The 56746-nt window shown below is 73.1% G+C and carries 51 protein-coding genes (2 of these 51 only partly in view); 32 read left to right on the top strand and 19 right to left on the bottom strand.

Annotated elements, in window-relative coordinates; genetic code table 11:
• The 8 genes from ACIQVT_RS22825 to ACIQVT_RS22790 form a co-directional block, all read left to right on the top strand.
• A protein-coding gene (locus tag ACIQVT_RS22825; RefSeq protein ID WP_403756795.1) for a DNA translocase FtsK crosses the window boundary here: on the top strand, window positions 1-298 show its 3' end. It extends 2465 nt beyond the left edge of the window; only the last 298 of its 2763 coding nucleotides appear in the window; its start codon lies beyond the left edge, outside the window; it ends in the stop codon at window positions 296-298.
• Window positions 299-584: 286 nt separating this feature from the next.
• On the top strand, window positions 585-1421 hold the full coding sequence (locus ACIQVT_RS22820; protein ID WP_403756792.1) for a helix-turn-helix domain-containing protein: 837 nt from the start codon (window positions 585-587) through the stop codon (window positions 1419-1421).
• Window positions 1422-1512: 91 nt separating this feature from the next.
• Complete coding sequence (rimO, locus tag ACIQVT_RS22815; protein WP_403756789.1) at window positions 1513-2985, top strand: 30S ribosomal protein S12 methylthiotransferase RimO; 1473 nt, start codon at window positions 1513-1515, stop codon at window positions 2983-2985.
• Entirely contained in the window at window positions 2982-3746 is a 765-nt protein-coding gene (gene pgsA, locus ACIQVT_RS22810; RefSeq protein WP_403756786.1) for a CDP-diacylglycerol--glycerol-3-phosphate 3-phosphatidyltransferase, read from the top strand. The genes rimO and pgsA overlap by 4 nt, the downstream gene beginning before the upstream one ends.
• Complete coding sequence (locus tag ACIQVT_RS22805; RefSeq protein ID WP_403756783.1) at window positions 3743-4288, top strand: CinA family protein; 546 nt, start codon at window positions 3743-3745, stop codon at window positions 4286-4288. The genes pgsA and ACIQVT_RS22805 overlap by 4 nt, the downstream gene beginning before the upstream one ends.
• A gap of 109 nt (window positions 4289-4397) precedes the next feature.
• Window positions 4398-4769, top strand: a complete 372-nt coding sequence (locus tag ACIQVT_RS22800) for a helix-turn-helix domain-containing protein (RefSeq protein WP_403756780.1) — start codon at window positions 4398-4400, stop codon at window positions 4767-4769.
• 197 nt (window positions 4770-4966) lie between these two features.
• Window positions 4967-5437, top strand: a complete 471-nt coding sequence (locus ACIQVT_RS22795) for a Dps family protein (protein WP_403756774.1) — start codon at window positions 4967-4969, stop codon at window positions 5435-5437.
• Between the two features lie 138 nt (window positions 5438-5575).
• Window positions 5576-5851, top strand: a complete 276-nt coding sequence (locus ACIQVT_RS22790) for a hypothetical protein (RefSeq protein WP_403756769.1) — start codon at window positions 5576-5578, stop codon at window positions 5849-5851.
• 122 nt (window positions 5852-5973) lie between these two features.
• Here the strand turns inward: ACIQVT_RS22790 and ACIQVT_RS22785 are convergent, their stop codons facing one another.
• From ACIQVT_RS22785 to ACIQVT_RS22775, 3 genes are all read right to left on the bottom strand, one after another.
• The gene (locus tag ACIQVT_RS22785; RefSeq protein ID WP_403756764.1) at window positions 5974-6819 is read right to left on the bottom strand and encodes an Fpg/Nei family DNA glycosylase; all 846 of its coding nucleotides are present in this window, start codon (window positions 6817-6819) and stop codon (window positions 5974-5976) included.
• A 73-nt stretch (window positions 6820-6892) separates the two neighbouring features.
• Window positions 6893-11965, bottom strand: coding sequence for an ATP-dependent helicase (locus tag ACIQVT_RS22780; protein WP_403756761.1), 5073 nt, complete (start codon window positions 11963-11965; stop codon window positions 6893-6895).
• A gap of 1047 nt (window positions 11966-13012) precedes the next feature.
• Window positions 13013-13957: a hypothetical protein gene (locus ACIQVT_RS22775; RefSeq protein WP_403756758.1), complete on the bottom strand. Its 945-nt coding sequence runs from the start codon at window positions 13955-13957 to the stop codon at window positions 13013-13015.
• 80 nt (window positions 13958-14037) lie between these two features.
• Between ACIQVT_RS22775 and ACIQVT_RS22770 the strand changes: the two genes are divergently transcribed.
• From ACIQVT_RS22770 to recX, 4 genes are all read left to right on the top strand, one after another.
• The gene (locus ACIQVT_RS22770) at window positions 14038-14232 is read left to right on the top strand and encodes a DUF3046 domain-containing protein (RefSeq protein WP_403756755.1); all 195 of its coding nucleotides are present in this window, start codon (window positions 14038-14040) and stop codon (window positions 14230-14232) included.
• 305 nt (window positions 14233-14537) lie between these two features.
• The gene (locus tag ACIQVT_RS22765) at window positions 14538-15689 is read left to right on the top strand and encodes an AI-2E family transporter (RefSeq protein ID WP_403756829.1); all 1152 of its coding nucleotides are present in this window, start codon (window positions 14538-14540) and stop codon (window positions 15687-15689) included.
• A 253-nt stretch (window positions 15690-15942) separates the two neighbouring features.
• Entirely contained in the window at window positions 15943-17070 is a 1128-nt protein-coding gene (gene recA, locus ACIQVT_RS22760) for a recombinase RecA (protein ID WP_403756752.1), read from the top strand.
• A gap of 7 nt (window positions 17071-17077) precedes the next feature.
• Window positions 17078-18055 carry a recombination regulator RecX gene (gene recX, locus ACIQVT_RS22755; RefSeq protein WP_403756749.1) on the top strand — a complete coding sequence of 326 codons (978 nt, stop codon included), beginning with the start codon at window positions 17078-17080 and terminating at the stop codon, window positions 18053-18055.
• 460 nt (window positions 18056-18515) lie between these two features.
• Here recX and ACIQVT_RS22750 read toward each other — a convergent pair whose 3' ends face one another.
• The 8 genes from ACIQVT_RS22750 to ACIQVT_RS22715 form a co-directional block, all read right to left on the bottom strand.
• Complete coding sequence (locus ACIQVT_RS22750; RefSeq protein ID WP_403756745.1) at window positions 18516-18956, bottom strand: rhodanese-like domain-containing protein; 441 nt, start codon at window positions 18954-18956, stop codon at window positions 18516-18518.
• A complete protein-coding gene (locus tag ACIQVT_RS22745; RefSeq protein WP_403756742.1) occupies window positions 18953-19504 on the bottom strand; it encodes a cysteine dioxygenase in 552 nt (183 codons plus the stop codon). Before ACIQVT_RS22745 ends, ACIQVT_RS22750 begins: the two co-directional genes overlap by 4 nt.
• 66 nt (window positions 19505-19570) lie before the next feature.
• A complete protein-coding gene (locus ACIQVT_RS22740; RefSeq protein ID WP_309544753.1) occupies window positions 19571-19642 on the bottom strand; it encodes a putative leader peptide in 72 nt (23 codons plus the stop codon).
• 91 nt (window positions 19643-19733) lie between these two features.
• A complete protein-coding gene (locus ACIQVT_RS22735; protein WP_403756738.1) occupies window positions 19734-21338 on the bottom strand; it encodes an FAD-dependent monooxygenase in 1605 nt (534 codons plus the stop codon).
• Between the two features lie 177 nt (window positions 21339-21515).
• A complete protein-coding gene (locus ACIQVT_RS22730) occupies window positions 21516-22406 on the bottom strand; it encodes an amino acid ABC transporter permease (protein ID WP_403756735.1) in 891 nt (296 codons plus the stop codon).
• Window positions 22403-23068, bottom strand: a complete 666-nt coding sequence (locus tag ACIQVT_RS22725; protein WP_403756729.1) for an amino acid ABC transporter permease — start codon at window positions 23066-23068, stop codon at window positions 22403-22405. The genes ACIQVT_RS22730 and ACIQVT_RS22725 overlap by 4 nt, the downstream gene beginning before the upstream one ends.
• A 75-nt stretch (window positions 23069-23143) precedes the next feature.
• Window positions 23144-23980, bottom strand: a complete 837-nt coding sequence (locus ACIQVT_RS22720) for a glutamate ABC transporter substrate-binding protein (RefSeq protein WP_403756726.1) — start codon at window positions 23978-23980, stop codon at window positions 23144-23146.
• Between the two features lie 79 nt (window positions 23981-24059).
• Window positions 24060-24836 (bottom strand): amino acid ABC transporter ATP-binding protein, encoded by a 777-nt coding sequence (locus ACIQVT_RS22715; protein WP_403756723.1) that lies wholly within the window; start codon window positions 24834-24836, stop codon window positions 24060-24062.
• A 292-nt stretch (window positions 24837-25128) separates the two neighbouring features.
• Here ACIQVT_RS22715 and ACIQVT_RS22710 point away from each other — a divergent pair, with 292 nt between their 5' ends.
• Window positions 25129-25815: a response regulator transcription factor gene (locus tag ACIQVT_RS22710; protein ID WP_403756720.1), complete on the top strand. Its 687-nt coding sequence runs from the start codon at window positions 25129-25131 to the stop codon at window positions 25813-25815.
• A gap of 9 nt (window positions 25816-25824) precedes the next feature.
• Window positions 25825-27231: a sensor histidine kinase gene (locus ACIQVT_RS22705; protein ID WP_403756717.1), complete on the top strand. Its 1407-nt coding sequence runs from the start codon at window positions 25825-25827 to the stop codon at window positions 27229-27231.
• A 19-nt stretch (window positions 27232-27250) separates the two neighbouring features.
• On the opposite strand, the gene ACIQVT_RS22700 is transcribed toward ACIQVT_RS22705, so the two are convergent.
• Complete coding sequence (locus ACIQVT_RS22700) at window positions 27251-28249, bottom strand: TAXI family TRAP transporter solute-binding subunit (RefSeq protein ID WP_403756714.1); 999 nt, start codon at window positions 28247-28249, stop codon at window positions 27251-27253.
• A 108-nt stretch (window positions 28250-28357) separates the two neighbouring features.
• On the opposite strand from ACIQVT_RS22700, the gene ACIQVT_RS22695 reads away from it, so the two are divergent.
• The 3 genes from ACIQVT_RS22695 to ACIQVT_RS22685 all read left to right on the top strand — a co-directional run bounded on the left by ACIQVT_RS22695 (window position 28358) and on the right by ACIQVT_RS22685 (window position 30082).
• Entirely contained in the window at window positions 28358-28765 is a 408-nt protein-coding gene (locus ACIQVT_RS22695; RefSeq protein ID WP_403756711.1) for a MazG nucleotide pyrophosphohydrolase domain-containing protein, read from the top strand.
• Window positions 28766-28963: 198 nt separating this feature from the next.
• Complete coding sequence (locus ACIQVT_RS22690) at window positions 28964-29479, top strand: hypothetical protein (RefSeq protein WP_403756708.1); 516 nt, start codon at window positions 28964-28966, stop codon at window positions 29477-29479.
• Window positions 29480-29536: 57 nt separating this feature from the next.
• Entirely contained in the window at window positions 29537-30082 is a 546-nt protein-coding gene (locus tag ACIQVT_RS22685) for a DUF1697 domain-containing protein (protein WP_403756705.1), read from the top strand.
• A gap of 124 nt (window positions 30083-30206) precedes the next feature.
• Here the strand turns inward: ACIQVT_RS22685 and ACIQVT_RS22680 are convergent, their stop codons facing one another.
• From ACIQVT_RS22680 to ACIQVT_RS22670, 3 genes are all read right to left on the bottom strand, one after another.
• Window positions 30207-31304 carry a lytic polysaccharide monooxygenase gene (locus ACIQVT_RS22680; protein WP_403756699.1) on the bottom strand — a complete coding sequence of 366 codons (1098 nt, stop codon included), beginning with the start codon at window positions 31302-31304 and terminating at the stop codon, window positions 30207-30209.
• Between the two features lie 300 nt (window positions 31305-31604).
• Window positions 31605-32729: a cellulose binding domain-containing protein gene (locus tag ACIQVT_RS22675; RefSeq protein ID WP_403756696.1), complete on the bottom strand. Its 1125-nt coding sequence runs from the start codon at window positions 32727-32729 to the stop codon at window positions 31605-31607.
• 278 nt (window positions 32730-33007) lie between these two features.
• Entirely contained in the window at window positions 33008-34039 is a 1032-nt protein-coding gene (locus ACIQVT_RS22670; protein ID WP_403756693.1) for a LacI family DNA-binding transcriptional regulator, read from the bottom strand.
• A gap of 131 nt (window positions 34040-34170) precedes the next feature.
• On the opposite strand from ACIQVT_RS22670, the gene miaB reads away from it, so the two are divergent.
• Together miaB and ACIQVT_RS22660 are read left to right on the top strand one after the other, a co-directional pair.
• The gene (gene miaB / locus ACIQVT_RS22665; protein WP_403756690.1) at window positions 34171-35697 is read left to right on the top strand and encodes a tRNA (N6-isopentenyl adenosine(37)-C2)-methylthiotransferase MiaB; all 1527 of its coding nucleotides are present in this window, start codon (window positions 34171-34173) and stop codon (window positions 35695-35697) included.
• Window positions 35698-36174: 477 nt separating this feature from the next.
• Complete coding sequence (locus ACIQVT_RS22660; protein ID WP_403756687.1) at window positions 36175-36894, top strand: class III extradiol dioxygenase subunit B-like domain-containing protein; 720 nt, start codon at window positions 36175-36177, stop codon at window positions 36892-36894.
• Window positions 36895-37021: 127 nt separating this feature from the next.
• On the opposite strand, the gene ACIQVT_RS22655 is transcribed toward ACIQVT_RS22660, so the two are convergent.
• Window positions 37022-37306, bottom strand: a complete 285-nt coding sequence (locus ACIQVT_RS22655; protein ID WP_403756684.1) for an antitoxin — start codon at window positions 37304-37306, stop codon at window positions 37022-37024.
• A 24-nt stretch (window positions 37307-37330) separates the two neighbouring features.
• Window positions 37331-37783 (bottom strand): hypothetical protein, encoded by a 453-nt coding sequence (locus ACIQVT_RS22650; RefSeq protein WP_403756681.1) that lies wholly within the window; start codon window positions 37781-37783, stop codon window positions 37331-37333.
• Between the two features lie 189 nt (window positions 37784-37972).
• Here ACIQVT_RS22650 and miaA point away from each other — a divergent pair, with 189 nt between their 5' ends.
• The 6 genes from miaA to hflX all read left to right on the top strand — a co-directional run bounded on the left by miaA (window position 37973) and on the right by hflX (window position 46379).
• A complete protein-coding gene (gene miaA / locus ACIQVT_RS22645; protein WP_403756678.1) occupies window positions 37973-38911 on the top strand; it encodes a tRNA (adenosine(37)-N6)-dimethylallyltransferase MiaA in 939 nt (312 codons plus the stop codon).
• 278 nt (window positions 38912-39189) lie between these two features.
• Complete coding sequence (locus ACIQVT_RS22640; protein WP_403756826.1) at window positions 39190-39684, top strand: hypothetical protein; 495 nt, start codon at window positions 39190-39192, stop codon at window positions 39682-39684.
• Between the two features lie 71 nt (window positions 39685-39755).
• Window positions 39756-40625: a diaminopimelate epimerase gene (dapF, locus tag ACIQVT_RS22635; protein ID WP_403756675.1), complete on the top strand. Its 870-nt coding sequence runs from the start codon at window positions 39756-39758 to the stop codon at window positions 40623-40625.
• A gap of 283 nt (window positions 40626-40908) precedes the next feature.
• Window positions 40909-43131: a RelA/SpoT family protein gene (locus tag ACIQVT_RS22630; RefSeq protein ID WP_403756672.1), complete on the top strand. Its 2223-nt coding sequence runs from the start codon at window positions 40909-40911 to the stop codon at window positions 43129-43131.
• An 84-nt stretch (window positions 43132-43215) separates the two neighbouring features.
• Window positions 43216-44718: a M1 family metallopeptidase gene (locus ACIQVT_RS22625; RefSeq protein WP_403756669.1), complete on the top strand. Its 1503-nt coding sequence runs from the start codon at window positions 43216-43218 to the stop codon at window positions 44716-44718.
• A 170-nt stretch (window positions 44719-44888) separates the two neighbouring features.
• The gene (gene hflX / locus ACIQVT_RS22620) at window positions 44889-46379 is read left to right on the top strand and encodes a GTPase HflX (RefSeq protein WP_403756666.1); all 1491 of its coding nucleotides are present in this window, start codon (window positions 44889-44891) and stop codon (window positions 46377-46379) included.
• Between the two features lie 84 nt (window positions 46380-46463).
• Here the strand turns inward: hflX and ACIQVT_RS22615 are convergent, their stop codons facing one another.
• Window positions 46464-47687 carry a trypsin-like serine peptidase gene (locus ACIQVT_RS22615; RefSeq protein WP_403756663.1) on the bottom strand — a complete coding sequence of 408 codons (1224 nt, stop codon included), beginning with the start codon at window positions 47685-47687 and terminating at the stop codon, window positions 46464-46466.
• A 190-nt stretch (window positions 47688-47877) separates the two neighbouring features.
• Window positions 47878-48816 (bottom strand): ScbA/BarX family gamma-butyrolactone biosynthesis protein, encoded by a 939-nt coding sequence (locus ACIQVT_RS22610; protein ID WP_403756661.1) that lies wholly within the window; start codon window positions 48814-48816, stop codon window positions 47878-47880.
• Window positions 48817-49022: 206 nt separating this feature from the next.
• Here ACIQVT_RS22610 and ACIQVT_RS22605 point away from each other — a divergent pair, with 206 nt between their 5' ends.
• The 7 genes from ACIQVT_RS22605 to ACIQVT_RS22575 form a co-directional block, all read left to right on the top strand.
• On the top strand, window positions 49023-49691 hold the full coding sequence (locus ACIQVT_RS22605; protein ID WP_403756658.1) for a ScbR family autoregulator-binding transcription factor: 669 nt from the start codon (window positions 49023-49025) through the stop codon (window positions 49689-49691).
• Window positions 49692-49850: 159 nt separating this feature from the next.
• The gene (locus tag ACIQVT_RS22600) at window positions 49851-50549 is read left to right on the top strand and encodes an HAD family phosphatase (protein ID WP_403756655.1); all 699 of its coding nucleotides are present in this window, start codon (window positions 49851-49853) and stop codon (window positions 50547-50549) included.
• Window position 50550: 1 nt separating this feature from the next.
• Window positions 50551-51303, top strand: a complete 753-nt coding sequence (locus ACIQVT_RS22595) for an SDR family NAD(P)-dependent oxidoreductase (RefSeq protein ID WP_403756652.1) — start codon at window positions 50551-50553, stop codon at window positions 51301-51303.
• A gap of 162 nt (window positions 51304-51465) precedes the next feature.
• Window positions 51466-52041: a TetR family transcriptional regulator gene (locus ACIQVT_RS22590; protein WP_403756649.1), complete on the top strand. Its 576-nt coding sequence runs from the start codon at window positions 51466-51468 to the stop codon at window positions 52039-52041.
• 276 nt (window positions 52042-52317) lie between these two features.
• Complete coding sequence (locus ACIQVT_RS22585) at window positions 52318-53871, top strand: diaminobutyrate--2-oxoglutarate transaminase family protein (protein WP_403756646.1); 1554 nt, start codon at window positions 52318-52320, stop codon at window positions 53869-53871.
• A 278-nt stretch (window positions 53872-54149) separates the two neighbouring features.
• Window positions 54150-56294 (top strand): IucA/IucC family protein, encoded by a 2145-nt coding sequence (locus ACIQVT_RS22580; RefSeq protein WP_403756643.1) that lies wholly within the window; start codon window positions 54150-54152, stop codon window positions 56292-56294.
• 88 nt (window positions 56295-56382) lie between these two features.
• Window positions 56383-56746, top strand: partial view of a GNAT family N-acetyltransferase gene (locus ACIQVT_RS22575; protein ID WP_403756639.1) — the 5' end (the start) only. Its footprint extends 407 nt past the window's final position; only the first 364 of its 771 coding nucleotides appear in the window; its start codon is at window positions 56383-56385; its stop codon lies off the right edge, out of view.

Here is a 56746-nt window from a genome sequence, read left to right as displayed (position 1 = left end):
CGTCTTCCGGGACGACGTCACCGTCGGGACCAAGCAGAAGAAGGAGATCGACGAGGACATCGGCGACGACCTCGACCTGCTGTGCCAGGCGGCCGAACTGGTGGTCTCCACCCAGTTCGGGTCCACGTCCATGCTCCAGCGCAAGCTGCGCGTCGGCTTCGCCAAGGCCGGCCGGCTCATGGACCTCATGGAGTCCCGCAACATCGTGGGGCCGAGCGAGGGCTCCAAGGCGCGTGACGTTCTCGTGAAACCCGACGAACTGGACGGCGTGCTCGCGGTGATACGTGGGGAGAGTTGAGTCGAGGGGTGGGGCGGAGATCCGTCCGGCGGACGTGGGTCGGCCGGCGGGAGCCCCGTGACCCACCCGTTAGACATCGGTGAGCAACCGTTTCCCTTTGTCGTACGTCCAGTTGAGCGAGTGGACAGATAGGCCCTCCATCCTGGGGTACCTGCCTGTCCAGCCCTCGGAGTTCCGGGCCGGTCCGACGGCGTAGAAAGTGCCTCCGCCCGGTTGCCCCACCCTTTCGTACCCCCCCTAGACTGAGCTTCCAGCACAGGTGGCTACACGCTCGAAAGGCGCCCCCGTGTCCCTCGGCAACTCCCCTGAAGACGAGCGTCCGATCCGAGACGAGTCCCAGGAGGCCCGGCCCTCCGTGGGCCGTGCCCTGCACCGGGCGCGGATCGCGGCCGGGCTGACGGTGGACGACGTCAGCGGCGCCACCCGTGTCCGCATCGCCATCGTGCACGCCATCGAGGCGGACGACTACACCCCCTGCGGCGGTGACGTGTACGCCCGCGGGCACATCCGCACGCTGGCCAGGGCCGTCCACCTCGACCCCGGCCCGCTGATCGCCCAGTTCGACGCCGAACACGGCGGCCGACCGGCGCCCACCCCCGCCGCACCCATGTTCGAGGCGGAGCGCATCCGGCCCGAGCGGCGCGGACCGAACTGGACCGCGGCCATGGTCGCCGCGATCGTCGTGGTGATCGGTTTCGTCGGGTTCACCGCCGTCAAGGGCGGCGACGGCGGCTCCGGCACGCAGGCCGCGGACGCCGCCACGCCCGCCGCCGGCAGGACCGCCTCGGCGACACCGAAGAAGGCCGAACCCACCGCGCCGACCGGCGAGCCCTCCGACAGCGCCATCGCCGCCGCGCCCCAGGACAAGGTGACGGTCCAGGTCAGCGCGCCCGACGGACGCAGCTGGATCTCGGCCAAGGACCACAACGGCCGGATGCTCTTCGACGGCCTGCTGAACAAGGGCGAGTCCAAGACGTTCCAGGACAGCTCGAAGATCAACCTGATCCTGGGCGACGCCGGCGCCATCGAGCTGTACGTCAACGGCAAGAAGATCGAGGACACCTTCAAGCCCGGCGCGGTCGAGCGCCTGACCTACACCAAGGGCGACCCGGTCGCCGGCTGACCGGCGCGGCGACACGGATGTGACGGAGTCGGCCGGGCTCGGCCAACCCCGTCGACGTGGGCCGTCATCAGGACGAAGTAGTCTTGAGCCCATGCCTGAACGCCGTACCGTCGCACTCGTCACTCTCGGCTGCGCTCGTAACGAGGTGGATTCCGAGGAGCTCGCAGGCCGTTTGGAGGCGGACGGCTGGCAGCTCGTCGACGACGCCGCGGACGCCGACGTCGCCGTGGTCAACACCTGTGGCTTCGTGGAGGCCGCCAAGAAGGACTCCGTCGACGCCCTCCTCGAGGCCAACGACCTCAAGGACCACGGCAGAACCCAGGCCGTCGTGGCGGTGGGCTGCATGGCCGAGCGGTACGGCAAGGAGCTGGCCGAGGCACTGCCCGAGGCCGACGGGGTCCTCGGCTTCGACGACTACGCCGACATCTCCGACCGCCTCCAGACCATCCTCTCCGGCGGCATCCACGCCGCCCACACCCCGCGCGACCGGCGCAAGCTGCTGCCGATCAGCCCCGCCGAGCGGCAGGAGTCGGCCGCGGAGGTGGCGCTGCCCGGGCACGGCCCGGCCGACCTCCCCGAGGGCGTCGCGCCCGCCTCCGGCCCCCGCGCGCCGCTGCGCCGCCGGCTGGACGGCGCCCCCGTTGCCTCCGTCAAGCTCGCCTCGGGCTGCGACCGGCGCTGCTCCTTCTGCGCCATCCCGTCCTTCCGCGGCTCCTTCATCTCCCGCCGCCCCAGCGACGTCCTCAACGAGACCCGCTGGCTGGCCGAGCAGGGCGTGAAGGAGGTCATGCTGGTCTCCGAGAACAACACCTCCTACGGCAAGGACCTGGGCGACATCCGCCTGCTGGAGTCCCTCCTGCCGGAGCTGGCCGAGGTCGACGGCATCGAGCGGGTGCGGGTGAGCTACCTCCAGCCGGCCGAGATGCGCCCGGGCCTGATCGACGTGCTGACCTCCACCCCGAAGGTCGTGCCCTACTTCGACCTGTCCTTCCAGCACTCCGCGCCCGGCGTGCTGCGCGCCATGCGCCGTTTCGGCGACACCGACCGGTTCCTGGAGCTGCTCGACACCATCCGCGGCAAGGCGCCCCAGGCCGGCGTCCGCTCCAACTTCATCGTCGGCTTCCCCGGCGAGAGCGAGTCCGACCTGGCCGAGCTGGAGCGCTTCCTCACCGGTGCCCGTCTGGACGCCATCGGTGTCTTCGGCTACTCCGACGAGGACGGCACGGAAGCGGCGACGTACGAGAACAAGCTGGACGAGGACGTCGTCGCCGAGCGGCTGGCGCGGGTCTCGCGGCTCGCGGAGGAGCTGGTCTCGCAGCGCGCCGAGGAGCGCGTCGGCGAGACGGTGCGGGTCCTGGTGGAGTCCGTGGACGAGGAGGACGGCGTCCGCGGGCGTGCCGAGCACCAGGCCCCGGAGACCGACGGCCAGGTCCTGCTCACGAGCGGCGCGGGCCTCCGGGTCGGACGTATGGTCGAGGCGAAGGTGGTCGGTACGGAAGGTGTCGACCTGGTCGCCGAGCCGCTGACCGGTTCGCTCGCGTGTAGTGAGGAGGCGGGCAGATGACCGGAGTCCCGGCATCCGCCGCGGGCGGCTCCTCCGGCGCGCAGGGCGCCGCGGGCACCGCTGCCGACGGCGTTGCGTCCGAGGTCTCCGGTTCTGCTCCGGGCCCCGCCACGGCCCCCGAGGGCGGCGGCAGGCCGGCCCGCGGCGGGAAGATCGCGGCCGCGGCCGTCAACCAGGCCAGTGTCTGGAACGTCGCCAATCTGCTGACGATGCTCCGGCTGGTCCTGGTCCCCGGCTTCGTGGCCCTGATGCTGGCGCACGGGGGCTACGACCCGGCCTGGCGCTCGCTGGCCTGGGCCTCCTTCGCCGTCGCCATGATCACCGACCTGTTCGACGGGCATCTGGCGCGCACGTACGACCTGGTCACGGACTTCGGGAAGATCGCCGACCCCATCGCCGACAAGGCGATCATGGGGGCGGCGCTCGTCTGTCTGTCGGCCCTGGACGATCTGCCGTGGTGGGTCACGATCGTCATCCTCGGCCGGGAACTCGGCATCACCCTGCTGCGTTTCCTGGTCATCCGCTACGGAGTGATCCCCGCCAGCCGGGGCGGCAAGCTCAAGACGCTCACCCAGGGCGTGGCCGTCGGGATGTACGTCCTGCCGCTCACCGGATGGCTGGCCACGCTCCGGTTCTGGGTGATGGCCGCGGCGGTCGTCCTCACGGTCGTCACCGGCCTCGACTACGTAAGACAGGCCATTGTGCTGCGGCGGCAGGGAATGGCCGAACGCGCGGCGGCGTTGGAGGAGACGGAAGCGTGAGTTCCCCGGCCACCGAACTGGTGCGACTACTGACAGTGAGGGGCGAGACCCTCGCCGTCGCCGAGTCGCTGACCGGTGGCTTGGTGGCCGCGGAGATCACCGCGGTGCCCGGGGCGTCCAAGGTGTTCCGGGGGTCGGTCACCGCCTACGCCACCGAGCTGAAGCACCGGCTGCTGGGCGTGGACGCCACCCTGCTGGCTCAGCAGGGTGCGGTGGATCCGCAGGTCGCGGCCCAGATGGCGGCGGGCGTCCGCGAGGCGCTGGGAGCCGACTGGGGCATCGCGACCACCGGGGTCGCCGGCCCCGACCCGCAGGACGGCCGGCCGGTCGGCACCGTGTTCGTCGCCGTCGACGGGCCCGGCAACGCCCCGAAGGGTTCTGCCGGTGGCGGAAAAGTCGAGGGTCTGCGGTTGAACGGCAGCCGTGCGGAAATTCGTATGGAGAGTGTACGGAGCGTACTCGCAGTGCTTCTGGAGCGGCTTGCGGGCGAACAGACCGGGAATGAGCGGGCACAGGATACGGAACGGAACGGGGGGTTTTGATGTTTGCAGCCCTGAGTGAACACGACATCGCTCCCCGCACGGCCGCGGCGCGAGGCGGTACGGTGGGGCGAGAAGGATGCGGCTACGCGGTCCGAGGAGGGAGCCACCGATGATTCTGCTCCGTCGCCTGCTGGGTGACGTGCTGCGTCGGCAGCGCCAACGCCAGGGCCGTACTCTGCGCGAAGTCTCCTCGTCCGCCCGAGTCTCACTCGGCTATCTCTCCGAGGTGGAGCGGGGGCAGAAGGAGGCTTCCTCCGAGCTGCTCGCCGCCATCTGCGACGCGCTGGACGTACGGATGTCGGAACTCATGCGAGAGGTGAGCGACGAACTGGCGCTCGCCGAACTCGCCCAGTCCGCCGCGGCCGAGCACGTGCCCGCACCGGTCCGACCGATGCTGGGTTCCGTCTCGGTGACCGGCGTGCCACCGGAACGGGTGACCATCAAGGCGCCCGCCGAGGCCGTGGACGTGGTCGCCGCCTGAGGCGGGACCACCCGGCCCCACACCCCAGAACCAACCAGGCCCCGACCGGTTCTCCCCAGTGACCCTGGGAAGCCGGCCGGGGCTTTCGCGTCGCCCGCGCGTTCCGCGCGGGCCCTCGGCCCTTCGTCCGTTTGCCGCGGCCGGGCGGTGCGGTCATCGTGGAGGGACGTGACGGGGCCGAAAGCACCGGAGGACGGATGTACGTCGTGAAGAGCCCGTTGACCGACACGGACCTGAAGACCGTGTCCGAGGCGCTCCAGGGCGCCCTCGTCGACCTGCTGGACCTCTCCCTGGTCGCCAAGCAGATCCACTGGAACGTCGTCGGGCCCCGCTTCCGCTCCGTCCACCTCCAGCTCGACGAGGTGGTCGACTCAGCCCGCACCCACTCCGACACCGTGGCCGAGCGGGCCTCGGCGCTGGGCGTCCCGCCCGACGGACGCGCCGCCTCGGTGGCCGCCGGGAGCGGCATCGGCACCGCCCCGGCGGGCTGGATCAAGGACACGGACGCGGTCGGCACGATGGTCGACGCGCTCGGCGCGGTGATCGTCCGCATGCGCGAGCGGGTGAACGCGACCGGGGATGCGGACCCCGTCTCCCAGGACATCCTCATCGGCATCACCGCCGACCTGGAGAAGCACCACTGGATGTTCCAGGCCGAGCACGCGTAACGGCTCACCGGAGGACGGCGGCCGCGTGCCGGGCCGTCCGTGGAGCGAGTGGTCCGGCGTGGCTTCGGTGAGTCCGTGGTGCGCCTCCCGAGCGGGACGGGCGACGGATCCGGCGCCCGGCAGGAGGTGGTGACGGGCATGGTGGGTCGGATAGTGCGCTACGGGGTGGCGCTCGGATGCGGCGCGGTCTGGTGGTGGGCAGCGGTGCGGCTCGCCGTGGGGGAAGGAGCGGGCGTGCTGGAGGGCGCCGTGGTGGTGGGCGGCTGGGGGGTGAGCGTGCTGCCGGTGCACTGTGCGCCCAAGCGACGCGCGGCCGGGGCGGTTCCCGCCGGGCGCTGGGAGGCCGCCTGGCGGGCGGGTGACCCGGTCACAGCGCCGCCCGCCCGTCCGGACGACGTGTCCGGTCCCCTGTGAACGCCGGCCTCCGGTGGGCGCGGCGGCGACGGTGTCGGGCGTGTCCGGTCCGCGGTCTGCGGGGAGAGGCGGATGCCTTGCCGGGACGCGCCGGGCGGGTCAGCGGGTGCGGCACGGGCGGCTCAGCCGGTTCGGCGCGGGTACTTCTCGCGCCAGCGCTGAGGTGAACCCGGCGGGGGAGTGGGGCCCGCCTGGCAGGTGGGACACCAGTAGGTGGGCCGCTCCTGGGAGCCGTCGCCCTGGTCGGCCACCCGCACGGGGGTGTGGCAGCGCAGGCACGGACGCCGTGCGCGGCCATAGACGAACAGGTCCTGCCGGGGCAGCCCGGTGGTCTGCCGGACCGGGCGGTCGCGGTTCGCCTCCAACAGTCTCCGGGCCAGGACGGGCAGCTTCTCGGCCCGGTCGGCGGGGAGCGCGCCGGCCGGCAGCCAGGGGGTCACGCCGAGCAGGAAGCACAGCTCGCTCTTGTACACGTTGCCGATGCCGGCCAGATTGCGTTGGTCGAGCAGGGCCTCGCCGAGTTCGCGGCCCGGGTCCGCGAGGATGTTGGCCAGGGCGCGCTCGGCGTCCCAGTCCGGGCCGAGCAGGTCGGGGCCGAGGTGGCCGACGGCCCGGTCCTCGTCGGCCGTGTGCAGCAGCTCCAGGACCGGGAGGCGGTAGCCGACGGCGGCGCGGTCGGCGGTGGTGAGGACGGCGCGGATCTGGTGCGCGGGCCCGCCGCGCCAGCGCTCGTCCGTGCCGAACACCTTCCACGCGCCCTCCATCCGCAGATGGGAGTGCAGGGTCAGACCGCCCTCGAACCGGGTGAGCAGGTGCTTGCCGCGCGGGATGGTGTTCAGCACCGTGCGGCCCGCCAGGTCGACCGTCGCGTACTTCGGCACCCGGAAGTCGCTCCGGGTCAGCGCCTTGCCCGCGAGGGCCTCGTGCAGCCGTCGCGCGGCCTGCCAGACCGTGTCACCTTCGGGCATGCGTCAAGGGTGCCACGGGCTCGGCGCCGGCACGGGTCCCCCGGCACGGGCGGGTACCGGGGCGCCGCGGCGGTCACGCTCTCAGGCGCAGGCCGCGTGGTGTCGCCACGAACCCCGCCGTCTCCAGGAGCGTGCCCACGGGGGAGGTCAGGGCCTGGGCGCCGTTGACGCGCTCGACGGTGACCGTGCCGAGCGAGCCCGCGCGGGCCGCCGCGGCCAGCGCTTCGGCGGCCGTACCGAGGCGCGGGTCGTCCGACGCGTCGGTGTCCTGGCCGGCGGGCCAGGCCAGCAGCGTCTTGCCGCCGCGCTCCATGTACAGGGTCAGTTCGCCCTCCACCAGGACGACCAGCGCGCCCGCCTTCCGGCCCGGCTTGTGCCCGGCACCGGCCGGCGGCTCCGGCCAGGGAAGGGCGGCGCCGTAGGCGTTCGCCGGGTCGGCCGCGGCCAGGACCACGGCACGGGGGTCGGGTGCCGGCGCGCCGGTACGGCCGTTGCCCCGGCCGCGGTGGGCGGCGGGGCCGAAGGGGGCCGAGCCGTACGAGGAGCCGTACCCGGAACCGCCTCCTCCGCGGGGGCCTCCGTAGCCGGGGGAGGCGAACGGGTCGGAGGGCGCGCGGGACGAGGAGCGGTCGCCCGTCGCGGTGGGGCGGTCCTCCGGCGGCCAGGTGAAGTCACCGTCCAGGCCGGGGTGGGCGAGCCCGCCGTCCGCGCCGTCGAGGGCGCCCGGGGCGGTGTGGCCGTGCCGCGTGCCGTCGCCCGTGCCGAACGGCGCGTCGAGCGGGGTGGCGAAGGGAGCGTCGAACGGCGCGTCGAACGGGTTCGGGAAGCCCGGGACGGCCGAGCCGTCGGTGCCGGCCGGACCCGCGAAACCGCTGTGACCGGCCGGCACGGGCAGGCCCTGCGAGCGTTCGCGGGCGTTCGCCACCGCCCGCAGGCGGTCCACCGCGCCGTCCATCGCGAACTGGGCCGCCCCCAACCCCTCGACCACGTAACCGCGCCGGGCCTGCCCGCTCTCCTCGAACACGGACAGCACCCGGTACACCGCGGAGAAGCCGCCTTCGACCCCTTCCGCGCCGACCGCGCCGCGCGTCACCACGCCGTGCCGGTCCAGGAGCGTGCGGGCCAGCGCGTGCGCGCGCACGGTGGCGTCCGGCTCGGCCGCGGGCAGCAGCGACCAGCGGCCGGCGACGGTCGGCGGGCCGGTGCGGGAGGCGGTGCGCGCCGCGGCCGTCAGGGAGCCGTACCGGCCGCGCGGGACGCTGCGCTTGGCGCGGTGCGCGGTCGAGCCGGCGGTACGCCCCGAGCCCAGCAGGGAGCGCATCGGTGTCAGCGTGTCGTTGGTGAGCCGGCCCGACCAGGCCAGGTCCCACAGCACGTCGGCGAGTTGCGGGTCGGTGGCCTCGGGGTGGGCGGTGGCCCGGACCTGGTCGGCGATCTGCCGGAAGAACAGGCCGTAGCCGCCGGAGAGCGCGTCCAGGACGGACCGGTGCAGCGGCGTCAGCTCCAGCGGGTGCGGTGACGGCAGTAGCAGGGGCGCCGCGTCGGCCAGGTAGAGGGAGACCCAGCCGTCCTTGCCGGGCAGGGAGCCCGCGCCGGCCCACACCACCTCGCCCGCGGTGGTCAGTTCGTCGAGCATCGAGGGCGTGTAGCCGGCCACGCGGGACGGCAGGACCAGCTTCTCCAACGCGGAGGCGGGCACCGAGGCGCCTTGCAACTGCTCCACGGCGCGCACCAGTCCGTCGACGCCGCGCAGCGTGTGGCCCCTGCCGATGTGCTGCCACTGCGGCAGGAACTGCGCCAGCGCGGGCGGCGGCACCGGTTCCAGCTCGTGCCGCAGGGCCGCCAGGGAGCGGCGGCGCAGGCGGCGCAGCACGGTCGCGTCGCACCACTCCTGGCCGATGCCCGCCGGGTGGAACTCACCTTGGACGACCCGGCCGTTGGCGGCGAGCCGTTGCAGGGCGCCCTCCGTGACCGCGACGCCCAGGCCGAAGCGGGCCGCCGCCGTGGCCGACGTGAACGGGCCGTGCGTGCGCGCGTACCGCGCGAGGAGGTCACCGAGCGGGTCCTTGAGCGGCTCGGTGAAGGCCTCGGGCACGCCCACGGGCAGCGCCGTGCCGAGGGCGTCGCGCAGCCGGCCCGCGTCCTCCACGGTCGCCCAGTGCTCGGCGCCCGCGATCCGCACCCGGATGGTGCGGCGGGCCCCGGCCAGCTCCCGCGCCCACTGCGGGTCCGCGCCCCGGGCCACCAGCTCGGCGTCGGTCAGCGGGCCGAGCAGACGCAGTATGTCGGCGACCCCCTCCACGTCCTTGACCCGGCGGTCCTCCGTGAGCCACTGGAGTTCGCGCTCCAGCTCGGTCAGCACCTCCGCGTCGAGCAGCTCGCGCAGCTCCGCCTGGCCCAGCAGCTCGGCCAGCAGCCGCGAGTCCAGGGACAGCGCGGCGGCACGGCGCTCGGCCAACGGGGAGTCGCCCTCGTACAGGAACTGGGCGACGTACCCGAACAGCAGGGAGCGGGCGAACGGGGACGGCTCGGGGGTGGTGACCTCGACCAGGCGCACCCTGCGGGACTCGAGGTCACCCATCAGCTCGACCAGTCCGGGCACGTCGAAGACGTCCTGGAGGCATTCGCGGACCGCCTCCAGGACGATCGGGAACGAGCCGAACTCGCTCGCCACCTGGAGCAACTGGGCCGCCCGCTGGCGCTGCTGCCACAACGGGGTCCGCTTGCCCGGGGTGCGGCGCGGCAGCAGCAGCGCGCGGGCGGCGCACTCGCGGAACCGGGAGGCGAACAGCGCCGAGCCGCCGACCTGGTCGGTGACGATCTGGTCGACCTCGCCCTTGTCGAAGGCGACGTCCGCCGCGCCGACCGGGGCCTGGTCGCCGTCGTACTCGGTGCCGGCCCGCGCCGGCTCCTGGTCGAGCAGGTCCAGGCCCATCAGGTCGGCGTCGGGCAGGCGCAGCACGATGCCGTCGTCGGCGTGCATCACCTGCGCGTCCATGCCGTACCGCTCGGACAGGCGGGCGGCGAGCGCGAGTGCCCAGGGGGCGTGGACCTGCGCGCCGAACGGCGAGTGCACGACGACCCGCCAGTCGCCCAGCTCGTCCCGGAACCGTTCCACGACGATCGTCCGGTCGTCCGGGACGTGGCCGCATGCCTCGCGCTGCTCGTCCAGGTACGACAGCACGTTGTCCGCCGCCCAGGCGTCCAGCCCCGCCGTGAGCAGGCGCAGCCGGGCGTCGTCCTTCGACAGTGAGCCGATCTCGCGCAGGAACGCGCCCACCGCGCGGCCCAGTTCGAGCGGGCGGCCGAGCTGGTCGCCCTTCCAGAACGGCAGCCGGCCCGGCACTCCCGGCGCGGGGGAGACCAGGACCCGGTCGCGTGTGATGTCCTCGATGCGCCAGGAGCTCGTGCCCAGCGTGAAGACATCGCCGACCCGGGACTCGTAGACCATCTCCTCGTCCAGCTCGCCGACCCGGCCGCCGCCCTTCTTGGGATCGGAACCGGCGAGGAACACCCCGAACAGGCCGCGGTCGGGGATCGTGCCGCCGGAGGTCACGGCGAGGCGCTGCGCACCGGGCCGGCCGGTGACCGTGCCGGCCACCCGGTCCCACACCACGCGCGGGCGCAGCTCGGCGAACGCGTCCGACGGGTAGCGGCCCGCCAGCATGTCCAGCGTCGCCGTGAACGCCGACTCCGGCAGCGAGGCGAACGGGGCGGCACGGCGGACCACCGCGAGCAGGTCGTCGAACTGCCAGGTGTCCAGCGCCGTCATGGCGACCAGCTGCTGTGCCAGCACGTCCAGCGGGTTCGCGGGCACCTTCAGGGACTCGATGGCGCCCGAGCGCATCCGCTCGGTGACCACCGCCGCCTGGACCAGGTCGCCCCGGTACTTCGGGAAGACCACACCGGTGGAGACGGCGCCGACCTGGTGTCCCGCGCGGCCCACACGCTGGAGTCCCGAGGCGACCGAGGGAGGGGACTCGACCTGCACGACGAGGTCCACCGCGCCCATGTCGATGCCCAGCTCCAGACTGGACGTGGCGACCACCGCGGGCAGCCGACCCGCCTTCAGGTCCTCCTCCACCAACGCACGCTGCTCCTTGGACACCGAGCCGTGGTGCGCGCGGGCGATCACCGGGGGCGCGCCCTGAGCCGCGCCGGAGCCGCCCATCAGCTGGGCGGGGGAGTGGTGTTCGTCCAGGGGTTCGCCGGTGGCGCGCTCGTACGCGATCTCGTTGAGCCGGTTGCACAGCCGCTCCGCGAGCCGGCGGGAGTTGGCGAAGACGATCGTGGACCGGTGGGACTGGACCAGGTCGGCGATCCGCTCCTCCACCTGCGGCCAGATCGACGGCCGCTCCGCGCCCCCGGTCGCGTCGTCCGTCGGGGATCCCCCCAGCTCGCCCATGTCCTCCACCGGGACGACCACGGACAGGTCGAACTCCTTGCCGGACTCCGGCTGGACGATCTCCACCTTGCGGCGCGGCGACAGGTATCGGCCCACCTCGTCCACCGGGCGCACGGTCGCCGACAGGCCGATCCGGCGGGCCGGCCTCGGCAGCAGCTCGTCCAGCCGCTCCAGGGAGAGCGCGAGGTGAGCGCCGCGCTTGGTGCCCGCCACGGCGTGCACCTCGTCCAGGATCACCGTCTCCACACCGGTCAGCGCGTCGCGCGCGGCCGACGTCAGCATCAGGAACAGCGACTCGGGAGTGGTGATGAGGATGTCCGGCGGCCGTGTGGACAGCGAGCGGCGCTCGGCGGCGGGGGTGTCACCGGACCGGATGCCGACGCGGATCTCGGGTTCGGGCCGACCGAGCCGCACGGACTCCTGGCGGATGCCGGTCAGCGGGCTGCGCAGGTTGCGCTCGACGTCGACCGCGAGCGCCTTCAGCGGGGACACGTACAGCACCCGGCAGCGCTTCTTCGGGTCGGCCGGGGGCGGGGCCGAGGCCAGCTGGTCCAGCGCGGCGAGGAACGCGGCCAATGTCTTGCCCGAGCCGGTCGGCGCGACCACCAGCACGTCCGAGCCCTCCCGGATGGCCTGCCACGCGCCCGCCTGGGCCGCGGTGGGCGCGGAGAAGGCCCCCGCGAACCAGGCGCGGGTCGCGGGGGAGAAGCCGTCCAGGGCTCGATGTGCGGAGCTGACCATGCGTCCATCCTGCACCCACCCACTGACAATCGCCCTGACCTGCACGAACCGGGACGAACGAGGCCCTGTGGGGCGGGGACACGCCATCGCGGCGGGCAGCGCGGGCGGGGCGGTTCGGGGTGCGGCCTGGTGGGCAGGGCGCTGCGAGAGGTGCGGCCTGGGTGGCGTGGGTGCGGTGACGGGGTGGTCTGGGCGGGCAGGGTGGGGCAGCGCGCTGCGGCCTGGGCTGGCGGGCGGGGCGGGGGCGCGGTGGGTACCACAGCGGCGGCGCCGATCCCCGCGTCACGATCACGTTTCCGGCGTCCCGGTTCCCGCGTCGCACGGCCTCCGGTCCCGGTCCCCGCTACAGGTCCGCTCCGCGATCTCCGCGTCCCGGCCCCGATCCGCGTCCCGGCCCCGATCCGGTGCCCGGCCCTCGTGCCGGTCCTGATCTCGGTCCCTGTCCCGGTCCCGGTCCCTGTCCCGGTCCCGGTCCCGGTCCGGATCCTGATTCCGGTCTCGGTCCCGTCCGGGTCCTGACCTCGATCCCGGTCCCGATCCGGGGCCCGAACCCCGTCCGATCCCGATCCCTCGCGGCGTCCGGCACCCGCCAGGCCGACGCCTGGCGCCCACCAGGTCGGCATCCGCCGCGCTCCACATGCGCCAGGCCAGCGCCTGCGGCTTCCGGCACCCGCCAGGGTCGACGTCCGGCATCTGCCATGTCGGCACCCGCGAGCCCGGCACCCGCGAGCCCGGCACCCGCCAAGACCGCGGGACCACGGCGTCCAGCACCCGCCGGCCCAGCGCCCCCCATGGCCAGCGCCCGCGGCATCCGGCACACACCAGGTCGGCATCCGCAAGCCTGGCATCCGCCAGGGCCGGGACACACACCGTCCGGCACCCGCCAGGTCGGCACCTGGCACCCGCCAGGTCGGCACCTGGCACCCGCCAGGTCGGCACCTGGCACCCGCCAGGTCGGCACCTGGCACCCGCCAGGTCGGCACCCGGCGCTCGCCAGGGCCCGCGCCCCACGACGGCCGGCAGGCCATCCGCCGGCGCGTGGGTCGGTCAGCCCACGAAGCGGCCGTGCGCCCGTAGGGTGCGCAGCGCCTCGATCGTCACCATGGCACGCGCCTCCAGCGCGGGGGCCGGGGCCCACCGGCGCCAGCGGACGGGCCAGCCGCCGTCGTCCTGCTGTTCGGCGGCGAGGTGGTCCAGGGAGCGCGCCATCTCGTCGTCGGTGAACCACGCGCGCGCGAGCGAGTCCGGACTGCGGGCGAAGTCGTGCGGGAAGTGGTGCTCACCCGGGGCGTAGCCGGGCGCGACCGGGAACGCGTCGATACGGCCGGGGTCCAGCGCCGCGAGCCGCTGCTCGCGCATCAGGCGGCCCAGCCGGTCGGCGGCGGCCTGCGCGCGCGGGCGGTCGGCGGCGGAGTCCAGGAAGGTCACGGCGGCCTCCACCTCGTAGGGATGGGACCTCTCCAGCGACTCCACGGCCTGCCAGCAGAAGTCGGTGGCCCGGAACAGCCACGCGTGCCACACCGAGTTGCGGTGCAGCACACCGACCACCGGTCCGGTGACCAGCAGCTCGCTGGGCGGGTCGTCGACGACAGGGACGAACGGCGCCGTCGGATACCCGCGCTGCCCGGGGTGGACGGCGGGCAGCGCGCCGTCCGCGGTGGAGACGGAGGTCAGATAGCGGCACACCCGCTCCACCCGCTGCCCGCCGCACCGCCCGATGGCGTCCAGCACGCGTAGGGCGTACGCGGTGTGCAAGGGCTGACTGACCGGTCCGCGCAGGTCGGGTTCCAGCGCGTGCCCGTACCCGCCGTCGTCGTTGCGGTAGGCGTCCAAGGCCACCTCCACCGCGTCCGGGCTGCCGTGCAGGAAGTGGTGGGCGAAGAGACGCTGCTCCAGCACGCGCGCGGTGAGCCACACGAACTGCTCGGCGCGGAGGAGCGGGGAGCGCGCCGGTGGCGTGGAGGGGAGCGGGGGGACTCCTGTTTCGGGCATGGGTCAGACCGTAGGGCGGAAAGCGGTCTCGCAGCGCACTCCGGGCCGGGGCCCACACTCAGGGGCGGGATACTGGAGTCATGCGGTTGACGGTCTTCTGGGAGCGGATGGCGGAACACTTCGGTGCGGAGTACGCCGACACCTTCGCGCGCGATCACGTCATGTCGGATCTGGGCGGACGCACGGTGAACGAGGCACTGGACGCCGGCTGGGAGGCCAAGGACGTGTGGCGTGTGGTCTGCGCGGTCATGAGCGTGCCCGCCGAGAGGCGCTGACGGACGCCGACCGCCCGGTTGGAACGCGCTGGTTGCGCGGGTCGGCGCAGGCGGACCGAAGCGGCGGTACGGCACCGATCTGTCACGAAGGCCGCCCATGGGCACCGGCTGCCGCCGGCGTGGGCGAGACTTGGCGCGTGGCACCCACTCACGAGGACCCCCTGGCACCGCCCGCCGACGGCGACGAAGCGACCGAGCCCACCCAGCCGACCGAGCCCACCCGGCCGTCCGACCGGCACACGGCACCGGTCACGGCACCCCCTGGCCAGGCTCCGGTCCCCGGGGCCGTCGCCGCGGTCGGCCGGATGCCGCGCTGGCTGCCACGCGCCATGGTGCTCGCGCTCGCGCTGATCGCCGCGTTCCAGCTGGGCAGCTGGGCCTTCCACCAGCTGACCGGGCTGTTGATCAACATCCTGATCGCGTTCTTCCTGGCCCTCGCGATAGAACCGGCGGTGAGCCGGATGTCGGCCCGCGGGATGCGCAGGGGGCTCGCCACCTTCCTGGTCTTCCTCGGGCTGACCGTCGTCGTCGCCGGGTTCGTCACCCTGCTCGGGTCGATGCTGGCCGGCCAGATCATCAAGATGGTCGAGGGTTTCCCGGACTACCTCGACTCGCTGATCAACTGGATCAACAAGTCGTTCCACACGGAACTCAGACGGGTGGACGTCCAGGAGGGCCTTCTCCACTCCGACTGGCTGCGCAAGTACGCGCAGAACAGCGCGGCCGGTGTCCTCGACGTGTCCGCCCAGGTCCTCGGCGGCCTCTTCCAGCTGCTGACCATCGCCCTGTTCTCGTTCTACTTCGCCGCGGACGGCCCCCGGCTGCGCCGCGCCCTGTGCTCCGTGCTGCCGCCCGCCCGTCAGGCCGAGGTGCTGCGCGCGTGGGAGATCGCCGTCGACAAGACGGGCGGCTACCTCTACTCGCGCGGCCTCATGGCGCTCATCTCCGGGGTCGCGCACTACATCCTGCTCGAGGCCCTGGGCGTGCCGTACGCGCCGGTGCTCGGTGTCTGGGTCGGCCTGGTCTCACAGTTCATCCCCACCATCGGCACGTACCTGGCGGGCGCGCTGCCGATGCTGATCGCGTTCACCGTCAACCCCTGGTACGCGGTGTGGGTGCTGGTCTTCGTCGTGGTCTACCAGCAGTTCGAGAACTACATGCTCCAGCCCAAGCTGACCGCCAAGACGGTGGACATCCACCCGGCGGTCGCGTTCGGCTCGGTGATCGCGGGCACCGCGCTGCTCGGTGCGGTCGGCGCGCTGATCGCCATCCCGGCGGTGGCCACGCTCCAGGCGTTCCTCGGGGCGTACGTGAAGCGGTACGCCGTCACGGACGACCCCCGGGTCCACGGGCACCGGCGGCGGCCGGGTGGCCCGGGAACACTGACGCGTGTCCGGCAGCTGTGGTCCGTCCGGCCCGACCGTTCCCTCCGGTCCGGCGGGCAGGAGCAGCCGTAGAGCGGAGCGGTCCCCGGCCGCTCACCGTTCTTCCGCGGCCCTGCCCGGCCCGCGTGGTGCGCTTGACACAAAAATCGAACATCCATTCATATGGAGGCTCAGGCGAGGCTTTCGTCGGGCGTGTATGTCCCGATTCGAGGGCAGATGCCCCTCGGTTATCCACAGGCTGGACCTGCGTCGGGGCGCATTGTCAGTGGCAGGCGTTAGCGTCTTTGACGTGAAGCGATCGACTCAAGCAAACCGGGTGGAACCCATGGCAGGAACCGACCGCGAGAAGGCGCTGGACGCCGCGCTCGCACAGATTGAACGGCAATTCGGCAAGGGCGCGGTCATGCGCATGGGCGATCGGTCGAAGGAGCCCATCGAGGTCATCCCGACCGGGTCGACCGCGCTGGACGTGGCCCTCGGCGTGGGCGGCCTGCCGCGTGGCCGTGTCATCGAGGTGTACGGACCGGAGTCCTCCGGCAAGACGACCCTGACCCTGCACGCGGTGGCGAACGCCCAGAAGGCGGGCGGCCAGGTCGCGTTCGTGGACGCGGAGCACGCCCTCGACCCCGAGTACGCGCAGAAGCTCGGCGTCGACATCGACAACCTGATCCTGTCCCAGCCGGACAACGGCGAGCAGGCCCTGGAGATCGTGGACATGCTGGTCCGCTCCGGTGCCCTGGACCTGATCGTCATCGACTCCGTCGCGGCGCTGGTCCCGCGCGCGGAGATCGAGGGCGAGATGGGTGACAGCCACGTCGGCCTCCAGGCCCGCCTGATGAGCCAGGCCCTCCGCAAGATCACCAGCGCGCTCAACCAGTCCAAGACCACCGCGATCTTCATCAACCAGCTCCGCGAGAAGATCGGCGTGATGTTCGGCTCCCCCGAGACCACGACCGGTGGCCGGGCGCTGAAGTTCTACGCCTCGGTGCGACTCGACATCCGGCGGATCGAGACGCTGAAGGACGGCACGGACGCGGTCGGCAACCGCACCCGCGTCAAGGTCGTCAAGAACAAGGTCGCGCCGCCCTTCAAGCAGGCCGAGTTCGACATCCTCTACGGCCACGGCATCAGCCGCGAGGGCGGCCTGATCGACATGGGCGTGGAGCACGGCTTCGTGCGCAAGGCCGGCGCCTGGTACACGTACGAGGGCGACCAGCTCGGCCAGGGCAAGGAGAACGCGCGCAACTTCCTGAAGGACAACCCCGACCTGGCCAACGAGATCGAGAGGAAGATCAAGGAGAAGCTGGGCGTGGGCGTCCGGCCGGAGAAGCCCGCCGGGGAGCCGGGCGCGGACGCGGCGGCCACCACCGCGGCGGCCGACGACACCAAGACGGTGCCCGCCCCGGCAGCCGCCAAGGCCGCCAAGCCCAAGGCCGCCGCAGCCAAGAGCTGACCGACCCGTGACACGACGAACCGACTGGGCCGAGTACGAGTACGCCTCCCCCGGCACCCCACGGGGGAGGGGCATCGGGGACCGGCGAGCACCCGCCTCGGACGGTGACGACGGATATCGGAGCGGCGGATACCAGGACGACGGATACCGGGAGGACGGGTATCCGGGTGACGGCCGCGGCGAGTCCGGGTGGCACGGTGCGTACGGCGAGTACGACGGACGCGACGGCCATGGTGGGCCTGCCGGGTACGGCGCCACCGGCGGCCACGGAGACGGCGGCCACCCGGAGGCCGAGGACGGCGAGCCTCGCGGGGCCGGCTCGCGCCGCCGCGGTTCCGGAGCCGCCGACGGCCCGCGGGGTGACGGCCCGCGGGGTGGCGGGCGCAGACGTGGCCGACGGCGCGGCTTCGGGGACGCGCCCCGTGAGGACGAAGACGCCCTTCCCTCGTCGAGGGCCGAGCGGGGGGAGTCTTCCGCGGACCCGGCTGAGCAGGCCCGGGCGATCTGCCTGCGCCTGCTCACCGGGACCCCGCGCACCCGCAAGCAGCTCGCGGACGCCCTGCGCAAGCGGGAGATCCCGGACGAGGTGGCCGACGAGGTGCTCTCCCGGTTCGAGGAGGTGGGGCTCATCGACGACGGAGCCTTCGCGGACGCCTGGGTGGAGTCGCGGCACCACGGTCGGGGACTCGCCCGCCGCGCCCTCGCCCGGGAGCTGCGCACCAAGGGGGTCGACCCGACGCTGATCGACGAGGCCGTCTCTCAGCTCGACTCCGACCAGGAGGAGGCGACCGCCCGCGAACTCGTCGCCCGCAAACTGCGCGCCACCCGCGGCCTCGACCGGGACAAACGGCTCCGGCGGCTCGCCGGCATGCTCGCCCGCAAGGGCTACTCCGAGGGGCTCGCCCTCCGCATCGTCCGCCGGGCCCTGGAGGAAGAGGGCGAGGACACGGAGTTCCTCGAAGGCGGGGACGGGGACCTCCACTGACCAGCCCGTCGCGGTCGTCGACCCGCTCGCCATGTCGGTCGCCCGGCGGGTCCGGAAGACGGAGCTCGGCAGCGACAGCGCACTCGCCGTGCCCGCAGTACTCGCCGTACTCGCAGTTCACCGCGTCCAGCGTCGGCATGACGGGCCGGGCGGCGCGCACGCGGTGACCCCGCAGACCCCGCAGCCCCCACTGTTGTCGTCGCGGTCGCCGTTGTCCTCGCCCTGGCGGCCGGCGCCGTGCCCGGGCGCGCGCTGCTCCGGGGGCGAGGGCGGTGACCGTGGCCACGGCGACGGAAATGACCCCGCGACGGTCCGGCACCGCACCGGCCGGCCCGATACACGGGCCGGGCCGGGCCGAGCCGCAGTGAACCCCCGATCGTCGCGCGCAGGTTCACCGGTCGGTGCATGATCCACGGCCGACGTACGGCCGACGTACGGCCGAGCACGGCCGACGCGTGGCTCAGATGCGCGCAGGCTCCACCGGCAGTCCCTCCGCGCGCCAGGCCTGGAAGCCGCCCACCAGGTCCGTCGCCCGGTGCAGGCCCAACTGGTGCAGGGAAGCGGCCGCGAGGCTGGAGGCGTACCCCTCGTTGCAGATGACGACGACCCGCACGTCGTGCCCGGTGGCCTCCGGGACGCGGTGGCTGCCCCGCGGGTCGAGGCGCCACTCCAGTTCGTTGCGCTCGATGACGAGGGCACCCGGGATCACCCCGTCGCGCTCACGCAGGGCCGCGTACCGGATGTCGACCAGCAGCGCCTCACCAGCGTCCGCCGCCTGGTACGCCTCACGTGCCTCGATGCGCCGGTAGCCCGCCCGCACACGCTCCAGCAGGTCGTCGATGCCCAGCGGCGCCCCGCCCGGCACGTCCGTCGCCTGCGACTGCTCGATGGTGCCGCTCACTGCCAGTCCTCCGGGCGTTCGACCTGTTCCAGGCGCAGCACCTGGCCGGTGCGACTGTAACGGCGGATGCGGGGCAGCGGCGGGTAGTAGGCGTGGACGGAGATCGCGTGTCGGTCGCCGGACTCGTTGAGCACCTCGTGCACATGGTGACGGCCGAAAGCGCGTCCCTTCCCGGCGGACAGCCGCCGGGTGCGGTCGACGCCCTCGGTGAGTTCCAGCGTCCGCCAGCCGTCGGTGGGCAGCCGGGCGGCGAGGGAGTGTTCGGTGAGTTCACCGGAGGCGGTGAGGAACGCGCCGACCGAGTCGGCGTGGTCGTGCCAGCCGGTGCCGGTGCCCGGCGGCCAGCCGATCAGCCAGGCCTCGCTGCCGCCGGGCCCCTCCAGCCGCACCCAGGTGCGGCCCTCGGGATCGAGCGGCAGGGAGGCGATCAGTTCCGTGTCGGCGGCCGCACGCCGGACGAAGTCGAGGAGTTCGGCCTGGGTGGGCGCCACGCCGGCGGTGCCGGACACGATGGCGGGCAGGGAGGGGGAGGGGACAGACACGTGCACCGTCCTGGAGCAGGTTCGCGGACACGGGCGCGCGACGGCGCCCGGAAAAGGGGAAGCAACGCGAATTCAGCAGGACGGGCGACACACGCAGCCCGCGTAGCGGACGAGGTCCATATGGACCCTCCGCCACAGGCGCACACAGGTGTCGGTCACGATCCGGAGTACAGCACGGCGCCGTACTCCGGTCAACCGACTCCCACCCTGTGGACGGGAGGCGCGGGGCGCGTGGTCAGCGCGCGCCGGAAGCGGCCTCCGCGCCCTCCGGCACCGCGCCGCCCAGCGCGGCCTCGGCCGCCGCGTACAGGTCGGCCGGGCGGACCCCGCCCAGGGCCGTGACCAGGTGACCGTCGGGGCGTACGAGCAGCACGCTGTGCGCCGGCGCACCCGGGTAGCTCTCGGCGACCAGCAGCTCGGCGGGGTGCGGCAGCGCGGTGACGGCCGCCGCCAGCCGGGGCATCACCCCGGCGGACATCCAGTGCCTGCGGTCCCAGACACCCGTGCCCGGCGCGATGAGGACGACGAGCAGCGCACCACGGCCCAGCCGGTCGCGCAGTCGTACGAAGGACCCGTCCTCCGCGGTGACCCGGACGTCCGTCACCGGCGTGCCGGGCGGGGTGTCGACCGTGATCTCCCCATCGAGGCGTCCGGGGGCCAGCGGCGAGCCGGCGTACGACCCGGCGCCGCCCAGCACCCCGCGCCCCAGGTGGCCGTCCGCGAGCAGCGCGTCATGGGTGCGGGCCGCGCCGGGGACGATGTGACGCAGCCCGCCTCCGCCGCGCAGCACCGGCAGTGCCTGGTCGGCGGCGCGCAGCCGGGCGGCGACCACCGCGCGCCGCTCGGTCTGGTAGCTGTCCAGCAGGGCCTCGTGCAGGCCGTGGTGCCAGGCCGCCGCCAGCTTCCAGGCGAGGTTGTCGGCGTCCCGGAGGCCCTCGTCGAGTCCCTGTGTGCCGAGCGCGCCGAGCAGGTGTGCCGCGTCACCGGCGAGGAAGACCCGGCCGGCGCGCCACCGGCGGGCGAGGCGGTGGTGCACGGTGTGGACGCCGGTGTCCAGCAGGTCGTACACCGGCGTGGAGCCGTCCGACCAGCCGGCGAGGGTCTCGCGGACCCGGGCCAGCAGGACCTCCGGGGTGACCAGGTCCTTGCCCGGCGGCAGCAGCCAGTCCAGGCGCCAGACCCCGTCGGGGAGAGGGCGGGCGGTGACCTCCCCGGCCGGGGGCCCGGACTGCCGCCACGGCGGCATCCGGTGCAGCAAGGCGCGGTCCTCCCAGGGGAGTTCGACGCGGAGTGCGGCGACCGCGTGCCGTTCCACCGCCGTACGGCCCGGGAAGCGGATGTCCTGGAGCTTGCGCACGGTCGAGCGGGGGCCGTCGCAGCCGGCCAGGTAACTGCCCCGCCACCAGGTGCCGCCGGCGCCGCGGGTGTGCGCGGTGACGCCGGAAGGCTCCTGCTCGATCGCGTCCAGGCGGCTGTCGACGGCCACCCGTACCAGTGGTTCGTCGGCGAGGGCCGCGCGCAGGGCGTCGGTGAGGACGTGCTGGGCGATGTGCAGCGGGGCGGCGGCGTCCGCCTCGTCGAGGTCGACCTCGCTCATCACCTGCTTGCGCCGCAGCGACCGCCATCCGGCCCAGCGCACGCCCTGCTCCGCGAGCGCCGCCCCGGTCAGCCGCTCCAGCAGGGCGGCCGTGTCCTCGCGCAGGACGACGGTGCGCGCCGGGCGGGGTTCGTCCTTGCCGGGACCCTCGTCCAGGACGACGGCGGGCACGTCCTGACGGGCCAGCAGCAGGGCGAGCGTGAGTCCGACGGGACCCGCTCCGACGACGATCACCGGGTCCATGACGCGGCGCCCCCTGCCCGTGACGATGCCCTGACGGAGACGAGTGAACAGGAAGGTGGAGCGGGGTGCACGATCACACGAGGTATGCAACCCATTGGCAGAGTTTGCGTCAAGCGACCGGAGGCAGTGGCGATCACGCCACTGCCTCCGGGTGGTGCATTCAGGTCTGATCGGGCGTCAAGCCGCGATTCCCGTCCCCGTGGTGCCCGCGACGTCCGCCACGTCCTGGGCGCCGAGCACCGCGCCGGTCGACTTCTTGCGGCGTCGCAGCCGGCCCTCCAGCCAGCTCGCGAACGAGGTCAGCGAGAAGTTGATGATCACGAAGATCAGGGAGACCACCGTGAAGGAGGCGATGGTGTTGGCACCGTAGTAGCCGCTCATCGTGTTCGCCGCGGAAAGCAGTTCGGGGAAGGTGAGGACGGCGCCGCCGAGCGCGGTGTCCTTCACGATGACCACCAGCTGGCTGACGATCGCCGGCAGCATCGCGGTGACCGCCTGCGGCAGCAGGACAAGCCGCATCACCTGGTTCTTGCGCAGGCCGATCGCCATGGCCGCCTCGGACTGGCCCTTCGGCAGGGTGAGGATGCCCGCGCGGACGATCTCGGCGAGAACGGACGCGTTGTACAGCACCAGGCCGGTGACGACCGCGTACATCGGACGGTCGTCGGAACTCACGTCGGTGTACTGGCTGTACAGCTCGTTGCCGAAGATCATCAGGATCAGCACGGGGATCGCGCGGAAGAACTCGACCACGATCGTGGCCGGGACCCGCACCCACACATGGTCCGAGAGCCGGGCGATGCCGAAGACGGCTCCCAGCGGCAGCGCGATGACCATCGCAAGGGCGGCCGCCGTCAGGGTGTTCCGCAGGCCGGGCCAGATGTACGTCGTGTAGGCCTCGGAGCTGAAGAACGGCTTCCACAGCGCCCAGTCCAACTGGTGCTTGTCGTCGAGGGCGAGGTACGCCCACCAGACGACGGCCGCGAGCACGACCATGAAGAGCGCCGTGTACAGGATGTTGCGCCGCTTGGCGCGCGGCCCCTGGGCGTCGTACAGGACCGAGGTCATCGCTTCACCGCCACCTTCTTGCCCACCCAGCCGAGGATCAGACCGGTCGGCAGCGTCAGGCAGCAGAATCCGAAGGCGATGACCGCGGAGATCTGAAGCAGCAGCGCCTCCTTGTCGAGCATTTCCTTCATCAGGGTCGCCGCCTCGGCCACACCGATCGCCGCCGCCACCGTCGTGTTCTTCGTCAAGGCGATCAGTACGTTGGTCAACGGGCCGACGGCCGCCCTGAAGGCCTGCGGCAGCACGACCAGGAACAGCACCTGGCTGAAGTTCAGGCCGATGGCCCGCGCGGCCTCCGCCTGGCCGACCGGCACGGTGTTGATGCCTGACCGGATCGCCTCGCACACGAAGGCCGACGTGTAGAGGGTCAGACCCAGCACGGCCAGCCGGAAGTTCAGCGTGTCGGTGTCGTGGGTACCGAGGCTGACGCCCAACGTCGAGTAGAGGCCGAGCGAGGAGAACAGAATGATCACCGTGAGCGGGATGTTCCGCACGATGTTCACGTAGGCGGCGCCGAAACCGCGCATCAGCGGCACCGGGCCCACCCGCATGGCGGCCAGCAGGGTGCCCCAGACCAGGGAGCCCACGGCGGACAGCAATGCCAGCTGTACCGTCGTCCAGAAGGCTCCCAGTACGTCGTAACCCTCAAGAAAGTCGAACACGATCTCCCGCGCTTCCGCGTGTAGGGATGCCCGGACGCGCCGCCCTCACGGACGGCGCGTTCCCCGGGCGTTGCCTCAGCTCTTGACGTCGCCGATCTTCGGCGCGGGCTCGTTCTTGTAGCCGGCCGGACCGAAGTTCTTCTTCACGGCCGATTCCCAGGAGCCGTCGGAGACCATCTGCTCCAGCGCCTTGTTGATCTTCGCCTTGAGGTCGCTGCCCTTCTTGACGCCGATGCCGTAGTTCTCATTGGTCATCTTCAGGCCGCCCAGCTTGAACTTGCCCTTGAACTGAGGCTGGGAGGCGTAACCGGCGAGGATCGAGTCATCGGTGGTCAGGGCGTCGATCACCTTGTTCTGCAGACCGGTCAGGCACGCGGAGTACGTCGGGTACTGCTGGAGCTGCGCCTTGGGGGCGAGCTTCTCCTTGACGTTCGTCGCCGAGGTGGAACCGGTGACCGAACACAGCTTCTTCTTGTTGAGGTCGGCCGGCGTCTTGATGCTCTTGTCGTCCGCGCGGACCAGCACGTCCTGGTGGGCCAGCAGGTACGGGCCGGCGAAGTCGACCAGCTTCTGGCGCTCGGGCGTGATGGAGTAGGAGGCGGCGATGAAGTCGACGTCACCGCGCTTGAGCATGGTCTCGCGGTCCGCGCTCTTCGACTCCTTCCACTCGATCTGGTTCGCGCCGTAACCGAGCTTCTTGGCGACGTAGGTGGCCACGTCGACGTCGAAGCCCGCGTAACCCTGCGGGGTCTTCTGGCCGATGCCCGGCTGGTCGAACTTGATACCGATGGCGATCTTCCTGCCACCGCCGGAGGAGCCGTTGTCGTCCTTCTTGTCGCCGCCGCACGCGGTGGCGGACACGGAGAGGGCGAGGAGGACGGCCGAGGCGGCGGTGACCTTGCGGAGCTTCATGGTGAACATCCTTTGGTGGTGAGGAACGAGGTCCCTGGGGCGCGGGTGACGCGACCGGTGCGGTGCCGGGGCGACGGCGTCAGTGGTGCAGGATCTTGGACAGGAAGTCCTTGGCCCGGTCGCTGCGCGGAGCGCTGAAGAACTGGTCCGGGGTGGCCTGTTCGACGATCCGGCCGTCGGCCATGAAGACCACGCGGTTCGCGGCCGACCGGGCGAAGCCCATCTCGTGCGTGACGACGATCATCGTCATGCCCTCCCGGGCGAGCTGCTGCATCACCTCGAGGACCTCGTTGATCATCTCGGGGTCGAGGGCGGAGGTCGGCTCGTCGAAGAGCATGACCTTCGGGTCCATCGCCAGCGCCCGCGCGATCGCGACACGCTGCTGCTGGCCGCCGGACAGCTGCGCGGGGTACTTGTCGGCCTGGGCGCCCACGCCGACCCGGTCCAGCAGGGCCCGCGCCTTCTCCTCGGCCTGCTTCTTGTCCGCCTTGCGGACCTTGAGCTGGCCCAGCGTCACGTTCTCCAGCACGCTCTTGTGCGCGAACAGGTTGAAGGACTGGAAGACCATGCCGACGTCCGCGCGCAGCCGGGCCAGTTCCCGGCCCTCGTGCGGCAGCGGCTTGCCGTCGATCGTGATCGTGCCCGAGTCGATCGTCTCCAGACGGTTGATGGTGCGGCACAGCGTCGACTTCCCGGACCCGGAGGGCCCGATGACCACGACGACCTCGCCGCGGGCGATCGTCAGATCGATGTCCTGGAGCACGTGCAACGCGCCGAAGTGCTTGTTGACGCCGCTCAGGACGACCAGGTCGTCGGACGTGGCCACGTCTTCCTTGGCCACCGAAACTTTGGTCATCGCTCTCAGGCTCCGTCCTCCTCGGGTTTCCGAGGACAGTAGTGAGCGGCTGTGACCTGCGTCATCACATCTGAGGGGAACTTGAGCATCACGATCCGATAGCAATCGGACACGTGTCGTAGCACGCCCCAACGGGCACGTATCGGCCGGATAACGGAAGCGGCACGCAACCCCGGGCCCCTTGACGCCGTCCTCTCCATCGGCGTCACTGCCATGGTGCACGCGCGCGCGTGCGGCACAAGACCCGCGACCGCCGGGACCGTACGACCACGAGAAAATGGAGGGGGCCGGAATGAGACTGCTCCTCGTCGAGGACGACAACCACGTCGCCGCGGCCCTGTCCGCCGTCCTCGCGCGACACGGCTTCGACGTCACCCACGCGCGCAGCGGCGAGGAGGCGTTGCGGGCACTGGTCCCCGAGAGCGACGGCTTCGGCGTCGTCCTGCTCGACCTCGGCCTGCCCGACCAGGACGGCTACGAGGTCTGCGGCAAGATCCGCAAGCGCACCGCCACCCCCGTCATCATGGTCACCGCGCGGTCCGACGTCCGCTCCCGCATCCACGGCCTCAACCTGGGCGCCGACGACTACGTGGTGAAGCCGTACGACACCGGGGAACTGCTCGCCCGTATCCACGCCGTCGCCCGGCGCACCGTCCACGAGGACCCGGCCGCCGGCGGCGAGGACGCGCTCCTCCTCGGCCCCATGCGGATCGAACTGCCCACCCGCCAGGTCAGCGTGGACGGCACGGTGGTGCAGCTGACCCGCAAGGAGTTCGACCTGCTCGCGCTCCTCGCCCAGCGGCCCGGGGTGGTCTTCCGGCGCGAACAGATCATCAGCGAGGTCTGGCGCACCAGTTGGGAGGGGACCGGCCGCACCCTGGAGGTGCACGTCGCCTCCCTGCGCGGCAAACTCCGCATGCCCGCGCTGATCGAGACCGTACGCGGCGTCGGCTACCGGCTCGTCGCCCCGGCCGCCTAGCGGGCACGGGTGCGCACACGCCTCCTGCCGCTGCTCATCGTCCTGCTCGCGGCGGTCCTGCTCGCGCTCGGACTCCCGCTCGCCGCCGGCGTGGCCGCCGCCCAGCAGCAGCGGGTCGTCGTCGACCGGATCGACGACACGGCACGCTTCGCGGCGCTCGCCCAGTTCGTCACCGACGGGCCCAGCGGATCACGCCGCACCACCACGGACGAGCGCCGCGAGAGCCTGCGCAGCGAACTGGAGAACTACTACGGCGTCTACGGCATCCGCGCGGGCGTTTTCTACCGCAACGGCTCCGCGATGGCGAACGCGCCCGGCGACTGGTTCGTGCCGCCGGCCGGAGAGGTCCGCACGGCGTTCGACGAGGCGCTGCTCAGCCGGCGCAGCCACGACCCGCGCCAGGTGTGGCCCTGGCAGCGCAGCCGGCTCGTCGTCGCCTCACCGGTGATCCGGGACGGGGACGTCGTCGCGGTCGTGGTCACCGAGTCGCCCACCGGGCAGATGCGCTCCCGGATCCTGCGTGGCTGGCTGCTCATCGGGGCCGGTGAGATCGCGGCCATGCTGCTCGCCGTCGGCGCGGCCCTGCGGCTGACCGGCTGGGTGCTCAAACCGGTACGGGTCCTGGACGCCACCACCCACGACATCGCCACCGGCCGCCTGAAGTCCCGGGTCGCGGTCGCCGGGGGGCCGCCGGAACTCAGACGGCTGGCCCGCTCGTTCAACGAGATGGCGGACAACGTCGAGGCCGTGCTGGAGCAGCAGCGCGCCTTCGTCGCAGACGCCTCCCACCAGCTGCGCAACCCGCTCTCGGCGCTGCTGCTGCGCATCGAACTGCTCGCCCTCGAACTCCCCGAGGACAACGAGGAGATCGCCTCCGTGCGCACCGAGGGCAAACGCCTCGCGCAGGTCCTGGACGACCTGCTGGGCCTGGCGCTGGCCGAGCACGCCGAGGCGGATCTCCGGCTGACCGACATCGGCGCCCTGGCGGAGGAACGGGTGGCCGCCTGGTCGCCGGCAGCCCGCGCCCGGGGCGTACGGCTGACCGGGGACTGCCCGCCCACCACCGCCTGGGCCGACCCGATCGCCCTGTCGAGCGCCCTCGACGCGGTGATCGACAACGCCGTGAAGTTCACCCCCGGGGACGGCACGGTGGAGGTGGCCGTCCGGGCCGACGGCGACACCTCCACGGTCGTCGTCACCGACACCGGCCCCGGCCTCACCGACGAGGAACTCGCGCGCGTGGGCGACCGCTTCTGGCGCAGCGGCCGGCACCAGAACGTACGGGGATCGGGCCTGGGCCTGTCCATCACCCGTGCCCTGCTCGCCGCGGGTGGCGGCTCGATCGACTACGCCCACCACGAGCCGCGCGGACTGCGGGTGACGGTCACGGTGCCCCGGCACGGGGAGACCCGCTAGCCGGGCCTCCCCGGAGGCTTCAGGGCTTCACCGACCGGTAGTAGCGCCGGGAGCCCTCCTGGAGCGGGAGCGGGTCGGTGTAGATGGCGGTGCGCAGGTCCACCAACTGGGCCGAGTGGACGTGGGCGCCGATGTCGTCCCGGCTCTTGATCACCGTCCGGGTCAGCCACTCGGTGAGGCGCGGGTCCAGGTCCGTGCGGGTCATCAGCACGTTGGACACCGCGATCGTCGGCACCTGCGTGCCCTGCTGGGCGCCCGGGTAGGCCGACTCGGGGATGTTGGTGGCCCGGTAGTAGCGCGCCGCCTCGCCCTCGCCGTGGAGCCGGGCGATGAGGCCGTCGTCGATCGGCACGAACCGGAAGCCACCCTTTTCGGCGAGGTTGACCAGCCCCTTCGTGGGCAGCCCGCCCGACCAGAAGAACGCGTCGATCTTTCCCCGCCGCAGCTGGTCGGGGCCGGTGTCGATACCGTCCGCCACCGGGGTGATGTCCTTCGCCGGGTCGATCCCGGCGGCGCGCAGCACCCGGTCGGCTATCAGCCGCACCCCGGAGTCGGGCAGCCCGGTCGCCACCCGCTTGTGCCGCAGGTCCGCGACGCTGCGGACGCCGGAGCCGCGGGGCACGACGAGGTGCACGTAGTCGTCGTAGAGCCGGGCCACCCCGCGCAGCCGTTCCGCGCCCCTCCCGTGCCGCAGCTCGTACGTCGCCACGGCGTCGGCCGCCGCGATGGTGAAGTCGGCCCGCCCGGTCGCCACCCGCTGGACGTTCTCCTGCGAACCGGCGCTGTTGAGGAGCCTCACCTTCAGACCGGGCATGTCCTTGGCCAGTTCGGCCCGCAGCCGCTCGCCGTACTCCTGGTAGACCCCGCGCGGCGTGCCGGTGCTGAACACGATCGTCCCGGTCGGCGGCTTCTCGCCCAGCGGGAGCAGCCACCACAGCAGCAGCCCGAGGGCCACGACACCGGCGGCCGCGCCCTGGAGCGCCCGACGCCTGCTGATACGGGGGAACGTCTTGGACATGCGGCGATCCTGCCAGCCGATGCGCGGCGGTGACCAGGGCCCGTCGCCACGCGCGGGGCCGGCCGCGGCCGGAGGGCACTGTCGGTGGCGGCCGTTAGGGTCGTCCGCATGAGCACTTCGCCCGCCGGCTCCGTCCGTGAGTTCCACCGCGCCTTCGGTCTCGACGTCCGCACCACGCCGACGGAGGTGGACCCCGCGCTGGCGGCCCACCGCGGGGAACTGCTCGCCGAGGAGGCGGCGGAGGTCGCCGAGGTCGCGGTCGGCGGACCGCTCGACCGGCTCGCGCACGAGCTGGCCGACGTGGTGTACGTCGCGTACGGCACCGCGCTGGTGCACGGCATCGACCTGGACGAGGTGATCGCCGAGATCCACCGCGCCAACATGAGCAAGCTCGGCCCGGACGGCCAGGTGGCGCGCCGCGCCGACGGCAAGGTCCTCAAGGGCGAGCACTACCGGGCACCGGACGTGGCGGCCGTACTGCGCGGCCAGGGCTGGATACCGGGCGGCGCGGCCTGACACCGGCGCCGGCCGCCGGTGACGCGCGGCCGGCGGTCGGCCGGACCCCGCCCGTCGGACCTCGCCGGCCGCCCGGGGCGGGTCGACGGCGGGGCGAACACCGGGTGACGTCCGGGCCGCCCTTCACCCGGCCCCGGGACCGGTGCTTCCCTGGAACGGTGGGGAACCGCTGGGGGGCCGGGGGTGGACGTCGGGGCGGTGACCGCGGTCGTCGGAGTCGTCGGGACGCTGCTGTCCGCGCTGCTGACCCAGCGCGCGGCCGACCGCGGCCGCCGGCGGGAACAGGCGCGCGTCGAGGAGGCCCGGGAACGGTGGCGGCACGCCCAGGAACTGCGGGCCTGCTACGTCGACCTGAACACCGCCGCCCGGCACTACCTCGCCGCGCTCACCGATCAGTTGCACGCACTGGGCCGCCCCGCGGAGCTGCGGAGCGTACGGCAGCGGCTGACGGAGGTGCGCGACCGGTACCGGGACGTGTACGCGGAGGCCCAGCCGCGGGTGCCGGAGCAGGTGCTCGACCTCGCGGGCGGCCTCAGCCACGACCTGGGCGCGGTCTACGGCATGGTCCGGCGCCCGGACGACGGCGTCCCCGGCCCCGGGGACTCACCGGCCGCCGCGCGGGAGAGCATCGACGAACTGTGGGACCGGCTGCGGCGGGTGCGGCGTGAGATGCGCGTCGAAGTGGGCGCGTTCCGGGCGGACCGGGGGTGTTGACGCGGCCTCCCGCCGGACCGCGCGCGGCACCGGCGCCGCCCGTGAGAGCTTGGGGGCATGACGAAGCACGTCGCGCTGTTGCGCGGGATCAACGTCGGCGGCCGTACCCAGCTCGCCATGGCGGACCTGCGCGGCCTGTTCACCGCCCTGGGGTACGAGGACGTCCGGACGTACCTGCGCAGTGGGAACGTCGTGTTCGGCGCCCCGGCCGGGCAGATCCCCGCCGAACTGGCCGCGCGCATCGAGGAGCGGATCACCGACGACCTCGGCACGCCGGTCACGGTCCTGGTGCGCACCGCCGGCGCCCTCGCCCGCACCCTGGCCCGCAACCCCTACCTGGGCCGGGAGGACGATCCCGCCAAGCTGCACGTCACCTTCCTCGCGCGGGAGCCGACCGCCGAGCAGGCCGCCCGGCTGGAGGTGCCGGCCGGGGAGACCGCCGTGTTCACGCTGACCGGCGACGAGATCCACCTGCACGTGCCCGACGGGTACGGCAGGACCAGGCTGAACAACGCCTTCATCGAGCGGCGCCTCGGCATCCCGGCCACCACCCGCAACTGGCGGACGGTCACCGCCCTCGGCGAACTGGCGGCGCGGGACTGAGTCGCGCCCCGGAGCGGGCCACCGCCCAACAGACATGGCACCGTCCGGGCCGGTACGACCGGCCCGGACGGTGGGGGAGTGACCTCCCGGCCGTCGCGCGGCGGGGGTCAGTGGGTGACGGCCGTCAGGTGACGCAGCCGATCGAACCGGCGGGGAAGTCGTTGCCGGTCGAGGTGGCGGTGAAGCCGAAGGTGACGCTGCCGCCGGCGGGGACGACCCGGTTGTGGTCGGCGTTGCGGACGGTGACCGTGCCGTCGGCGCCGGTGGACTGGGTGCCGTTCCACAGGCTGTTGATCCGGGTGCCCGAGCCGGGCTTCCAGGCCACGGCCCAGCCGTCCAGCGGTGCCGTGCCGTGGTTCATGACCTCGACGGAGGCCTGGAAGCCGCCGCTCCAGGAGTTCACGACGGAGTACGTGGCCATGCAGGAACCGGTGTGCGGGTCCGTCGGGGTCGGGGTGGGGGTTGGTGTCGGAGTGGGAGTGGGAGTGGGGGTCGGGGTGCCGCCGGGGGTGCGCATGCCCGTGACCTCGCCGTGGCCGCCGTCGAAGACGATGTCCGAGCAGGAGAAGAAGTTCTCCTGGCTGTCCGAGCGGACCCACTGGATGAAGACCAGCGCGTCCCCGCTGCGGCCGGCGGGCAGTTTCAGGTCCCAGGAGTAGTGGCCGCCCTCGGTGCCGGGCGACCCCTGCTGCGGCGGGTTGGTGACCGTCTGGATCAGGTCCAGGTCGGCCCAGCGCAGGGCGGAGGTGGGCGACCAGCCCTGTTTGGTGAGGTAGACGCGGAAGTCACCGGGGTGCGCCGCCCAGTTGCTGTACTGGGCCTGGATCGTCGCCCCGCTGGTGAGATGGGTGCGCGGCCAGTCCGAGCGGGCCGCGTTGTAGGCCGAGAAGTCGTACGGGGACCGGTCGCCCGCGCTGCACAGGGTGCCGTCCGGGACGTAACCGGAGCCCCGGCCACCGGCGTTGGAGTCGAGCACGGCGAACCAGTTGTACAGCGCCGTCGCCCCGCTCTTGGCCAGCGCGTCCCGGCAGGCCGGGTTGGTGGGGTCCAGCCCACCGGTGGTGGTGTGCGAGTCCAGGTAGCACAGGTAGGTACGGGAACCGGGCAGCATCGCCACCCCGTGGGCCTGTGCGCTGCCCTGTCCCAGCAGGGTCAGGGCGAGTGCCGCCAGCAGCGTCGACAGGGCCGCTGCCAACGACAGGAGTCTGCCGCGTCGGACCATGTGGTGCTCCTTCCGTGCGGATCGGACGGGTCTGTGCCCCGGACGGGTGCCGGGGTGGGCGGGTGGCACCGGAGTGCCGGCGCCGGGAGCGGTTGTAGGCGGCGTTGCGTACGGTCGCCCGGCCCCGCGCTTCGGCCCCTCCGGGTGGGGCCGGCGCGGGAACCGCGCGAAGTGGAACCGGGACCCGGCCGATCGGCGTGTGGGAGACGGGCGGGTCCCGGGGCAAGGGGGCGTGGCACGCGGCTCGCGCGGGCGGCCGGGTCACGTGGTGGTGCGGTGGTGCGGTGCGGACTGGTGGGGTCACGCGGTGGCGCAGGCGGCCCCGTTCAGGCTGAAGGCGGCCGGCCTGGCGAAGGAACCGGTGTAGGTGCCCTGGAAGCCGAAGGACGCCTTGCCGCCGGCCGGGATCTGGGCGTTGTAGGCGAGGTTGCCCGCCGTGACCGCGCCCGAGGACGGTGTGACGCCGGCACCCCAGGCGCTGGTGATCCGCTGCCCGGCGGGCAGGGCGAAGGCCAGCCTCCAGCCGTCGACCGGGGTGGAGCCGGTGTTGGTGACGGTGACGTCGGAGGTGAAGCCGCCCTGCCAGACGTTCGTCGTGTACGCCACCGAGCAGGCAGTGGACCCGCCCGGGCCACCAGGGTCGCCGCCGGTGTTGACCGTGGAGGAGAAGGAGTTCACGGCGAGGCCGGTGCCGTTCTGCCAGGGCTCGAAGCCCGCCTGCACACTGGTCAGGTACCAGCTGTTCTGGGCCAGACCGCGGGCGACGGCCTCGCGGGCGAAGTCCATGACGTCGAAGTTCCAGCTGGTGATCGTGGAGGGCGCGACGAAGGACAGCACGTCGTTGCCGCCGTTGTTGCCGGACCACACCTGCCAGGAGCGGCCGGCGACGGTGGCGGTGCCCACCTGCGAGCCGACGGGCTGCACGGGCCCGACCTTGTTGAACCAGATCATGATCTCGGTCTGGTTGACGCCGTCGGTGCGGGGCGTGGAGTCGAGCCAGATGTCGTACGCGGCGTCGTACACCGCGTTGCTCACGTAGCTGTACGAGATGCCGGTGGGCGCGCTGGAGATGCCGCTGAGCCGCGCCGGGAGACTCGTACCGGGCGAGCAGTTGGTGTAGTGGCAGCCGTTGAAGACGGACGGGTACGACTTCGGGGCGCCGTTCGTCGGGACCGAGCCGTCGGCCTGGGTGATCCGGAATCCCGAGTCGGTGGCGGTGACGCACTGGGCCTCGCTGGTGCCCCAGCGGTTGTTCTGGACGACGTAGCGGCCCTGGATCGTGGTCGACCCGAACGCCTCGCAGATCGAGGTGTCGGCGTGTGCCGCCGGGCTGGTGGTGAGCAGGGCCGCGAGGGCGGCGAGGGCGGTGAGCAGCGCGCCCAACAGGCCGCGCGTGCCACGGGCAGGGTGCGTGGACGGTCGCATGCGGGTCCTCTCCGGGACGGTCGGTGCGATGCGGGAGCGCTCTCGTGCGTGCGGGAGTGGGAGCGCTCCCATTCCTCCGTTCGGCAGGGACTGTAGGGAGAGTTCATGCCCCTGACAAGACTGTGCGCGGGGGGAGTGTCGAACGGCTTTCGAAACCCCAGGTGGGAGAGCACCCGTATCGGGATGCGGAATGTTGGGAGCGCTCCCGGACGCCGCTCGTCCTGCGCGCCGGTGCCGAGGATCCGCCAGGTGGTGCCGGGGCGTGCCAGTGGCCGGAGTCAGGCCGACTCGCGCAGCACCAGTTCCGTGCGGAGGACGACATGCCGCCAGGCCACGGACGACTCGTCGACCTCCTCCATCTCCTCCAGCAGGAGCCGCACCATGGCCCGCCCGATCTCCGCCACCGGCTGCCGCACCGTGGTCAGCCGCGGCTCGGTCCGCTCGGCCAGCGGGAAGTCGTCGAAGCCGATTATGGCCACGTCCTCCGGGACCCGTCGTCCCGCCGCCCGCAGCGCCCGCAGGGCGCCGGCGGCCGTGGTGTCCGACGCGGCGAGGACACCGTCGATCCCCGGGTGCCGCTCGATCAGCCGGGCCATGGCGCGGCGCCCGCTCTCCTCGGTGAAGTCGCCCTCGGCGATCAGGGTCCGCCCGGCGTCCAGGCCGGCCTGCGCCAGGGCCTCGCGGTAGCCGCGCAGCCGGCACTGGGCGACGTACATGTCGAGCGGCCCGGTGATCGTGGCGATGGTCCGCCGGCCCCGGTCCAGCAGGTGGGCGACCGCGCCGCGGGCCCCGCCGACGTTGTCCGCGTCGACGTAGCTGACGTGCTCCTCGCCCGAGCGGCGGCCCAGCAGGACCGTCGGCAGCCGGGCCTCGGCGAGCATGTCGGGCAGGGGATCGCCGGCGTGCACGGACATCAGCAGCACCCCGTCGACCCGGCCGCCACGGGCGTACTCCAGGAAGCGCCGCCGTTCGGCGTCCGAGCGCACCAGCGTCAGCAGCAACTGCATCCCGGTGTCGGCCAGGGCGTCACCGAGCGAGCGGACGATCTCGGAGAAGAACGGCTCCGCGAACAGCCGCCAGTCCGGTTCCGTCATCACCAGCGCGACCGCGTCGGCCCCTCGCCCGGCCAGGGACCGTGCCGCGAGATTGGGCACGTACCCCAGCTCCGCGATGGCCCGCTGCACGGCCCGGCGTGTGGAGTCCTTCACCCCCGCCGCGTTGTTGACGACGCGGGAGACCGTGCCCCGGCCCACTCCGGCGCGGGCGGCCACCTCCTCCAGCGTCGGCGTGCCCGGGCGCCGCCTGCCCATGACCACCCTCCCCCCACCGAGATCACCGATAGTACGGGCCCCGCGACAGCCCGCCCACAGCATGTCCGGCCGCTCCACCGGCTCCGGACCACCGCGGCCGGGGGGCCGCGGCGACCACCTACCCTTGAACCATGACCAGCAGCAGCGACCGGAGCCCCGCAGTGGACGTGCACGCACCCAAGAGCTACGAGATCCGCACCTACGGGTGCCAGATGAACGTCCACGACTCGGAGCGGTTGTCCGGACTGCTCGAGGAGGCCGGGTACGTACGGGCCCCCGAGGACGCGGACGGGGACGCGGACGTCGTCGTCTTCAACACCTGCGCGGTCCGCGAGAACGCCGACAACCGGCTCTACGGCAACCTCGGCCGGCTCGCGCCGAGGAAGGCCTCCCGCCCCGGCATGCAGATCGCGGTCGGCGGCTGCCTCGCGCAGAAGGACCGCGACACCATCGTGAAGAGGGCGCCCTGGGTGGACGTCGTCTTCGGCACGCACAACATCGGCAAGCTGCCCGTCCTGCTGGAGCGCGCCCGCGTCCAGGAGGAGGCTCAGGTCGAGATCGCCGAGTCGCTGGAGGCGTTCCCGTCCACCCTGCCGACCCGCCGCGAGAGCGCGTACGCGGCCTGGGTGTCGATCTCCGTCGGCTGCAACAACACCTGCACCTTCTGCATCGTCCCGGCGCTGCGCGGCAAGGAGAAGGACCGGCGGCCCGGCGACATCCTCGCCGAGGTCGAGGCGCTGGTCGCCGAGGGAGTCTCCGAGATCACGCTGCTCGGCCAGAACGTCAACGCCTACGGCTCCGACATCGGCGACCGCGAGGCCTTCAGCAAGCTGCTGCGAGCCTGCGGGAACGTCGAGGGACTGGAGCGCGTCCGCTTCACCTCCCCGCACCCCCGCGACTTCACCGACGACGTGATCGCCGCGATGGCGCAGACCCCGAACGTGATGCCGCAGCTGCACATGCCGTTGCAGTCCGGTTCGGACACGGTCCTGAAGGCGATGCGCCGCTCCTACCGCCAGGAGCGCTACCTCGGCATCATCGAGAAGGTGCGGGCCGCGATCCCGCACGCCGCGATCACCACCGACATCATCGTCGGCTTCCCCGGTGAGACCGAGGAGGACTTCGAGGACACCCTGCACGTCGTCCGCGAGGCCCGGTTCGCGCAGGCCTTCACCTTCCAGTACTCCAAGCGGCCCGGCACCCCCGCCGCGACCATGGAGGGCCAGATCCCCAAGGAGGTCGTCCAGGAGCGTTACGAGCGGCTGGTCGCCCTCCAGGAGGAGATCTCCTGGGAGGAGAACAAGAAGCAGGTCGGCCGCACGCTGGAGCTGATGGTCGCCGAGGGGGAGGGCCGCAAGGACGGCGCCACCCACCGCCTGTCCGGCCGTGCCCCCGACAACCGCCTCGTCCACTTCACCAAGCCGGACGAGGAGGTGCGCCCCGGCGACGTCGTCACCGTCGAGATCACGTACGCCGCGCCGCACCACCTCCTCGCCGAGGGACCCACCCTCGCCGTCCGTCGCACCCGCGCGGGCGACGCCTGGGAGAAGCGCAACGCGGCGGAGGCCGCCGAGCCGGCGGGCGTCATGCTCGGCCTGCCGAAGGTCGGCATCCCGGCGCCCCTGCCGACCGCGACGGCGGGCTGCGGCTGCGACTGACCGCGGCGATGACGCCCGGGGATGCCCCCGCAGCGGGCTTCCGGCGCGGCGGTCCCGTCACTCGTGCCACGGCACGGGGTGCGCCTGGGGGAGGCGTGATGCGGCGGAGGCCGCCGAGCCGGCGGGTGTCCTGCTCGGCGTGCCCGAGGTCGGCATCCCGGCGCCCCTGACGACCGCGGCTGTCCGGAGCGGGTGACGCGCGGGGCCCCGGCGACGGTGCCGAGCTTCCGTCGCCCGTGCCACGGCAGGGTGACCTTTGGGAGAGCCGCGATGCGACGGGGGTCGTCAGGCAGCCGGCGGCCTGCTCGGCGTGCCCAAGGGGGCACCCGCCCCCCCGCCTTCTTGCCGCGACTGACCGGAGCGGTGACGCCCGGCGCCCCCGACGACGACGGCGGGCTCGTCCCTCGGCGGCGGGGTCGCGCTCCGCGTACCCGCCGGAGTGCCGGTCAGGGGCGTGACGGCGTTACTCTGCCGATCATGCTTGTCGCCGCCGCCGTCTGCCCCTGCCCGCCGCTGCTCGTGCCCGAGGTCGCCGTGGGCGCCGCACCCGAACTGGACACCGCGCGCGCGGCCTGCGTGGACGCGCTCGGCGTGCTCGCAGCCGCCCGTCCGGACCTGCTGGTGGTCGTAGGCCCCACCGGGCGGGAGGACGTGGGCCCCTACCCGCAGGGCGCCCGGGGGTCGTTCCGCGGTTTCGGGGTCGACCTGGAGGTACGTCTGGGGCCCACCGCGGCGGACGCCGACGCCCCCGCGCGTGAGCTGCCCCCCTCGCTGGCCGTCGCCGCCTGGCTGCTCGAGCGGACCGGCTGGGCCGACGCCCCGATCGAGGGGCTCGGGGTCGACGGATCGCTGGCGCCCGAGGGATGTGCCGACATCGGCGCGGAGCTGGGGGCCAGGGCCGCGCGGGTGGCGTTGCTGGTGATGGGGGACGCCAGCGCCTGCCGGTCGCTCAAGGCGCCGGGATACCTGGACGAGCGGGCGGCGCCCTTCGACGCCGAGGCGGGACGGGCGCTGGGAGCGGCGGACCTCGCGGCACTCCGGGCGATCGACCCCGCGCTGGCCCGCGAGCTGAAGGCGTCCGGTCGCGCGCCCTGGCAGATCCTGGCCGCCGCCGCCGAGGACGCCGGCCTCACCGGTGCCCTGCTGTACGAGGACGCCCCGTACGGCGTCGGGTACCTGGTCGCGACCTGGACCTGACCCGACGACGGCGGACGGCCGGGGAGATCCTCTCCGCGGCCGTCCGCCGGTCCGGCCGGGGGCGGGACCCCTCACCCGGATCGGGGACGCGCCGTCGTGACCGGGGCGTCCACCGGGTCCGGGCCGGTCAGGAGACCGGCGGCGGGCCCTCCGGCCGGGCGGGCGGCTTCGGTTCGGCGGGGGACGCCGGCGTCTCGGGGCCGTCCTTGTGGGCGAGGCGGTCCACCGCTTCCTTCGCCTTGCCCGTGCCGGCCTCGATCTTGTCGCTGTACTTGCCCTTGGTCCGCTCGTCGACGGCCTTCGCGGCCTTGTCGATGCCGTCCTGAACCTTGCCCCCGTGCTGTCGCGCGAGGTCCGACACCTTGTCCTTCGCCGGACCCAGCCTGGCCTTCACGTTGTCGAACAGCCCCATGATCCACCTTCCCTCGTCCCGCGGTCACCGGCGGGCGCCGTCGCCCGCCTCGCTGTCGGCGGCCTCGTCGGCGGACTGCTGCCGCGGGATGCCGGCGCCCTCGGAGGCGCCGTCCGCGCCGCCGTCAGCGCCACTGTCGGCGCCACTGTCGGCGGCGGCGTCGGCACCGTCGTTCCGGTCCGCGTCCGCGTCCGCCCGCACGGCCCCGTCCTCGTTCCCGTCCACGGCCGGGTCATGCGACTGCGACTGCGACTGCGACTGCGACTGCGACTGCGTCGGCCCGGCCCCCTCCGCCTCGGCCGGGCCCGGCGCCGCCGTCTCCACCTCGGCCCCGGCCACGGTCACGGCCCCGGTCGGGGCGGACGCCGTCTCCGGCTCCTCCTCCGCCTCGGTCCCGGCCGGCTCCACGTCGGCCGGCGTCTCGGCGGCCGACGCCTCCCGAGTCGCCTTCGACCTGCCGAGGAGTCGTGCGAACATGCCCATTTCCACTCCATACGGTACTCGTGCGGGCGGATTCCCGCGTCACCCGGTGCAAGGGTTCGTGCCGCCCGGGTCACCGCCTCCGGCAGTCCCGCAGGAGGCACCTCGCAACGGGCAACGACCCGCAGTGCCCGCCGTCACGTAACTCGTTCGGGAGCAGGCGGGGAGGTTTGCGAGACTGGTGCGGTGAGCAGCGCATCCCCCGCCCCCCGCGTCATCGCCGTCGTCGGACCGACAGCGGCCGGAAAATCCGATCTCGGTGTCTTCCTGGCCCAGCGTCTCGGCGGTGAGGTCGTCAACGCCGACTCCATGCAGCTGTACCGGGGGATGGACATCGGTACCGCCAAGCTGACGCCCCAGGAGCGCGGTGGCGTCCCCCACCACCTGCTGGACATCTGGGACGTGACGGTCGCCGCCTCGGTCGCCGAGTACCAGCGGCTCGCCCGCGCCCGGATCGACGCCCTGCTCGCCGAGGACCGCTGGCCGGTCCTGGTCGGCGGCTCGGGCCTGTACGTCCGCGGAGCCGTCGACAACCTGGAGTTCCCGGGCACCGACCCGGAGGTCCGGGCCCGCCTGGAGGAGGAGCTGACGCTGCGCGGCCCGGGTGCGCTGCACGCGCGGCTGGCCGCGGCCGACCCCGACGCCGCCCGCGCGATCCTGCCCGGCAACGGCCGCCGTATCGTCCGGGCCCTCGAGGTGATCGAGATCACCGGGCGCCCCTTCACGGCCAACCTGCCGCGCCACGACTCCGTGTACGACACCGTCCAGATCGGGGTCGACGTGGCGCGCCCGGAGCTGGACGACCGCATCGCGCGGCGCGTCGACCGGATGTGGGAGGCGGGTCTCGTGGACGAGGTGCGCGCACTGGAGGCGCGAGGTCTGCGCGAGGGGCGCACGGCGTCGCGCGCGCTCGGCTACCAGCAGGTGCTGGCCGCGCTCGCCGGGGAGTGCACCGAAGCGGAAGCCCGGGACGAGACCGTACGTGCGACCAAGCGCTTCGCGCGCCGGCAGGATTCGTGGTTCAGGCGCGATCCCCGGGTGCACTGGTTGAGTGGGGCCCTCGCGGACCGCGGGGAACTTCCGCAGCAGGCCCTGGCGTTGGTCGAACGACCGGTCACAGCCTGATCACGTCATGGCATCGGGATGCGCCGCCGGTCATCCCGGCCTGTGACGCCGTGCCATCATCGAGCTTCGATCGACCAAGTGGAGCCTAGTTGGGAGGGCGCGTGGCGATGGAGGCCGGCCCTCGCGACACCGCACGAAGTGCCGAGCATGTCACTACTGGGAGTGACGAGCCGGGCAGGACCGACGACGGTCCGACGGCGGACGATCCAACCGTCGACCGACTGCCCGCGGACGCCCTGGTCGCGGACGACGCCCTGCCTGCGGACGACGCCCTGCCCATGGATGACGCCCTGCCCGCGGACGCCCTGATCGTGGACGACGTCCTGGTCGTGGACGGGCCGGCCGCGGACCGGCTCGCCGACGACGGGCCCGACGAGACAGTCGGCGGCGTCACCGCCGACGGACCCGACCCCGAGGAGATGTATCCGGTGGGGCCGGAGGTCGAGGTCGAGCTGCGCCCGCAGCGTCGACTCCGCATCTGGCAGCTCGCGCCCATCGTGGGACTGTCCGCCGTCGGCTCGCTGATGTTCGCCTTCCCGCTCGCGTTCGACTTCGGCGACAGTGGCGCGGTCATCGCCATGCTCGGTCTGCTGATCTGCTCGTGCGCGGCGGGCTGGGGCATGATGGCCGCCCGTCGGGTGGGCTACACCTGGCCCGGCCTGCCTCCGCGCGGCTCCGGCCACCGCCCCGACTGGCGGGTCGTGCTCGGTTACCTCCTGTTGGTGGCCCTTGTGGCCGTCCTCGCCGTGTGGCGAGTGGCGAGACTGCGCTAGCCACGTCCCCGCCCCCAGGGATGCCACCGTGCCCACGGCCCCGCCGTGCACAGCTCCCGTACGATCGAGGGATGAGCACACGGATCGCCTTCCTCAAGGGCCACGGCACCGAGAACGACTTCGTGATCGTGCCGGATCCCGAGAACGCCATCGAGCTGGCCCCGGCCACCGTCGCCGCCCTGTGTGACCGCCGGGCCGGTATCGGCGGCGACGGCGTGCTGCACGTGGTGCGGTCCGCGGCGCACCCGGAGGCCAGGGCGATGGCCGCCGAGGCCGAGTGGTTCATGGACTACCGCAACGGCGACGGCTCGGTCGCCGAGATGTGCGGCAACGGCGTCCGTGTGTTCGCGCGCTACCTCCAGCACGCGGGACATGTGGCCGAGGGGGACCTCACGATCGCCACGCGCGGGGGCGTCAAGTCCGTCCACCTCGCGAAGAACGGTGACGTCACCGTCGGCATGGGCCGCGCCCGCCTCCCCGAGGGCGACGTGACGGTGAGCGTCGACGAGCGCAGCTGGCCCGCGCGGAACGTGAACATGGGCAACCCGCACGCCGTCGCCTTCGTGGCCGACCTGGCCCACGCCGGGAACCTGTTCACCCCGCCGCCGGTCGGCCCCGCCGACGCCTACCCGGACGGGGTGAACGTCGAGTTCGCCGTCGACCGCGGCCCCCGGCACGTGGCGATGCGGGTGCACGAACGCGGTTCCGGCGAGACCCGCTCGTGCGGCACGGGCGCGTGCGCGGTCGCCGTGGCCGCCGCCCGGCGCGACGGAACCGATCCGGCCGTCACCGGCACCCCGGTGACGTACACCGTCGACGTGCCCGGCGGCCGTCTGGTCATCACCGAGCGGCCCGACGGCGAGATCGAGATGACCGGACCCGCCGTGATCGTCGCCGAGGGCGAGATCGACGGCGCATGGCTGGAAAGCATCACTCACTGACCTGGGGGAACAAGGAGGGAGCGGCGTCGTGCGCCCGGATCACCGCCTGCCGGCGGCCGGGCCGTTCGAAACCGCGGCCGAGCGCCGCGCATGTGGCGCAAATTCTTAAACCTCGTTTCCATCGCTCGTACGGGTGATCCGTTTCACGCTCGGCGAGAGGCGGTCGGTCGCACGTGGTGGGCTCGGTAGCATCAAGCACCGGCACGGACGGGGGAACGTCGCCAACCCTGAGCCGCGTACGCCCTGGGGGCCCCGTCCGCCGGTCAGAGAGCCGGAGGTGCCCATGAGTGCGGAGGCCACGAACCCTGCGACCCCTGGCCCGGCAGCGCCCGCGGCGCCCACCGCCACGGCGGGCCGCAGGAAGTCCCGGCCCCGGATCGACCTGCGCCGGCTCGGCCGGGCCGCACTGCTCGGCCCCACCGCCCGCGGCAGACTGCCCGACGCCATCGGCCACGTCGTGGAGGCCCACCGCGCCCACCACCCGGACGCGGACCTCGACCCGCTGCGCCGCGCCTACGTCCTCGCCGAGTCCTCCCACCGCGGCCAGATGCGCAAGAGCGGTGAGCCGTACATCACCCACCCGCTCGCCGTGACCCTGATCCTCGCCGAACTGGGCGCGGAGACCACCACGTTGACGGCCTCCCTGCTCCACGACACCGTCGAGGACACCGAGGTGACGCTGGAGCAGGTGCGGGAACAGTTCGGCGAGGAGGTGCGCTACCTGGTCGACGGCGTCACGAAGCTGGAGAAGGTCGACTACGGGGCCGCCGCCGAGCCGGAGACCTTCCGCAAGATGCTCGTCGCCACCGGCAACGACGTGCGCGTGATGTCGATCAAACTCGCCGACCGCCTGCACAACATGCGCACCCTCGGCGTCATGCGCCCCGAGAAGCAGGCGCGCATCGCCAAGGTCACCCGGGACGTCCTCATCCCGCTCGCCGAACGCCTCGGTGTGCAGGCGCTGAAGACCGAACTGGAGGACCTGGTCTTCGCCATCCTCCGCCCCGAGGAGTACGCCCGCACCAGGGAACTCATCGCCGAGAACGCCGCCCGCCCCGGTGACCCCCTCGCCGAGGTCGCCGACGAGGCGCGCGCGGTGTTGCGCGAGGCCGGCATCCCCGCCGAAGTCCTGATCCGGCCCCGGCACTTCGTCTCCGTGCACCGCGTGGCCCGCAAACGCGGACGGCTGCGCGGCTCCGACTTCGGCCGGCTGCTGGTGCTGGTGAACGAGGACGCCGACTGCTACGCCGTCCTCGGTGAACTGCACACCTGTATGACGCCGGTCGTCTCGGAGTTCAAGGACTTCATCGCCGTACCGAAGTTCAACCTGTACCAGTCGCTGCACACCGCGGTCGCCCGGCCGGACGGCCAGGTCGTCGAGGTGCTCATCCGCACCCACCAGATGCACAAGGTCGCCGAGGCCGGCGTCGTCGCGCTCGGCAACCCGTACGCCCCCGCGGCCGACACCTCGGACACCTCCGGCACCGCCGCCACCCCGCCCGCCGACGCCCCCGTCGACGGCGAGCGCGCCGACCCGACCCGCCCGGGCTGGCTGTCCCGGCTCCTCGACTGGCAGCGGGCCGCCCCCGACCCGGACACCTTCTGGTCCACCCTGCGCGAGGACCTCGCCCAGGACCGGGAGATCACCGTGTTCCGGCCCGACGGCGGCGCCCTCGGCCTGCCCGAGGGTGCCACCTGCGTCGACGCCGCCTACGCGCAGTACGGCGAGGACGCGCACGCCTGCATCGGCGCCCGGGTCAACGGCCGCCTGGCCACCCTCAGCACGGTCCTGGGCGACGGTGACACGGTCCAGCTCCTCATGGGCCAGGACCCGGCCTCCGAGCCGTCCCGGGAGTGGCTGGAGCACGCCCACACCCCGGCCGCCCGCATCGCCATCCAGCGCTGGCTCGCCGCGCACCCCGGCGGCGGCGACGGCGGCGACAGTGGCGGCGACCCGCGTGACGGCGGCGCCGGGCCCGCCGAGGGCGCCGGGCGCGCCGGCGCGGCCGACGCCGCCCGACCCGCGGACGGCGCACCCGCCGCCCGGCCCCGGCGCGCCGACGTCCTCGCGGACCGGCCCGGAGCCGCCGTACGGCTCGCCGGGTGCTGTACGCCCGTGCCGCCGGACGGGATCACCGGGTTCGCGGTCCGCGGGGGAGTGGTGACCGTGCACCGCGCGGAGTGCGCCGCGGTGGCGCACATGAAGAACCGGGGGCGCGCGGAGGTCGTCGTGCGCTGGGGGGACACCACCGGGTGCCGGGTCACCCTGGTCGCCGAATCCTTCGGGCGGCCCCATCTGCTCGCCGACCTCACCGAGGCGATCGCCCTGGAGGGCGCCGAGATCGTCTCCGCCACCGTCGAACCGCCCAGCCAGCAGCGGGTGCGCCACACCTACACCCTGGAGCTGCCCGACGCCGCCCGCCTGCCCTCCCTGATGCGCGCCATGCGGGACGTACCCGGGGTGTACGACGTGAGCCGCGCCCGGCACCAGGCCCCGGCCCCCTGAGGACGCCGTCCGGCGCCGACCCGTTCGAGTGGGCCGGACGCGAGTCGCCGCCGGGACCCGGACCCGCCCTGGTAGCGGTGGTCCATGCTGCTCACCCCGCGCCACCGGCCCCGGTCCCCGATCTCCCGGCACCGCAGGGCGGCCCTGCTCGCCTGCGCCGTCTCCGTCTGCCTCGTCGCCGCGGCGGCCCCGCCCGAGCCCCTCGGCGTCGGCGACCGCCTCTACCCGGACCTCGGCAACCCGGGATACGACGTGGCGTCGTACGACATCTCGCTCAGCTACCCCGGCGCCAACGACAAGCCGCTCGAGGCTGTCACCACCATCGACGCGTGGACCACCGCCGACCTGGACCGCGTCAACCTCGACTTCGCGCACGGCACCGTCCGGTCCGTCGAGGTCGACGGGGTCCCCGCGAGCTTCGCCGGCGCCGGCGAGGACCTCGTCGTCACCCCGCGGACCGCCCTGACCGAGGGCAGCTGGACCCGCATCACCGTGCGGCACACCAGCGACCCCGTGCCCCCCAAGGGCCGCGACGGCGGCTGGGTGCGCACCGTGGACGGTCTCGCCATGGCGAACCAGGCCGACGCCGCCCACTTCGTCTTCCCGGGCAACGACCACCCGTCCGACAAGGCGATGTTCACCTTCCGGATCACCGCCCCCAACGGCTACACCGCCGTCGCCAACGGCCTGCCCGCCGGCGCGGACCGGGTCGGCCGCACCACCACCTGGACCTACCGCACCCAGCACCCCATGGCCACCGAACTCGCCCAGGTGTCCATCGGCCGCTCCGCCGTGGTCCACCGCGCGGGACCCCACGGCCTGCCCCTGCGGGACGTCGTGCCCGCCGCCGACCGCAAGGTTCTCGAACCGTGGCTCGCCAGGACGCCCGACCAGATCGCCTGGATGGAGAGCAAGGTCGGCCGGTACCCGTTCGAGACCTACGGCGTGCTCATGGCACAGGCCGCCACGGGCTTCGAACTGGAGACACAGACCCTGTCGCTGTTCGAGAAGAACCTGTTCACCGAGCCCGCCTACCCCAAGTGGTACATCGAGTCCGTGATGGTGCACGAGCTGTCCCACCAGTGGTTCGGGGACAGCGTCACCCCGCGCACCTGGTCCGACGTGTGGCTGAACGAGGGGCACGCCACCTGGTACGAGGAGCTGTACGCCGAGGAGACGGCGCACCGGCCGATGGAGGACCGGATGAAGGCCGCCTACGGCGCCGCCGACCGCTGGCGCGAGGCCGGCGGCCCGCCCGCCCGGCCCAAGCCGCCCGCCCCCGGCCAGAAGATCGGCATCTTCCGGCCCGGCGTCTACGACGGCGCCGCACTCGCGCTGTACGCGCTGCGGCAGGAGATCGGCCGGCCGGCCTTCGAGCGGCTGGAGCGGCTCTGGGTGCAGGAACACCGCGACGTCACCGCCACCACCGCCGACTTCGTCCGGCTCGCCTCGGCCGTCGCCGGCCGCGACCTGCGGGGCTTCCTCGACGCCTGGCTGTACGGCGCGAAGACCCCGCCGATGCCCGGCCACCCCGACTGGCGGACGACGCCCCGGGCCGGGGCCGCGGAGCCGCGGGCCACGCGATAAGCCGGTGACGGGACGTGCCGTGCCGTGCGACCATCGACGCGTCGGCCGCACCGGGGGCGCATCGGGGGGACACGGGAATCTCCCGGGGTACCCGCGCGTTGTACACCCTGAGCGGCCAGAAGACCGCCGTATCGACGCCGTAACGGCACTCTCATCGACGTAAGGATCAAATGACCTCCTCTTCTTCCCCTTCCCAGGACACCAAGCGCCTCGCGCACGCCTACCCCGAAGGTCTTCGGGCCGATGCCCTGATGGAAGAGGACGTCGCCTGGAGCTTCGAGATCGACGGCGAGCGGGACGGCGAACAGTTCGACCGTTCCGAGCGCGCGGCCCTGCGCCGGGTGGCGGGCCTGTCCACCGAGCTGGAGGACGTCACCGAGGTCGAGTACCGACAGCTCCGCCTGGAGCGGGTCGTGCTCGTCGGCGTGTGGACCACCGGCACCGTGCAGGACGCCGACAACTCCCTCGCGGAGCTCGCCGCGCTCGCCGAGACCGCCGGGGCACTCGTGCTCGACGGCGTCATCCAGCGCCGCGACAAGCCCGACGCGGCCACCTACATCGGCTCCGGCAAGGCCCTGGAGCTGCGCGACATCGTCCTCGAGACGGGCGCGGACACCGTCATCTGCGACGGTGAGCTGAGCCCCGGCCAGCTGATCCAGCTGGAGGACGTCGTCAAGGTCAAGGTCATCGACCGTACGGCCCTGATCCTGGACATCTTCGCCCAGCACGCCAAGTCCCGCGAGGGCAAGGCGCAGGTCGCGCTCGCCCAGATGCAGTACATGCTGCCGCGGCTGCGCGGTTGGGGTCAGTCGCTGTCCCGGCAGATGGGTGGCGGCCGTGGCGGTCTCGCCACCCGTGGCCCCGGTGAGACCAAGATCGAGACGGACCGGCGGCGCATCCGCGAGAAGATGGCGAAGATGCGCCGGGAGATCGCGGACATGAAGACCGGCCGCGAGGTCAAGCGGCAGGAGCGCCGGCGCAACAAGGTGCCGTCCGTGGCCATCGCGGGCTACACCAACGCCGGTAAGTCCTCCCTGCTCAACCGCCTGACCGGCGCCGGCGTCCTGGTCGAGAACGCCCTGTTCGCGACCCTGGACCCGACCGTCCGCCGGGCGGAGACCCCGAGCGGTCGGCTGTACACCCTGGCGGACACCGTCGGCTTCGTCCGGCACCTGCCGCACCACCTGGTCGAGGCGTTCCGCTCCACCATGGAGGAGGTCGGTGACGCCGACCTGATCCTGCACGTGGTGGACGGCTCGCACCCGGTCCCCGAGGAGCAGCTCGCCGCCGTGCGCGAGGTGATCCGGGACGTCGGCGCCACCGGCGTGCCGGAGATCGTCGTCATCAACAAGGCGGACGCGGCGGACCCGCTGGTCCTCCAGCGGCTGCTCCGGGTCGAGAAGCGCTCCATCGCCGTCTCGGCCCGCACCGGCCAGGGCATCGACAAGCTGCTCGCCCTGATCGACGACGAGCTGCCCCGGCCCTCGGTCGAGGTCGAGGCGGTCGTGCCCTACACGCACGGCAAGCTGGTCGCCCGCACCCACACCGAGGGCGAGGTGATCTCCGAGGAGCACACCGCGGAGGGAACCCTGCTCCGGGCCCGGGTGCACGAGGAACTGGCGGCGGACCTGGCGCCGTACACGACGGTCGCCACGGCCTGACCCCGGCACAGCGCCACGAAGGCCCGCCACCCCCAGCAGGGGGCGGCGGGCCTTCGCCGTGCCGGAGCGACGCACACGGCCTCTCTAGCGGCCGGCGAACTGCTCGCTCACCGAGTCGTACACGCCCTTGGCCACGTCACCCAGGCGCGGGCCGGCCAGCCAGCCGGAACTCACCGGGCCGATGGAGGTGTTGGAGACCAAGGTGGGCTTGCCGTCGGCGCCCGTCTCCACCCAGCCACCGCCGGAGGAACCACCGGTCATCGTGCAGCCGATCCGGTACATGGTCGGGTCGGACCGGTCCATGGACAGCCGGCCCGGCCTGTCCTGGCACTGGTACAGCAGCTGACCGTCGTACGGCGCCGCCGCCGGGTAACCGGACGCGGTGAGGCTCGCCACCTTCGACACGGGCGGCGCGTCGAAGTCGACCGGCAGCGCCCCGCCGACGGTCTCCTCCAGCGACCTGCCGCCGCTGCCCCGCTCCGGGGTCACGTGGATGACGGCGAAGTCGTACGAGGCGCCCTTGCCGCCCGTCGAACCGCCCTCACTGATCCACTGCTGCGAGGTCTTCGCCGCGTCGGCCCACCAGACGCCGTACGGGGCGACCTCGGCGCGGCCGGTGTTCTCCAGCTGGGCGGCCGACCTGCCCTGGTTGTTGTACGACGGCACGAAGGCGATGTTGCGGTACCAACCGCCCTTCTTGCCGGCGTGCACGCAGTGGCCCGCCGTCCAGACCAGATCGGACTTGCCCGGGTGGGCGGGGTCCGTCACGACCGTCGCCGAGCAGACCATGGTGCCCTCGGGGGCGTCGAAGAGCAGCTTGCCGGAGGTGGCCGCGTTGCTGTGGTACGGCGGCACGACCGTCCGTGCCCGCACGGGCTGCGGCTCCGGGTCGGTCACGCCCTGGTCACCGGAGATGTCGTTGTCGTCGACGCCCTTGTCGGGGTCGTCGGCGTCCCGCATGCGGTCCGGGTTCCACAGCCCCTTGATCATCGGGTTGACGAAGTCGTCGGCCTCACGCAGCCAGTCCTGCTTGTTCCAGTTCTTCCAGGCGCCGTTCTTCCACTTGTCGATGTCGATCCCGTGCTCCTTGAGCCTCTGCCTGAGGTCGTCCGGGATCCTGAGCTTGCCGTCGCCGGAGCCGCCCGCGCTCGCGCCCGCGGTGGACCTGCCGTCGGCGTCGTCGTCCCCGCCGCAGGCCGTGGCGGTCATCGCCAGCGCCGAGGCGAGGGCGACCGCCGCCAGCGCGCGGGAGGTCCGGTACGGGCCCCTCCCTCGCCGAACGGTGGACGACGGCCGTATGGATCGCATGCTTGTGACTCCCCATGCTGTGAAGGAACTCGGCGATGGGGACGCGCCACCGGCACGCCTCCTGCGCGGAGTTCGTGCCGGGCCGCGTCCTCAACGGAACGGCATCACACCCTATGTGTTCGCCGCGGGGGAGTTCCGACCGGTCGGCAACGGTTCTGCCACAAGCCGCCTGAGCTGCTGGTCCGCGTCATCACCCGGCCGGGATCAGCGTGACGACGGAGGTGAACACGACCTCGTCGTGCTGCACCGCGGTGACCCGCACCCGCTGTCCGGCGGCGCCGGACGGTTCCCGGGCGGCCTCGATCCAGCACGGCGCGTCCAGCTCGACGTAGCGCCGGAAGTCGGCTTCCAGGCCGGTCGCCACCATCGCCTCGGGATGCGCGGCCCGGTGTGCGGCCTGCCGCGCCGCCTCCAGCAGCAGCATCCCGGGAACGTGGTCCACCGGGTGGTCGAAGAGCACCGAGTGCGAGAGGTCCACCCGCAGCCGGCTGCGGCCGGGCTCCCCGGTCGCGGACAGGACGACGTCGGCGGGCCGCCGACGCGCGACCTCACCGGGTGCGACCGGCGGCTCCATGGGCACGGCCCGCGCGGTGGCCTGCTCCAGGTCGGCGTAACGGCCGCGCAGCCGACGGTAGATGGCCGGCGGATGGTTGTGGAAGGCGAGTTCGGCGGAGCCGAGCGGCAGGCCGTCACGGACCATGCCGACCCGCATGGTGAGTGAGGCGAGCCGTCCGGCGCGGCGGACCACATCGGTGCAGGAGACGCGCAGTTCCGGGTCGGCCGTCGTGCCGCCGGCCAGGGCGGCGGGGAAGAGTGTCTGCCGGTAGTGGGCCCAGGACTGGCGGTGTCCGAACGGCGCCTCGTAGGCGGCATGGCTGAGTAACGGGACCGCCTGGCGTATCGACTCGGCCGCGAACAGCGGGTCGTGCAGGCCGTGCACGGGACGGTAGAACGGGTGGTCGGCGGGCCAGCGAGCGGTCACCACGAACGTGTCGGGAGCGACCGTCCGGCAGCCCCTCAGCAGTACCTCCGATTCGGCCAGTTTGTGGACCAGTTCCCGTGGCACGGGCTCGATGACGGATGTGGACCCCGGTGCGCTGCGACCTTCCCGGCTGGTGATGGCCGGCATGTGCATCCCCCTTGGTGCGACGTCGGTTGCCACCTGGTTGCGCCCACAACATAAAGAGTGATCGTTTTGTTTTGGGTAAAGTGACGGCAAAGAAAGCTGGCTCGCACGGTGGTGATCGCGTCGTGGGCGGAAGCTATGGGACGGAACAGCCCGATCGGTGCGGCTTAACATAGAGAACGTTTCATTTTCATGAAGGAGGGACCGTCGTGGGGCAACCCAGGCAGGAGCGGGCGATACAGACGCGGGGGGCGCTCATCCTCGCGGCGGCGGAGGTCTTCGACGAGTACGGCTTCGCGGGCGCCAGCATCAGCCGCATCCTCAAACGGGCCGGGGTCACGGCGGGGGCCCTCTACTTCCACTTCGAGTCCAAGGAAGCCCTCGCCAAGGCCGTGATGAACGCCCAGTCCGACACGATCCTGCCGTTCCTGGAGTCCCAGGGGCTCCAGCGGCTCGTGGACATCACGCTGATCTGGGCACGCCGGCTCCAGACCGACCCGCTGCTGCGGGCCGGGGTCCGGCTCACCGGCGAGCAGATGACCTTCGGACTGCGCGACTCCAGCCCCTACCAGGCGTGGAGCCAGATCATGCAGGACTGCCTGCTGTCCGCCCGCGACAAGGGGGAGCTCCAGGCGGGCGTCGACCCGGGGGAACTGGCCGAGCTGATCGTCGAGGCCTGCACCGGCATGCAGATGTACGCGGCGGCCGAGAGCTGCCGCGCCGACCTCTCCGACCGGGTGGTGCGCATGTGGCGGCTGCTGCTGCCGGGCGTCGCCGTACCGGCCGTCGTCGCCCGGACCGCAGTCGATCCCGCGCGCGCCCTGGCGGCCGAGGAAGCACCGGCTCCGGTCGGCGCCCGGACCGGCTCCACCTGCTGAACCAGCGTCCCCGAGCAAGATCACCCGGCCCTGCGGCCGCCCGGACACCGGCACGTAAGGTGTCCCGCGTCGTACGCCCTGTCCGTCTCGCGGCGGGGCCGTCCCGCGGCGCCGTCGAGGCACCTGGCGGGGTTCGCGCCACCGTAGGGGGAGTCACCCATGGTCCACACGCTCGGCCGGCTACGCCTGGCCGCGCTCAACATCGACGGCGTCCTGCTCAACGACACCTTCAGCCCGGTCATCCACCGTTTCCTGGTCGACCGGGGCTGCGACTACACCGCCGAGCTGGAACGCAGCATCTTCTCGCAGCCCCGAGCCGTCGCCGGCCGGCTCTTGGCCGAGGCGATCGGCGGCTCCCTCACCCCGCAGGCGGCGCTGGACCTCTACTTCCGGGAACGCGCGCGGTACCTGGAGACCCACCCCGTACGGCTCAACGAGGGCGCGGTGGAACTCCTGCGGCGGCTGCGCGCGGCCGGCCTGCGCACCGTCAGCTACGGCGGCCTCGGCAAGGAGCACTTCGACACCTTCCTCGGCGTGCACGCGGACCTCTTCGACGGCCCCGGATACATCTGCACCGACACGATCCGCCCCGGCATCCACGAGATCGTCACCGAGTACTTCGGGCTCACGTACGACGAGGCCGTCTTCGTCGACGACGTGGCGAACGTCGGCCGCGCCGCCAGGGAGTTGGGCGTGCCCTTCATCGGTCACCCCTCCGACTTCCGGCACAGCTTCCAGCCGCGGCTGATGCGCGAGGCCGGGGTCCGGCACATCGTCGGCTCGCTGTGCGAGATCGACGAGCGACTGCTGCGCACCGTGGACGAGGAAGCCGCTCTCGGCACCGTATGGAAGGACTGACGTGCTCGACGACAAGGTAGCCATGATCACCGGCGCGTCCAGCGGCATCGGCGCCGCGGCCGCCCGGCTGTTCGCCGAGGAGGGCGCCGCCGTGGTGCTCATGGCCCGGCGCGGGGACCGGCTCGGCCGGCTGGTGGAGGAGATCCGCGCGGCGGGCGGACGCGCGCTCGCCGCGGAGGGCGACGTCTGCTCCGCCGAGGACGTCGAACGGGCCGTCACGGCCGCCGTCGACACCTTCGGCGGACTCGACGCGGCCTTCAACAACGCCGGTTACGCCACCGTCGGCACCCCGCTGCTGGAGCTGGACGACGACGATTACACCCGCACGATGGACGTCAACGTGCGCGGTGTCTGGAACTGCCTGCGCAAGCAGCTCCCGGTGATGCTCGCCTCCGGCGGCGGAGCCGTCGTGAACACCTCCAGCGTCGCCGGGGTGCTCGCCTCCAGCGCGTCCGCCGCGTACGTGGCCGCCAAGCACGCCGTGATCGGCCTGAGCCGGGCCGCCGCCCGCGAGTACGGCGACCGCGGGATCCGGGTCAACGCGCTGGTCGTGGGCAGCACGCGCACCGAGATGATGGACCAGGCCATCGGGGACTCCCCGGAGCTGGAAGAACGCTTCGCGTCCCGTACGCTGCGCCGGCGCATGGCCACACCCGAGGAGATCGCCCAGGCCGCGGTCTGGCTGTGCAGCGACCGGGCGGCCTTCGTGACGGGCGCGGCGGTGCCGGTCGACGGCGGCCGCACGGCGGTCTGAACCGGCGGGAGTCGGGCGGGCGGCAGCCGCTCTCACGGTGGCCGCACCCCCGCCGAACGCGCGCGGCGTGAAGTGACCGCCATTGTGCCGGAGAGCGTCTGGCGGGGGCCTGAAAATAAAGCGAACAATTGGTTTGTTCGTCCCCGTGCCCGGAGGTGCCCCATGGTCAGTCAGGAGAGATCCGCCCGCACCCGGCAGCGGCTGGTGCTCGCCGCCGCCTCCGCGATCGCCGAGAGGGGCTACGAAGGGGCGACCCTGTCCCGCATCTGTGCTACCGCCCAGGTTTCCATCGGGGCCCTCACCTTCCACTTCGCCACCAAACGGGACCTCGCGGACGCCGTGCGCGCCGACGCCCGCACCCTCACCCACGACCGGATGCGGCAGACCGTGGACGGGGCGGCCACGGCGGGCGCCCCCGGCACCGCGCTGCCCTCCCTGGTCCGGCTGACCGTCCAGCTCGCCCATCTGCTGGAGACGGAGGTGGTCGTACGGTCCGCGGCCCGGCTCGCCCGCGACCACCCGGACGACGACGCGTGGGTGGGTACCTGGCTGCCGGTGGTGCGGCGGCTGCTGGCGCAGGCCCGGCGCTCCGGCGAGCTGCGGGCGGGGGTGGACCCGCACATCATGGTGGCCCTGGTGCGCTACTTCGTGATCGGCACGCAGCCGCTGCCGGGAGCGGCGTCGCACCTGGAGCGCGTGTGGGAGGTCGTCCTGCGGGGCGCCGCGTCCGTCCGCTGACCACGCCACCGGCAGCCTCTCTTGTAGGACAACGCGCACGTTCCCTGCTCCGCCGCTCGCGACGGCCGGCCGCGCCGGGCCGGGCCCCGGTGGGCACCGTCGCGTCCGAGTCGCGGACCGCACGGCGGCCCCTCCCGCCCCGGGATCACGGCACCGATCTCGGCACAACCCGTAACCCGCCGAACGGTCCGCGGTTGTAGGCGGTGGAGGGACTGCCGGCTTCGCCCGGTCCCCGCGGATCAACTCGCCTCTGGACAGCGGGGAGGACAGCGCGCCGTGGCCGTTACGGAGTCGGTGGCAGGAGGCACGCCCGGGCAGGCGCGGGCCGTGCACGAGGGAATCCTCAGACGCCAGTCGGCGCGCGAGTCCGCGGCGCGCACCTATGCCCGCGCCCTGCCCATCGTGCCCGTCCGGGCGCGCGGCCTCACCATCGAGGGCGCCGACGGACGCCGCTATCTCGACTGTCTCTCCGGCGCCGGTGCCCTCGCGCTCGGCCACAACCACCCCGTCGTGCTGGAGGCCATCCGCGCCGTCCTCGACTCCGGCGCCCCCCTCTCCGTCCTCGACCTGGCCACTCCCGTCAAGGACGCCTTCGTCACGGAGCTGTTCCGCACCCTGCCGCCCGGTCTCGCCGGCCGGGCCCGCGTGCAGTTCTGCGGGCCGGCCGGCACCGACGCCGTCGAGGCCGCCCTCACCCTGGTCCGGGCCGCGACCGGCCGCACCGGCATGCTCGCCTTCACCGGCGCCTACCACGGCATGACCGCCGGTGCCCTGGCCGTCTCCGGCGGCGCCCCCGACGACCAGGTCACCCGCCTGCCCTACCCGCAGGACTACCGCTGCCCCTTCGGTGTCGGCGGTCCGGGCGGCGCCGAACTCGCGGCCCGCTGGACCGAGTCCCTCCTCGACGACCCCAAGTCGGGCGTGCCCCTGCCGGCCGGGATGATCGTCGAACCCGTCCAGGGGGAGGGCGGTGTCGTCCCCGCGCCGGACGACTGGCTGCGACGCATGCGGCAGCTCACCGCGGACCGCTCCATCCCGCTGATCGCCGACGAGGTCCAGACCGGAGTCGGCCGGACGGGCAGCTTCTGGGCCGTCGGCCACAGCGGCATCACCCCCGACGTCATGGTCCTGTCCAAGGCCATCGGCGGCAGCCTCCCGCTCGCCGTGATCGTCTACCGTGACGACCTCGACGTCTGGCAGCCCGGTGCCCACGCCGGCACGTTCCGCGGCAACCAGCTCGCCATGGCCGCGGGCACCGCCACCCTCGCCCACGTCCGCGAGAACGGTCTCGCCGACCGCGCCGCCACCCTCGGCGCCCGCATGCTGTCCCGTCTCCGGCCACTGGCCGACGAGTTCGACTGCGTGGGCGACGTACGAGGACGGGGGCTGATGATCGGGCTCGAACTGGTCGACCCGGAAACCGCCGGCACCGCCCCCGCAGCCCGCACCGCCCCCGCGGCCCGCACCACCCCCGCGACCCGTACCGCACCCGGCGCCCCACCCGCCCACGGCACCGCCTCCGCGGCACACGCCCCGGGCGAGTACGACGCCGCACCGGCCGGCCGGGCACCCGCCCGCGCGCCGCACGCCGCCGCGCCCCGACTCGCCGCCGCCGTGCAACGGGAGTGTCTCCAGCGAGGCCTGATCGTGGAACTCGGGGGCCGGCACGCCTCCGTGGTCCGGCTGCTTCCCCCGCTGACCATCACCGACGAGCAGGCGGCCGCCGTACTCGACCGCCTGGCCGACGCCGTGGCCGCCGTGGCCCGTCGGTACGAGACCCACGGCCCACAGCAGCAGGGCCGCCACGACCCGGCCGAGCGCGCGGGCTGAGCACCACCCACGCGCCACCCGGCCTCCGACACCGGTACCGACACCGGTACCGGCCGGCGAGCCGTCACCCCGTCCCCTCACCCCGTGCCTCCCCCCTTCCCGGGCGTCCGGCCCGACGCCGTCCGCCGGTACCACCCGCACAGCCATCTCGCGCACGCTCAGCTCCCCCTCCCCGTAACCCGCCCGGCGCCGCGACGCCCGCCACCGCCCGACGGGCGCGGCGACCGGGCGGACGGCCGACCTGGCCACCCCGCCAACTCCAGCCCCGAGGAGCCGTCATGAACGCCGCACCCACTCCCGACGGCCACTCCGGCGCCCCCGACGAACCGGGAGGCTCAGGCGCCCCGGCCACACCGGTGCCGCGCACCGAGTCGGTCCCCCAGCAGAAGCGCCGGGACGCGGACCTCACCCGGCGGACGGAGCCCGGCGCCGACCCCCTGGAGAGCCCCGACCCCCGCATCGCGGCCCAGGCCGCCGCCGTCGAGAACCTCCTGCGCTGCTGGGTCCGCGAGACCGGCCTCACCGCCCCCATGACCGGCAGCCTCCACCTCCCGCTGCCCGCCAGTGCCACCGCCCTGACCGTGCCGGTCCGCTACTGGTCGCCGACGGGCTGGCACCGCTTCGGCCCTCCTCGTCTCGCCGCAGCTCCCGAGACCGCGCCGCCCGTCGACGCCGTCACCCTCGCGGCACTGCTCGGCAGGGAACCAGCCGCCGACCACGGTGGTGGCCCGCGCGCCGCTCGGCCGACCGCCGCAAGCCAGGGCGACGGTGGTGGCCCGCGCGCCGCTCGGCCGACCGCCGCAAGCAAAGGCGACGGTGGCGGCTCGCGCGCCGCTCGGCCGACCGCCGCAAGCAAAGGCGACGGTGGCGGCTCGCGCGCCGCTCGGCCGACCGCCGCAAGCAAAGGCGACGGTGACGGCCCGCGCACCGCTCGGCCGACCACCGAGGGCCCGGGGGACGACGACCTGGTGGCGCGGGTGGCCGACTCCGTCCGCCGCACCGCCACCTTCATCCGCCACCGGCGCGACCACCCCGCCGACGCCCCGGATCTCTTCCTCAGCGCCGAACAGTCCCTCCTCCTCGGCCACCCGCTGCACCCGACCCCGAAAAGCCGCGAAGGACTGACCGAGGCCGAGGCCGACCGCTACTCGCCCGAGCTGCACGGCTCCTTCCCCCTGCACTGGCTGGCCGTCGACCCCTCCCTCCTCGCGACCGACTCCGCCTGGACCGAACGTGGCCGTCCCGTCCCCGCCGGCCACCTCGTCCGACGGATCGCCGGGACCGGGCTGCCCCTGCCCGACGGCTGGACCGCGCTGCCGCTGCACCCCTGGCAGGCCCGCGAGGTGCGACAGCGCCCGCCCGTCGCCGCACTCCTCGACTCAGGGCTCCTGCGTGACCTGGGTCCTCTCGGCGCCCCCTGGCATCCCACCTCCTCCGTACGGACCGTCCACCGGTCCGGTGCCCCAGCGATGCTCAAGCTGTCGCTGGGCCTGCGCATCACCAACTCCCGCCGCGAGAACCTGCGCAAGGAACTCCACCGCGGAGTCGAGGTGCACCGGCTGCTGCGCACCGGCCTGGCCGAGCAGTGGCAGGCCGTGCACCCCGGCTTCGACATCGTCCGCGACCCGGCCTGGCTCGCCGTGGACGGCCCGGACGGCCTACCCGTGCCGGGTCTCGACGTGGTGATCCGGCACAACCCGTTCGCCCCGGCCGACGACGCGGGGTGTGTCGCCGGTCTGCTCTCTCCCCGCCCCTGCGCCGCGGAGACCACCACGCCCCCGCGTGGACGGACGGCCTGGCCGATGCGCTCCCGGCTGGAACGGCTCGTCACCCGGCTCGCCGCCCGCACCGGCAGGCCGGTCGGCGCCGTCGCCACGGAGTGGTTCCTGCGCTACCTGGAGCACGTCGTCCGCCCCGTGCTCTGGCTGGACGGTGAGGCCGGCATCGCCCTCGAGGCCCACCAGCAGAACACCCTGCTCCTGCTGGACCGGGACGGCTGGCCCGCCGGCGGCCGCTACCGCGACAACCAGGGGTACTACTTCCGTGAGTCCCGACGGGCCGAACTGGACGCCCGACTGCCCGGCATCGGTGAGCGCAGCGACACCTTCGTCCCCGACGAGGTCACCGACGAACGCTTCGCCTACTACCTCGCCGTCAACAACGTGCTCGGCGTGATCGGCGCCTTCGGCTCCCAGCACCTCGCCGACGAGCGACTGCTCCTCGCGGCTTTCCGCCGCTTCCTCACCGACCTCGCCACGGAACCCGCCCCGCTGCGCACCTCGCTGCCCGGCCTGCTGCTCGACTCACCCGTCCTGCGCTGCAAGGCCAACCTGCTGACCCGGCTGCACGGCCTGGACGAACTCGTCGGCCCGGTCGACACCCAGTCCGTCTACGTCACCATCGCCAACCCCCTCCATTCCTGAGCGACACCTCCGGACACACCCGGGCGGACCGCCTCGTCCTCCCGCACATCGCGGAACCCGACCACCCGTCTCCCGAGAGGAGCGCACCGTGCCTCCCACCGACGCCGGCGCAGCGACCAGCCCAGCCCCCGCCCACCCGGGCCCCGCCGGCCCCGGAACGGACGTCACGGACCCCCGTCACGCACGCTTCCGCGGGTTCACCGTCGAGGACGACGACCCTGACAGCGAGGACACACTGGACCTACGGCTGCCCGCCGACTTCCTCACCCTCTGCGCAGGGACGACGGCCGGTCCGCTCGACCGGCTCTCCGCCTGGGGGCCGGTCACCACCACGGCCGGCACCTTCCGGCTGACCCCCGTACGCATCGAGCTGGACCTGTCGCTCGTCCACGGCTGGATGAACGACCCCGCCGTCGCCCCCTTCTGGCAATTGGCCGGTCCCCGCAGCCGGA

The sequence above is a fragment of the Streptomyces sp. NPDC100445 genome, from assembly GCF_044759735.1.
Classification (GTDB): domain Bacteria; phylum Actinomycetota; class Actinomycetes; order Streptomycetales; family Streptomycetaceae; genus Streptomyces.
This window is presented reverse-complemented; position numbering and strand designations above follow the sequence as displayed.

What these genes read in the sequence shown, in the direction of transcription:
- rimO (WP_403756789.1), top strand. Translation starts at nt 1,513, where the DNA reads ATGCCTGAACGCCGTACCGTCGCACTCGTCACTCTCGGCTGCGCTCGT.
- pgsA (WP_403756786.1), top strand. Translation starts at nt 2,982, where the DNA reads ATGACCGGAGTCCCGGCATCCGCCGCGGGCGGCTCCTCCGGCGCGCAG.
- ACIQVT_RS22800 (WP_403756780.1), top strand. Translation starts at nt 4,398, where the DNA reads ATGATTCTGCTCCGTCGCCTGCTGGGTGACGTGCTGCGTCGGCAGCGC.
- ACIQVT_RS22795 (WP_403756774.1), top strand. Translation starts at nt 4,967, where the DNA reads ATGTACGTCGTGAAGAGCCCGTTGACCGACACGGACCTGAAGACCGTG.
- ACIQVT_RS22790 (WP_403756769.1), top strand. Translation starts at nt 5,576, where the DNA reads ATGGTGGGTCGGATAGTGCGCTACGGGGTGGCGCTCGGATGCGGCGCG.
- ACIQVT_RS22785 (WP_403756764.1), bottom strand. Translation starts at nt 6,819, where the DNA reads ATGCCCGAAGGTGACACGGTCTGGCAGGCCGCGCGACGGCTGCACGAG.
- ACIQVT_RS22780 (WP_403756761.1), bottom strand. Translation starts at nt 11,965, where the DNA reads ATGGTCAGCTCCGCACATCGAGCCCTGGACGGCTTCTCCCCCGCGACC.
- ACIQVT_RS22775 (WP_403756758.1), bottom strand. Translation starts at nt 13,957, where the DNA reads ATGCCCGAAACAGGAGTCCCCCCGCTCCCCTCCACGCCACCGGCGCGC.
- ACIQVT_RS22770 (WP_403756755.1), top strand. Translation starts at nt 14,038, where the DNA reads ATGCGGTTGACGGTCTTCTGGGAGCGGATGGCGGAACACTTCGGTGCG.
- ACIQVT_RS22765 (WP_403756829.1), top strand. Translation starts at nt 14,538, where the DNA reads ATGCCGCGCTGGCTGCCACGCGCCATGGTGCTCGCGCTCGCGCTGATC.
- recA (WP_403756752.1), top strand. Translation starts at nt 15,943, where the DNA reads ATGGCAGGAACCGACCGCGAGAAGGCGCTGGACGCCGCGCTCGCACAG.
- ACIQVT_RS22735 (WP_403756738.1), bottom strand. Translation starts at nt 21,338, where the DNA reads ATGGACCCGGTGATCGTCGTCGGAGCGGGTCCCGTCGGACTCACGCTC.
- ACIQVT_RS22730 (WP_403756735.1), bottom strand. Translation starts at nt 22,406, where the DNA reads ATGACCTCGGTCCTGTACGACGCCCAGGGGCCGCGCGCCAAGCGGCGC.
- ACIQVT_RS22720 (WP_403756726.1), bottom strand. Translation starts at nt 23,980, where the DNA reads ATGAAGCTCCGCAAGGTCACCGCCGCCTCGGCCGTCCTCCTCGCCCTC.
- ACIQVT_RS22715 (WP_403756723.1), bottom strand. Translation starts at nt 24,836, where the DNA reads ATGACCAAAGTTTCGGTGGCCAAGGAAGACGTGGCCACGTCCGACGAC.
- ACIQVT_RS22710 (WP_403756720.1), top strand. Translation starts at nt 25,129, where the DNA reads ATGAGACTGCTCCTCGTCGAGGACGACAACCACGTCGCCGCGGCCCTG.
- ACIQVT_RS22700 (WP_403756714.1), bottom strand. Translation starts at nt 28,249, where the DNA reads ATGTCCAAGACGTTCCCCCGTATCAGCAGGCGTCGGGCGCTCCAGGGC.
- ACIQVT_RS22695 (WP_403756711.1), top strand. Translation starts at nt 28,358, where the DNA reads ATGAGCACTTCGCCCGCCGGCTCCGTCCGTGAGTTCCACCGCGCCTTC.
- ACIQVT_RS22685 (WP_403756705.1), top strand. Translation starts at nt 29,537, where the DNA reads ATGACGAAGCACGTCGCGCTGTTGCGCGGGATCAACGTCGGCGGCCGT.
- ACIQVT_RS22680 (WP_403756699.1), bottom strand. Translation starts at nt 31,304, where the DNA reads ATGGTCCGACGCGGCAGACTCCTGTCGTTGGCAGCGGCCCTGTCGACG.
- ACIQVT_RS22675 (WP_403756696.1), bottom strand. Translation starts at nt 32,729, where the DNA reads ATGCGACCGTCCACGCACCCTGCCCGTGGCACGCGCGGCCTGTTGGGC.
- ACIQVT_RS22670 (WP_403756693.1), bottom strand. Translation starts at nt 34,039, where the DNA reads ATGGGCAGGCGGCGCCCGGGCACGCCGACGCTGGAGGAGGTGGCCGCC.
- miaB (WP_403756690.1), top strand. Translation starts at nt 34,171, where the DNA reads ATGACCAGCAGCAGCGACCGGAGCCCCGCAGTGGACGTGCACGCACCC.
- ACIQVT_RS22660 (WP_403756687.1), top strand. Translation starts at nt 36,175, where the DNA reads ATGCTTGTCGCCGCCGCCGTCTGCCCCTGCCCGCCGCTGCTCGTGCCC.
- ACIQVT_RS22655 (WP_403756684.1), bottom strand. Translation starts at nt 37,306, where the DNA reads ATGGGGCTGTTCGACAACGTGAAGGCCAGGCTGGGTCCGGCGAAGGAC.
- ACIQVT_RS22650 (WP_403756681.1), bottom strand. Translation starts at nt 37,783, where the DNA reads ATGTTCGCACGACTCCTCGGCAGGTCGAAGGCGACTCGGGAGGCGTCG.
- ACIQVT_RS22640 (WP_403756826.1), top strand. Translation starts at nt 39,190, where the DNA reads ATGGATGACGCCCTGCCCGCGGACGCCCTGATCGTGGACGACGTCCTG.
- dapF (WP_403756675.1), top strand. Translation starts at nt 39,756, where the DNA reads ATGAGCACACGGATCGCCTTCCTCAAGGGCCACGGCACCGAGAACGAC.
- ACIQVT_RS22630 (WP_403756672.1), top strand. Translation starts at nt 40,909, where the DNA reads ATGAGTGCGGAGGCCACGAACCCTGCGACCCCTGGCCCGGCAGCGCCC.
- ACIQVT_RS22625 (WP_403756669.1), top strand. Translation starts at nt 43,216, where the DNA reads ATGCTGCTCACCCCGCGCCACCGGCCCCGGTCCCCGATCTCCCGGCAC.
- hflX (WP_403756666.1), top strand. Translation starts at nt 44,889, where the DNA reads ATGACCTCCTCTTCTTCCCCTTCCCAGGACACCAAGCGCCTCGCGCAC.
- ACIQVT_RS22615 (WP_403756663.1), bottom strand. Translation starts at nt 47,687, where the DNA reads ATGCGATCCATACGGCCGTCGTCCACCGTTCGGCGAGGGAGGGGCCCG.
- ACIQVT_RS22610 (WP_403756661.1), bottom strand. Translation starts at nt 48,816, where the DNA reads ATGCCGGCCATCACCAGCCGGGAAGGTCGCAGCGCACCGGGGTCCACA.
- ACIQVT_RS22600 (WP_403756655.1), top strand. Translation starts at nt 49,851, where the DNA reads ATGGTCCACACGCTCGGCCGGCTACGCCTGGCCGCGCTCAACATCGAC.
- ACIQVT_RS22590 (WP_403756649.1), top strand. Translation starts at nt 51,466, where the DNA reads ATGGTCAGTCAGGAGAGATCCGCCCGCACCCGGCAGCGGCTGGTGCTC.
- ACIQVT_RS22580 (WP_403756643.1), top strand. Translation starts at nt 54,150, where the DNA reads ATGAACGCCGCACCCACTCCCGACGGCCACTCCGGCGCCCCCGACGAA.